Source organism: Bradyrhizobium yuanmingense (assembly GCF_029167105.1).
Classification (GTDB): domain Bacteria; phylum Pseudomonadota; class Alphaproteobacteria; order Rhizobiales; family Xanthobacteraceae; genus Bradyrhizobium; species Bradyrhizobium yuanmingense_A.
Genome location: NZ_JARFML010000027.1, coordinates 56,317 through 112,279, shown reverse-complemented (window position 1 = coordinate 112,279; position 55,963 = coordinate 56,317). Strand labels below are relative to the sequence as shown.

Annotated in this window: 55 protein-coding genes, 1 tRNA gene and 1 other RNA gene (2 of these 57 running past the window's edge); 33 read left to right on the top strand and 24 right to left on the bottom strand. The window is 65.4% G+C overall.

Annotated elements, in window-relative coordinates:
* Positions 1-673, top strand: the 3' portion of a protein-coding gene (locus P0R31_RS29325) for an undecaprenyl-phosphate glucose phosphotransferase (protein ID WP_275507857.1). It extends 767 nt beyond the left edge of the window; the window shows 673 of its 1,440 coding nt (coding positions 768-1,440); the start codon falls outside the window, past its left edge; it ends in the stop codon at positions 671-673.
* Between the two features lie 471 nt (positions 674-1,144).
* Here P0R31_RS29325 and P0R31_RS29320 read toward each other — a convergent pair.
* Together P0R31_RS29320 and P0R31_RS29315 are read right to left on the bottom strand one after the other, a co-directional pair.
* Positions 1,145-1,221, bottom strand: a tRNA-Arg gene (locus P0R31_RS29320).
* A gap of 261 nt (positions 1,222-1,482) precedes the next feature.
* Positions 1,483-2,982, bottom strand: a complete 1,500-nt coding sequence (locus P0R31_RS29315; RefSeq protein WP_275517901.1) for a HAMP domain-containing sensor histidine kinase — start codon at positions 2,980-2,982, stop codon at positions 1,483-1,485.
* Positions 2,983-3,331: 349 nt separating this feature from the next.
* Between P0R31_RS29315 and rpmH the strand changes: the two genes are divergently transcribed.
* From rpmH to dapE, 11 genes are all read left to right on the top strand, one after another.
* A complete protein-coding gene (gene rpmH, locus P0R31_RS29310) occupies positions 3,332-3,466 on the top strand; it encodes a 50S ribosomal protein L34 (protein WP_008542748.1) in 135 nt (44 codons plus the stop codon).
* A gap of 27 nt (positions 3,467-3,493) precedes the next feature.
* A complete protein-coding gene (gene rnpA, locus P0R31_RS29305) occupies positions 3,494-3,895 on the top strand; it encodes a ribonuclease P protein component (protein ID WP_271505536.1) in 402 nt (133 codons plus the stop codon).
* A gap of 16 nt (positions 3,896-3,911) precedes the next feature.
* Complete coding sequence (gene yidC / locus P0R31_RS29300; RefSeq protein ID WP_275517899.1) at positions 3,912-5,774, top strand: membrane protein insertase YidC; 1,863 nt, start codon at positions 3,912-3,914, stop codon at positions 5,772-5,774.
* Between the two features lie 135 nt (positions 5,775-5,909).
* On the top strand, positions 5,910-6,563 hold the full coding sequence (gene yihA / locus P0R31_RS29295) for a ribosome biogenesis GTP-binding protein YihA/YsxC (RefSeq protein ID WP_275517898.1): 654 nt from the start codon (positions 5,910-5,912) through the stop codon (positions 6,561-6,563).
* Positions 6,563-6,928 (top strand): DUF423 domain-containing protein, encoded by a 366-nt coding sequence (locus P0R31_RS29290; protein WP_275517912.1) that lies wholly within the window; start codon positions 6,563-6,565, stop codon positions 6,926-6,928. The genes yihA and P0R31_RS29290 overlap by 1 nt, the downstream gene beginning before the upstream one ends.
* 221 nt (positions 6,929-7,149) lie before the next feature.
* Positions 7,150-8,037 (top strand): acetylglutamate kinase, encoded by an 888-nt coding sequence (argB, locus tag P0R31_RS29285; protein WP_130363552.1) that lies wholly within the window; start codon positions 7,150-7,152, stop codon positions 8,035-8,037.
* A gap of 161 nt (positions 8,038-8,198) precedes the next feature.
* Positions 8,199-9,185, top strand: coding sequence for a DUF1036 domain-containing protein (locus P0R31_RS29280; RefSeq protein WP_275517911.1), 987 nt, complete (start codon positions 8,199-8,201; stop codon positions 9,183-9,185).
* A 14-nt stretch (positions 9,186-9,199) separates the two neighbouring features.
* Positions 9,200-9,892, top strand: coding sequence for a pyrimidine 5'-nucleotidase (locus tag P0R31_RS29275; RefSeq protein ID WP_275517896.1), 693 nt, complete (start codon positions 9,200-9,202; stop codon positions 9,890-9,892).
* Positions 9,893-10,019: 127 nt separating this feature from the next.
* Positions 10,020-10,865 (top strand): 2,3,4,5-tetrahydropyridine-2,6-dicarboxylate N-succinyltransferase, encoded by an 846-nt coding sequence (gene dapD, locus P0R31_RS29270; protein WP_157283364.1) that lies wholly within the window; start codon positions 10,020-10,022, stop codon positions 10,863-10,865.
* A 149-nt stretch (positions 10,866-11,014) separates the two neighbouring features.
* Positions 11,015-11,638 (top strand): DUF805 domain-containing protein, encoded by a 624-nt coding sequence (locus P0R31_RS29265; protein ID WP_275517895.1) that lies wholly within the window; start codon positions 11,015-11,017, stop codon positions 11,636-11,638.
* Entirely contained in the window at positions 11,635-12,801 is a 1,167-nt protein-coding gene (gene dapE, locus P0R31_RS29260) for a succinyl-diaminopimelate desuccinylase (RefSeq protein WP_275517893.1), read from the top strand. The genes P0R31_RS29265 and dapE overlap by 4 nt, the downstream gene beginning before the upstream one ends.
* 135 nt (positions 12,802-12,936) lie before the next feature.
* On the opposite strand, the gene truA is transcribed toward dapE, so the two are convergent.
* From truA to def, 3 genes are all read right to left on the bottom strand, one after another.
* Complete coding sequence (truA, locus tag P0R31_RS29255) at positions 12,937-13,674, bottom strand: tRNA pseudouridine(38-40) synthase TruA (protein ID WP_275517892.1); 738 nt, start codon at positions 13,672-13,674, stop codon at positions 12,937-12,939.
* A gap of 112 nt (positions 13,675-13,786) precedes the next feature.
* Complete coding sequence (fmt, locus tag P0R31_RS29250) at positions 13,787-14,710, bottom strand: methionyl-tRNA formyltransferase (RefSeq protein WP_275517890.1); 924 nt, start codon at positions 14,708-14,710, stop codon at positions 13,787-13,789.
* A 176-nt stretch (positions 14,711-14,886) separates the two neighbouring features.
* Complete coding sequence (def, locus tag P0R31_RS29245; protein WP_275517888.1) at positions 14,887-15,414, bottom strand: peptide deformylase; 528 nt, start codon at positions 15,412-15,414, stop codon at positions 14,887-14,889.
* A 171-nt stretch (positions 15,415-15,585) separates the two neighbouring features.
* Between def and P0R31_RS29240 the strand changes: the two genes are divergently transcribed.
* From P0R31_RS29240 to P0R31_RS29230, 3 genes are all read left to right on the top strand, one after another.
* Entirely contained in the window at positions 15,586-16,785 is a 1,200-nt protein-coding gene (locus P0R31_RS29240) for a DNA recombination protein RmuC (RefSeq protein WP_275517886.1), read from the top strand.
* A 150-nt stretch (positions 16,786-16,935) separates the two neighbouring features.
* Complete coding sequence (locus P0R31_RS29235; protein WP_275517885.1) at positions 16,936-17,238, top strand: GIY-YIG nuclease family protein; 303 nt, start codon at positions 16,936-16,938, stop codon at positions 17,236-17,238.
* Positions 17,239-17,420: 182 nt separating this feature from the next.
* Positions 17,421-18,782, top strand: coding sequence for an AmpG family muropeptide MFS transporter (locus P0R31_RS29230; RefSeq protein WP_275517883.1), 1,362 nt, complete (start codon positions 17,421-17,423; stop codon positions 18,780-18,782).
* A gap of 126 nt (positions 18,783-18,908) precedes the next feature.
* On the opposite strand, the gene P0R31_RS29225 is transcribed toward P0R31_RS29230, so the two are convergent.
* The 5 genes from P0R31_RS29225 to ffs form a co-directional block, all read right to left on the bottom strand.
* Positions 18,909-19,343 carry a hypothetical protein gene (locus P0R31_RS29225; protein WP_275517881.1) on the bottom strand — a complete coding sequence of 145 codons (435 nt, stop codon included), beginning with the start codon at positions 19,341-19,343 and terminating at the stop codon, positions 18,909-18,911.
* 88 nt (positions 19,344-19,431) lie between these two features.
* A complete protein-coding gene (gene recR / locus P0R31_RS29220; RefSeq protein WP_036026497.1) occupies positions 19,432-20,034 on the bottom strand; it encodes a recombination mediator RecR in 603 nt (200 codons plus the stop codon).
* Between the two features lies 1 nt (position 20,035).
* Positions 20,036-20,356: a YbaB/EbfC family nucleoid-associated protein gene (locus P0R31_RS29215; RefSeq protein ID WP_271539485.1), complete on the bottom strand. Its 321-nt coding sequence runs from the start codon at positions 20,354-20,356 to the stop codon at positions 20,036-20,038.
* Between the two features lie 26 nt (positions 20,357-20,382).
* The gene (locus P0R31_RS29210; RefSeq protein WP_275517880.1) at positions 20,383-22,221 is read right to left on the bottom strand and encodes a DNA polymerase III subunit gamma/tau; all 1,839 of its coding nucleotides are present in this window, start codon (positions 22,219-22,221) and stop codon (positions 20,383-20,385) included.
* 95 nt (positions 22,222-22,316) lie between these two features.
* An RNA gene (gene ffs / locus P0R31_RS29205) (signal recognition particle sRNA small type) lies at positions 22,317-22,413 on the bottom strand.
* Positions 22,414-22,623: 210 nt separating this feature from the next.
* Here ffs and P0R31_RS29200 point away from each other — a divergent pair.
* The 4 genes from P0R31_RS29200 (at position 22,624) to P0R31_RS29185 (ending at position 25,532) form a co-directional block, all read left to right on the top strand.
* Positions 22,624-23,043: an HIT domain-containing protein gene (locus P0R31_RS29200; RefSeq protein WP_036041788.1), complete on the top strand. Its 420-nt coding sequence runs from the start codon at positions 22,624-22,626 to the stop codon at positions 23,041-23,043.
* A 10-nt stretch (positions 23,044-23,053) separates the two neighbouring features.
* Positions 23,054-23,995, top strand: coding sequence for an NAD(+) diphosphatase (gene nudC, locus P0R31_RS29195; RefSeq protein WP_275517878.1), 942 nt, complete (start codon positions 23,054-23,056; stop codon positions 23,993-23,995).
* A 12-nt stretch (positions 23,996-24,007) separates the two neighbouring features.
* Positions 24,008-24,925: a sugar kinase gene (locus P0R31_RS29190; protein ID WP_275517876.1), complete on the top strand. Its 918-nt coding sequence runs from the start codon at positions 24,008-24,010 to the stop codon at positions 24,923-24,925.
* 97 nt (positions 24,926-25,022) lie between these two features.
* Entirely contained in the window at positions 25,023-25,532 is a 510-nt protein-coding gene (locus P0R31_RS29185) for an Lrp/AsnC family transcriptional regulator (protein ID WP_025032510.1), read from the top strand.
* 64 nt (positions 25,533-25,596) lie between these two features.
* On the opposite strand, the gene P0R31_RS29180 is transcribed toward P0R31_RS29185, so the two are convergent.
* The gene (locus P0R31_RS29180) at positions 25,597-26,946 is read right to left on the bottom strand and encodes a sensor histidine kinase (protein ID WP_275517874.1); all 1,350 of its coding nucleotides are present in this window, start codon (positions 26,944-26,946) and stop codon (positions 25,597-25,599) included.
* A complete protein-coding gene (locus P0R31_RS29175; protein ID WP_275517872.1) occupies positions 26,946-27,668 on the bottom strand; it encodes a response regulator transcription factor in 723 nt (240 codons plus the stop codon). Before P0R31_RS29175 ends, P0R31_RS29180 begins: the two co-directional genes overlap by 1 nt.
* 183 nt (positions 27,669-27,851) lie before the next feature.
* Here P0R31_RS29175 and P0R31_RS29170 point away from each other — a divergent pair, with 183 nt between their 5' ends.
* Genes P0R31_RS29170 through P0R31_RS29160 form a run of 3 tightly spaced genes read left to right on the top strand, consistent with a single transcriptional unit; the run spans position 27,852 to position 29,310 of the window.
* Positions 27,852-28,073, top strand: a complete 222-nt coding sequence (locus P0R31_RS29170; RefSeq protein ID WP_275517871.1) for a hypothetical protein — start codon at positions 27,852-27,854, stop codon at positions 28,071-28,073.
* Between the two features lies 1 nt (position 28,074).
* Positions 28,075-28,461 carry a cysteine rich repeat-containing protein gene (locus P0R31_RS29165; RefSeq protein WP_275517870.1) on the top strand — a complete coding sequence of 129 codons (387 nt, stop codon included), beginning with the start codon at positions 28,075-28,077 and terminating at the stop codon, positions 28,459-28,461.
* 9 nt (positions 28,462-28,470) lie between these two features.
* Positions 28,471-29,310, top strand: a complete 840-nt coding sequence (locus tag P0R31_RS29160) for a sterol desaturase family protein (protein WP_275517869.1) — start codon at positions 28,471-28,473, stop codon at positions 29,308-29,310.
* Between the two features lie 12 nt (positions 29,311-29,322).
* Here the strand turns inward: P0R31_RS29160 and P0R31_RS29155 are convergent, their stop codons facing one another.
* The 4 genes from P0R31_RS29155 to P0R31_RS29140 form a co-directional block, all read right to left on the bottom strand.
* Positions 29,323-30,822 carry a phosphomannomutase/phosphoglucomutase gene (locus tag P0R31_RS29155; RefSeq protein ID WP_275517868.1) on the bottom strand — a complete coding sequence of 500 codons (1,500 nt, stop codon included), beginning with the start codon at positions 30,820-30,822 and terminating at the stop codon, positions 29,323-29,325.
* A 179-nt stretch (positions 30,823-31,001) separates the two neighbouring features.
* Positions 31,002-31,514, bottom strand: coding sequence for a TIGR02281 family clan AA aspartic protease (locus tag P0R31_RS29150; protein ID WP_275517867.1), 513 nt, complete (start codon positions 31,512-31,514; stop codon positions 31,002-31,004).
* Positions 31,515-31,641: 127 nt separating this feature from the next.
* Positions 31,642-34,116 carry an ATP-dependent helicase HrpB gene (gene hrpB, locus P0R31_RS29145; RefSeq protein ID WP_275517866.1) on the bottom strand — a complete coding sequence of 825 codons (2,475 nt, stop codon included), beginning with the start codon at positions 34,114-34,116 and terminating at the stop codon, positions 31,642-31,644.
* A 182-nt stretch (positions 34,117-34,298) separates the two neighbouring features.
* Positions 34,299-35,615, bottom strand: a complete 1,317-nt coding sequence (locus P0R31_RS29140) for a UDP-glucose dehydrogenase family protein (protein ID WP_225127013.1) — start codon at positions 35,613-35,615, stop codon at positions 34,299-34,301.
* Positions 35,616-35,818: 203 nt separating this feature from the next.
* Between P0R31_RS29140 and P0R31_RS29135 the strand changes: the two genes are divergently transcribed.
* The 3 genes from P0R31_RS29135 to P0R31_RS29125 all read left to right on the top strand — a co-directional run bounded on the left by P0R31_RS29135 (position 35,819) and on the right by P0R31_RS29125 (position 41,364).
* Positions 35,819-36,886 (top strand): acyltransferase family protein, encoded by a 1,068-nt coding sequence (locus P0R31_RS29135; RefSeq protein WP_275517863.1) that lies wholly within the window; start codon positions 35,819-35,821, stop codon positions 36,884-36,886.
* A gap of 262 nt (positions 36,887-37,148) precedes the next feature.
* Positions 37,149-40,229 (top strand): DNA polymerase I, encoded by a 3,081-nt coding sequence (polA, locus tag P0R31_RS29130; protein WP_275517862.1) that lies wholly within the window; start codon positions 37,149-37,151, stop codon positions 40,227-40,229.
* A 499-nt stretch (positions 40,230-40,728) separates the two neighbouring features.
* A complete protein-coding gene (locus P0R31_RS29125) occupies positions 40,729-41,364 on the top strand; it encodes a LysE family translocator (RefSeq protein ID WP_275517860.1) in 636 nt (211 codons plus the stop codon).
* A 181-nt stretch (positions 41,365-41,545) separates the two neighbouring features.
* On the opposite strand, the gene P0R31_RS29120 is transcribed toward P0R31_RS29125, so the two are convergent.
* Entirely contained in the window at positions 41,546-42,172 is a 627-nt protein-coding gene (locus tag P0R31_RS29120; RefSeq protein WP_275517859.1) for a glutathione S-transferase family protein, read from the bottom strand.
* Between the two features lie 186 nt (positions 42,173-42,358).
* Here P0R31_RS29120 and pyrE point away from each other — a divergent pair, with 186 nt between their 5' ends.
* Positions 42,359-42,922 (top strand): orotate phosphoribosyltransferase, encoded by a 564-nt coding sequence (gene pyrE, locus P0R31_RS29115; RefSeq protein WP_028176382.1) that lies wholly within the window; start codon positions 42,359-42,361, stop codon positions 42,920-42,922.
* Positions 42,923-43,168: 246 nt separating this feature from the next.
* Entirely contained in the window at positions 43,169-43,951 is a 783-nt protein-coding gene (locus P0R31_RS29110) for a DUF2865 domain-containing protein (protein WP_275517855.1), read from the top strand.
* A 117-nt stretch (positions 43,952-44,068) separates the two neighbouring features.
* On the opposite strand, the gene P0R31_RS29105 is transcribed toward P0R31_RS29110, so the two are convergent.
* The 7 genes from P0R31_RS29105 to P0R31_RS29075 form a co-directional block, all read right to left on the bottom strand.
* Positions 44,069-44,500, bottom strand: a complete 432-nt coding sequence (locus P0R31_RS29105) for a hypothetical protein (protein WP_036041807.1) — start codon at positions 44,498-44,500, stop codon at positions 44,069-44,071.
* 270 nt (positions 44,501-44,770) lie between these two features.
* Entirely contained in the window at positions 44,771-45,442 is a 672-nt protein-coding gene (pdeM, locus tag P0R31_RS29100; protein ID WP_275517854.1) for a ligase-associated DNA damage response endonuclease PdeM, read from the bottom strand.
* A gap of 42 nt (positions 45,443-45,484) precedes the next feature.
* Positions 45,485-48,070 carry a ligase-associated DNA damage response DEXH box helicase gene (locus P0R31_RS29095; RefSeq protein WP_275517853.1) on the bottom strand — a complete coding sequence of 862 codons (2,586 nt, stop codon included), beginning with the start codon at positions 48,068-48,070 and terminating at the stop codon, positions 45,485-45,487.
* A 271-nt stretch (positions 48,071-48,341) separates the two neighbouring features.
* Positions 48,342-48,707 carry a nuclear transport factor 2 family protein gene (locus tag P0R31_RS29090; RefSeq protein WP_275517851.1) on the bottom strand — a complete coding sequence of 122 codons (366 nt, stop codon included), beginning with the start codon at positions 48,705-48,707 and terminating at the stop codon, positions 48,342-48,344.
* A 113-nt stretch (positions 48,708-48,820) separates the two neighbouring features.
* A complete protein-coding gene (locus P0R31_RS29085; protein ID WP_275517850.1) occupies positions 48,821-49,171 on the bottom strand; it encodes a RidA family protein in 351 nt (116 codons plus the stop codon).
* Between the two features lie 109 nt (positions 49,172-49,280).
* Positions 49,281-50,198: an alpha/beta hydrolase family esterase gene (locus P0R31_RS29080; protein ID WP_275517849.1), complete on the bottom strand. Its 918-nt coding sequence runs from the start codon at positions 50,196-50,198 to the stop codon at positions 49,281-49,283.
* A gap of 3 nt (positions 50,199-50,201) precedes the next feature.
* Entirely contained in the window at positions 50,202-51,860 is a 1,659-nt protein-coding gene (locus P0R31_RS29075; RefSeq protein WP_275517848.1) for an FAD-binding dehydrogenase, read from the bottom strand.
* A 282-nt stretch (positions 51,861-52,142) separates the two neighbouring features.
* Here P0R31_RS29075 and P0R31_RS29070 point away from each other — a divergent pair, with 282 nt between their 5' ends.
* The 6 genes from P0R31_RS29070 to P0R31_RS29045 form a co-directional block, all read left to right on the top strand.
* Positions 52,143-52,664, top strand: coding sequence for a hypothetical protein (locus tag P0R31_RS29070; RefSeq protein ID WP_275517847.1), 522 nt, complete (start codon positions 52,143-52,145; stop codon positions 52,662-52,664).
* Positions 52,665-52,827: 163 nt separating this feature from the next.
* A complete protein-coding gene (locus P0R31_RS29065; RefSeq protein WP_036014155.1) occupies positions 52,828-53,022 on the top strand; it encodes a hypothetical protein in 195 nt (64 codons plus the stop codon).
* 24 nt (positions 53,023-53,046) lie between these two features.
* Positions 53,047-53,637, top strand: a complete 591-nt coding sequence (locus P0R31_RS29060; protein WP_275517846.1) for an SCO family protein — start codon at positions 53,047-53,049, stop codon at positions 53,635-53,637.
* Positions 53,638-53,886: 249 nt separating this feature from the next.
* Entirely contained in the window at positions 53,887-54,810 is a 924-nt protein-coding gene (locus P0R31_RS29055; protein WP_275517845.1) for a transporter substrate-binding domain-containing protein, read from the top strand.
* A gap of 195 nt (positions 54,811-55,005) precedes the next feature.
* The gene (locus P0R31_RS29050) at positions 55,006-55,923 is read left to right on the top strand and encodes a sulfite exporter TauE/SafE family protein (RefSeq protein ID WP_074448058.1); all 918 of its coding nucleotides are present in this window, start codon (positions 55,006-55,008) and stop codon (positions 55,921-55,923) included.
* A protein-coding gene (locus P0R31_RS29045; RefSeq protein WP_275517844.1) for a TIGR02186 family protein crosses the window boundary here: on the top strand, positions 55,920-55,963 show its 5' portion. 727 nt of this gene lie beyond the right edge of the window; only the first 44 of its 771 coding nucleotides appear in the window; its start codon is at positions 55,920-55,922; its stop codon lies off the right edge, out of view. Before P0R31_RS29050 ends, P0R31_RS29045 begins: the two co-directional genes overlap by 4 nt.

Sequence of the window (55,963 nt, the reverse complement as noted above, 5' to 3'; positions counted from 1 at the left end):
TGAGATCGCCGACCTTGTATCGCGGCCATTCGCGCCCATGGGCGGATCCGTCGCGATCGAAATCCAGCGAGCGCCTCTGTCCGTCACCGAGCGAGCCGTGAAACGCGTCCTCGATATTGGACTTGCCTCGGTCGGCCTTTTGTTCCTCGCACCTTTGCTGATCATAACGGCGCTTCTGATCAAACTCGATTCGCCTGGCACCATCATCTTCCGTCAGACACGCCGCGGCTTCAATGGTGAGCTGTTCGACATATGGAAGTTCCGCAGTATGACGGTTTCGGAGAATGGCTCCGAGATCAAGCAGGCAAGCAAGCGGGATGCGCGGGTCACCAGGATCGGGCGGATCTTGCGCAAGACCAGCATCGACGAGCTACCTCAGCTGTGGAACGTACTACGCGGAGAAATGTCGCTGGTGGGTCCGCGGCCTCACGCTCTCGCGCATGACAACTACTACGACCAGATGATCGGCGATTATGCTTGTCGTCGTCACGTCAAACCCGGTCTCACCGGCTGGGCTCAGGTCAACGGCTTCCGCGGCGAGACGCCGACCATCGATTCAATGAAGAAGCGCATCGAATACGACGTATGGTATGTGAGCAATTGGAGCATCTGGCTGGACTTTCGCATCATGATGCGGACTGCGGTAGCACTCTCGGGCCACGACGTCTATTGAGCCACCCTTCCTTGCAATCATCTCGTTATTGCACCAGTTCACCGGCCTGCGCGCGCAGTGGTTTGATCTGAGCCATTCGCGCTGAGAGGCCCGCGCGGCGGGCATTCCTTGCCGCTCGAAAGCTCGTCGCACCTCGTCCCAGTGCCTTGCCTTTTCGCCGAGCACGATGTTTGCGAGCAATGCGTCATCCACATACAACGGTGTCGGAATGACAAGCCCCCGACCAAACGCGCGATACTCCAAACCTTTTGCCATTCGTCCGCCCGAGGCACAGAAATTCCCGATCTCGTAAGCCGCTATTCCGACCATCGCCTCTTTCAAGTCAGAATTCTCAAGCGCAGGGCGCTGGTCCAGATAGCGGCAGCTATAAAGGGCATTGAGGCGATCGAAGCGGCTTACGGTAACGGTTAGGGTAACACCCGGTAACGCGATCAGCCGGCGTCGAGAAAATCTAATGAAAACAAAGCCGAATGGCGCGCCCGGAACGATTCGAACGTCCGACCCTCAGATTCGTAGTCTGATGCTCTATCCAGCTGAGCTACGGGCGCGTGTTTCGCAAGCAGCGCGGGCGGGGCCCGCAAGCAGCCCCCGGCGGAGCCGGAGGGGGTGCGAAAGAGCGCTCTGACTAACCGCTCTTGTCCCGATTGGCAAGGTCCGGGAGGGGGAGATTTTTGCGGGGCGATGACGGTCTATAGGGTCATTCCGGGGCTCGCGGAGCGAGAACCCGGAATCTCGCGCCCAAACCTCGGGATTCCGGGTTCGGCACTTCCCGCCGCCCCGGAATGACGTCTGGCTCGGCCGCTGGCCGACTATGCCCTCTGGCGCTCGTTGCGGATGGAGAGCAGTTCCACGGGACGGTCGGGGATGACGATGCGGAAAGTGGCGCCGATGGTGCCTTCGACCAGGTGGATCTCGCCGCCATGGGCGCGGACCAGCTCGGCGGCGATGGCGAGGCCAAGGCCGCTGCCGCCGGGGCGGCCCGAGGTCTGGAAGGCCTCGAAAAGGCGCTCCCGGGTCTTCGGGGGAACGCCAGGGCCGGTGTCGGAGACCTCGAGAATCGCGACGGCGCCTTCGCGCTTCCCGGTGATCCGGATCTGCTGCACGCGCCCCTCACCCGCCGCATGGCTTTCAAGCGCCTGGGCGGCGTTGCGGACGAGGTTGAGCAGGACGCGGAACAGCTGGTCGGGGTCGGCATCGACCGCAAGCCCGCGCTCGATCGCAGCGACCCAGGCGATCGAGGCCTCGTTGGCAAGCCCCGCGGTCTCCCGCACCTCCATCACCACAGGCTCGATCAGGACCATGCGGCGGTCGGGCGCGGCCTCCTGCGCGCGGCCGTAGGACAATGTCGACTGGCAGAAGGCGATGGCGCGCTCGAGCGAGCGCACGAGCTTGGGCGCAAAGCGCTGTACGCGCGGATCCGGCACGCTGGCGAGCTGATCCGACAGCAGCTGGGCCGAGGCAAGCAGATTGCGCAGATCGTGGTTGATCTTGGAGACCGCAAGACCGAGGGCGGCGAGCCGGCTCTTCTGATTCAGCATCGACATCAGGTCGCGCTGCATGTCGGACAATTCGCGCTCGGCCACCCCGATCTCGTCGCTGCGCTGGCTCGGCACGATGATGCCGGCCGAGCTCTCGGGATTCTCGTGGAAGCCGACCAGGCTCGCGGTCAGCCGCCGCATCGGCCGTACGAAGAGATAATGAAGCGCGAGGTAGACGAGGCCCGCCGTCAGCACCGCGATGATCAGCGCGACCACGACGAGGTTGCGGGAGAAGCGGTACATCTGCTTCCGCAGCGGCAATTCGTCGGTGACGATCTCGATGAACTGGGCATTGCCGACCCCGGGGCCGACGATGCGGATGGCCTGGTTGCCGGTCTCCAGCATCATCCGGAACGAGCCGGTGATCGCCTCCCAGGCCGTCATGTCGCGCAGATCGATGTCGTGCTCGATAGCGGCGGGAAGGTTGTCGCTGGCGAGCAGCCGGCGCTGCTGGCCCATCTTGATGGCGACGGCGCGGGCATTGATGCTCTTCAGGATCTGCCGCGACAGCGAATCGGGGACCATGCCGAGCGGCGCCGCATCCAGCACCAGCGCCGCGGTGTTGGCGGCCGCGACGCGATCATTCAGCCGGTTGACCCAAAAATTCGCGATGGCTGGCACGTAGAGCAGCACCGCGGCGATCATCACCAAGGGAATGGTGAGCAGCAGCAGCTTGCCGGACAACCCGAGCCCGCGCGAGCCGCGGGGCCGCGTCGCCGGCTGGTCTGGCTGATCCAGATCCTGGATCGGCTGGCGATCTGTGGCTGGCACGAAACTCGCCCCTGTTGGCCTTGGCTGATGGAGGATGCGACCCGACCGATGTCCGGTCAAATTACGGATCGCTAATCTGCCGAGGTCGGATGTAAGCGCTGATAGCGCGAGTCGCCACCTCAAGGGTTAAAAACGCCGCGCAAACAGCGATATTCACCACAATCGCGCGCTTGTGCGGCGTTGACGAAGACAAGGCGCTCCCTTATAAGCCGCGCGAATTGTCCGCGATGACCCGGTGCGACACCGGGAGCGGCTCTCTTGGGGCCGAAAAGGGCCCGTTTTGGGCCGCATCTTCCGGACTTTACCATCAATTCTACAGGCAAATTGCCCGGTCAGCGGAGAAAAACCCGTGAAGCGGACTTATCAACCCAGCAAACTGGTGCGCAAGCGCCGTCACGGCTTCCGCGCCCGTCTCGCCACTGCCGGCGGCCGCAAGGTTCTCGCCGCCCGTCGCGCCCGCGGCCGCAAGCGTCTGAGCGCCTGAGCCGGACCCCCTTTTTGGGATTTCATCATGGATCGGCTGAGGCAGCGGGCGGATTTCCTCGCCGTTGCCAATGGCGCGCGGGTGAATAGTCCCGCGTTCGTCCTGCAAAGCCTTGACCGGAAAAGCCTTGGCCGCGACGATTCCGGCCCTGTCAGGATCGGCTTCACCGTCACCAAGAAGAACGGCAACGCCCCCGAGCGCAATCGCATCCGGCGCCGGTTGCGGGAACTGGTGAAGCGGCTCGATCCGACATCGATGCAGCCCCACCATGATTATGTCCTGGTCGGACGAAGGGACGCGCTCTCGCGCGACTTCGCCACCATGCTCGACGATCTGCGCATAGCGTTCACGAAGCCCGCGCGGCATACGGCCAAAGCGCGCGGCCACAGGCCGGGTCACGCCGCAGCGACCAGCCGCAAACCGGATTGATGACGAGACAATCGAGATGACCGACAATCGCAATACCATCCTCGCCGTCATTCTGTCCGGCCTGGTCCTGATCGCCTGGCAGTATTTCTACAACGTGCCGCAGATGGAGAAGCAGCGCGCTCAGCAGCAGGCGCAGGCCGAGCTCCAGAAGACGACGCCGCAGCCGACCGCCTCGGCAACGCCGGGCAGCGCGCCGCAGCCGGGCGGTGCGGCCCAGCCGGCGACGCCGGCTGCGAGCCAGCCCCAAGCGGTCGTTTCCCGCGAGACCGCCATTGCAGCTAGCCCACGCGTCAAGATCGAGACGCCGCGGATCGCCGGCAGCATCTCGCTGAAGGGCGGCCGCATCGACGACATCGCGCTGGTGCAATATCGCGAGACGGTCGATCCGAAATCGCCGCCGATCGTCCTCTATTCGCCGTCGGGCACGGCGGAGCCCTATTACGCCGAGTTCGGCTGGGTTGCAGCGACGGGCGTGACGGCAAAGATGCCGGATGCCCAGACCGTCTGGCAGCAGGAGGGCAGCGGCAGCCTGACGCCGTCGACGCCCGTGGTGCTGAAATGGGACAATGGCGACGGCCTGACCTTCCGCCGCACCATCGCCGTCGACGATCATTATCTCTTCACCATCAAGGACGAGGTGAGCAATGTCGGGAACGCGCCCGTCACGCTCTATCCGTTCGCGCTGATCTCGCGCCACGGCGCGCCGCATGTCTCCGGCTACTATATCCTGCATGAGGGCCTGATCGGCTATCTCGGCGAACACAGGCTGCAGGAATATGCCTACAGCAAGATCGACGAAGCCAAGCAGGTGAACTTCAAGGCCACCAATGGCTGGCTCGGCATCACCGACAAATACTGGGCCTCCGCGCTGCTGCCGGATACCAACGCCCAGCTCCAGGCGCGTTTCTCGTCGAACCCGGTCGGTAAGGTCCATACCTACCAGACCGACTATCTGCTCGACCCCGTCACCGTCGCGATCGGCGGCACCGCGACGACCAACGCGCGGCTGTTCGCAGGCGCCAAGGAAGCCGGCGTGGTCGGCATCAACTTCCCGCTCGCAGGCCTCGGCGGCTACAACAAGGCGCTCGGCCTCAACCAGTTCGACCTGCTGATCGACTGGGGCTGGTTCTACTTCCTCACCAAGCCGATGTTCCTCGGCCTCGACTTCTTCTTCCGCTTCTTCGGCAATTTCGGCGTCTCGATCCTGCTGGTGACCGTGATCGTGAAGCTGTTGTTCTTCCCGCTGGCGAACAAGTCCTACGCCTCGATGGCGAAGATGAAGTCGATCCAGCCGCAGCTTTTGGCGCTGAAGGAGCGCTATCCCGACGATAAGGTGAAGCAGCAGCAGGAGATGATGGAGATCTACCGCAAGGAGAAGATCAATCCGGTCGCCGGCTGTCTTCCCGTGCTGATTCAGATCCCGGTCTTCTTCGCGCTCTACAAGGTGCTGTTCGTCACCATCGAGATGCGGCACGCGCCGTTCTTCGGCTGGATCAAGGACCTCTCGGCGCCGGATCCGACCAATCTGTTCAATCTGTTCGGGCTGATCCCGTTCGATCCGACCACGATTCCGGTGTTCGGCTATTACCTCGCGCTCGGCATCTGGCCGATCATCATGGGCATCACGATGTGGATTCAGATGAAGCTGAATCCGACGCCGCCGGATCCGACCCAGCAGATCATCTTCAACTGGATGCCGCTGATCTTCACCTTCATGCTGGCGGGATTCCCGGCGGGCCTCGTGATCTACTGGGCCTGGAACAACCTGCTCTCGGTGGTCCAGCAGGGCTACATCATGCGCCGCAACGGCGTGAAGGTGGAGCTGTTCGACAACATTCGGAACTCGTTCAAAAAAAAAGTGACGACTGAGGCGACGTAAGCGTCATTGCGAACTGAGCTGCCTCCACGTCGTCATGCCCGGGCTTGTCCCGGGCATCCACGTTTTGGAAGCTTGCTCCGTGAAGACGTGGATGACCGGGACAAGCCCGGCCATGACGCGAGGATAGACTTTCAGATGACCGACAAGTCAGACGACAAGCTGATCGAGGCCGGGCGAAAACTGTTCGCCCGCGACTGGCAGTTCATCTGGGCCTCGCCTTCGATCGAAACGCTGCCGCCGATGGCGGGGCTGGAGATCGCCTTTGCCGGGCGCTCCAATGTCGGCAAGTCGAGCCTGATCAATGCGCTCACGGGCCGCAACGCGCTGGCGCGCACCTCGCATACGCCGGGCCGAACCCAGGAGCTGATCTTCTTCGAGGTCCCGGGCAAGAATGACCTGCGCCTCGTCGACATGCCTGGCTACGGCTATGCCAAGGCGCCGAAGAGCCAGGTCGCGTCCTGGACCGAACTGATCCACAAATTCCTGCTGGGACGCGCCAGTCTCGCGCGCGTCTACGTGCTGATCGACGCGCGGCACGGGATCAAGGATGTCGATCTCGAAGTGCTGAAGACGCTCGACCGCTCCGCCGTCAGCTACCAGATCGTGCTGACCAAGGCCGACCAGGTGAAAGTTGCCGAGCTGCAAGCACGCATCGCCGAGACCGAGGCCGCATTGGCAAAACACCCGGCCGCGTTCCCGACCGTGCTCGCGACCTCGTCGCGCAGCGCGACCGGCATGGCCGAGCTTCGCGCCGCCATGGCGAAGCTCCTGGAAGAGCGGGCCTCGTGATGCCAGCGCACCGCCTGCTGATCGGGCTTGCCGGCTTGATGGGCGCCGCCGGCGTCGCGCTGGCCGCCGCGTCCGCCCATGGTGCCGACGCGAGTCGTCTTGCCTCCGCCAGCGCCATGCTGCTGTTTCATGCAAGTGCCATACTTGCGACCATCGCCTTGCTCACGCGCGGCCTTCTGCAAGGCGGAATTGGGCTCGTGGCAGCGTTCGGCTTCGCGACCGGCGCCGCGCTGTTCGCAGGCGACCTCACCTTGCGGCAATATGCCGGGCACGCGCTGTTTCCGATGGCCGCGCCGACGGGCGGGATGGTGATGATTGCGAGCTGGCTGGCGGTAAGCGTGGCGGCGGTGGCGGCGAGGAAGTGATGCTGTCTTCCTTCTCCCCTTGTGGGAGAAGGTGGCGCGAAGCGCCGGATGAGGGGTCTCTCTCAACAGAGGTGCGCGCGGAGAGAACCCCTCACCCGTCTCGCCGCTATGCGGCGAGCCACCCGCTCCCACAAGGGGAGAGGGAAAGAAACCACACTTTGCGCCCTGCCCGCCAATCGGATAGAACGCGCACCATTCGACCCGCCAGCGAGACCCGCGACATGACCGACATCTCTCCGCTCGACCAGGCCCGCATCCTGTCCGAAGCGCTGCCGCACATGCAGCAATATGACGAGGAAACCATCGTCATCAAATATGGCGGCCATGCCATGGGCGACGAGGAGACCGCGAAGAACTTTGCCCGCGACATCGTGCTCTTGGAGCAGACCGCGATCAATCCGGTGGTGGTGCATGGCGGCGGGCCGCAGATCGCGACCATGCTCAAGCGTCTTGGGATCGTCTCGGAATTCGCCGCGGGCCTGCGCATCACCGATGCCGCGACCATCGAGATCGTCGAGATGGTGCTCGCCGGCTCCGTCAACAAGCAGATCGTCGGCTACATCAACGAGGCCGGCGGCAAGGCGGTGGGCCTGTCCGGCAAGGACGGCAACATGGTGAAGGCGACCAAGACGACGCGCACCATCGTCGATCCGGACTCGCACATCGAGAAGGCGGTCGACCTCGGCTTCGTCGGCGATCCTGAAAAGGTCGACCTCACTTTGCTGAACCAGCTGATCGGCTACGAGCTGATCCCGGTGCTGGCGCCGCTCGCGACCTCCAAGGAAGGCCAGACGCTGAACATCAACGCCGACACCTTTGCAGGGGCCGTCGCCGGCGCACTGAAAGCCAAGCGCCTGCTGCTGCTCACCGACGTACCCGGCGTGCTCGACAAGTCGAAGAAGCTGATCCCGCAATTGTCGGTGAAAGACGCGCGAAAACTGATCGCCGACGGCACCATCTCCGGCGGCATGATCCCGAAGGTCGAGACCTGCATCTACGCGCTGGAGCAGGGCGTCGAGGGCGTCGTCATCATCGACGGCAAGATGCAGCACGCGGTGCTGCTCGAGCTCTTCACCAATCAGGGCACGGGCACGCTGATCCATAAGTGATGCGGAAGCGCGAGCAGCGGAAGAAGGTCGTCATGCCCGGGCTTGACCCGGGCATCCGCGGCTCTCCGCGCGCGCCGCTGCACGTGGATGGCCGGGTCAAGCCCGGCCATGACGAATGGAGAGAGCGACAAGCCCACCGCTCGCCGCTCACCCGCTTCCTGATGACGCTGCCTGCCGCAACTGTCTCCTTCTTCTTCTCCTCGGCGCCGGCGATCGCCGACCTCAAGATCTGCAACCGCATGTCCTATGTGGTCGAGGCCGCGATCGGCATCGACGACAAGGCGGCCACCGCGACGCGCGGCTGGTTCAGGATCGATCCCGCTGCCTGCCGCGTGGTGGTGCAGGGCACGCTGACCGCCGACCGCATCCTGCTCAACGCGCGCGCGCTCGGCCTCTACGGCGCGTCCCCGATCCCGCAAAGCGGCAACGACATGCTGTGCGTCGCGCAGGACAATTTCGTCATCGCCGCGGCGCGGCAGTGCCGCAGCGGCCAGACGCAGGTTCCCTTCACGCAGGTGACGCCGACGCAAAGCCCGGACGGCAACCTCGTCGCTTATCTCGCCGAGGATTCCGAATATGACGACGAGCAGGCGCGCCTCGCCGGCATCCAGCGGCTCCTGGTGATCGCAGGCTACGACGCCGCGCCGATCGACGGCGTCGACGGGCCGAAGACGCAGAGCGCGCTGGCCGCCTTCCTGAAGAGCCGCGGCTTGTCGTCGGACATCGTGGGCTCGCAGAACTTCTTCAAGACCATGGTCGATGCGGTGCAGACACCCTCCGCGACCGGCCTCACCTGGTGCAACGACACGCCGCACAAGGTGATGGCGGCGATCGCGACGGACGACGGCAAAGCGGTGACCAGCCGCGGCTGGTATCGCATCGATCCCAAGACCTGCCTGCATCCCGATGTGACCGGCCAGCCGAAGCAGATCTTCAGCTTCGCGGAAGCGGTCGACGCCGACAACCGAATCGTCAAGCTGAAGGACAAGCCGCTGAACTGGGGCGGCGACAGGCAGCTCTGCACACGCGAGACCAAGTTCGAGACCAGCGACCAGACCGATTGCGGCGCGCGCGGCTTTGCGCCAACGGGCTTCGGCGCGGTAGACATGTCGAGCGGCGGCAAGACGCTGCGCTTTGCCGTACCGTGAGCGAGAGACTTGCGATGAGCACACCCCGCAGCTTCAGCCATGTCGACACCTGGGTGTTCGACCTCGACAACACGCTCTATCCGCATCACGTCAATCTGTGGCAGCAGGTCGATGCGCGGATCGGGGAGTTCGTCTGCAACTGGCTGAATGTCGGCCCGGAGGAAGCGCGGGCGATCCAGAAGGACTATTACCGGCGCTTCGGCACCACGATGCGCGGCATGATGACCCTGCACGGCGTCTCCGCCGACGACTACCTCGCCTATGTCCACAGGATCGACCACTCGCCGCTGGAGCCGAATCCGGCGCTTGGCGCGGCCATCGCAAAGCTGCCAGGCCGCAAGCTGATCCTCACCAACGGCTCGGTCGACCATGTCGATGCGGTGCTGGCGCGGCTCGGCTTCGCCTCGCATTTCGACGGCGTGTTCGACATCATCGCCGCCGAGTTCGAACCGAAGCCGGCGGAGCAGACCTACCGCAAGTTCCTCGGCCAGCATGCGGTCGATCCGACCCGCGCCGCCATGTTCGAGGACCTCGCCCGCAACCTCACCGTCCCGCACCAGCTCGGCATGACCACCGTGCTGGTGGTGCCCGACGGCACCAAGGAGGTGGTGCGCGAGGACTGGGAGCTGGAAGGCCGCGACGCCGCCCATGTCGACCACGTCACGGATGATCTGGCGGGGTTTTTGGCGGGATTGTCATCACAATAACCGCTGTCGTCCCGGGGCGCGAAGCAAGCCCGGGACGACAGTGGAGTATGCCTTGACTCCACCCCTGCAAATCCCGAAAAAGCGCTCCAATTCCCGCGAAAACCACGCGCTCCCAGAGGAAATCACGATGTCCCTTGCAGCCCTCGAATCCACCATCAACAGCGCCTTCGACGCGCGTGACGGCATCTCGACCTCGACCAAGGGCGAGGTGCGCGAGGCCGTGGACCAGGCGCTGGAGACCCTGGACAAGGGCGAGGCCCGCGTTGCCGAGCGCGGCAGCGACGGCAAGTGGAAGGTCAATCAATGGCTGAAGAAGGCCGTGCTGCTGTCGTTCCGCCTCAACGACATGGACGTCATTGGCGGCGGCCCCGGCAAGGCGAGCTGGTGGGACAAGGTGCCCTCGAAGTTCGAAGGCTGGGGCCCGAACCGCTTTCGCGATGCCGGTTTTCGCGCGGTGCCGGGCGCGGTGGTGCGCCGCTCGGCCTTCATCGCCAAGAACGTCGTCCTGATGCCGTCCTTCGTCAATCTCGGCGCCTATGTCGATGAGAGCACGATGGTCGACACCTGGGCCACCGTCGGCTCCTGCGCGCAGATCGGCAAGCGCGTGCACATCTCGGGCGGCGCCGGCATCGGCGGCGTGCTCGAGCCACTGCAGGCCGAGCCCGTCATCATCGAGGACGATTGCTTCATCGGCGCGCGCTCGGAAGTCGCCGAAGGCGTGATCGTGCGCAAGGGCGCGGTGCTGGCCATGGGCGTGTTCCTGGGTGCCTCGACCAAGATCGTCGACCGCGAGACCGGTGAGGTCTTCATGGGCGAAGTGCCGGAATATTCCGTCGTGGTGCCCGGCGCGCTGCCCGGCAAGCCGATGAAGAACGGCCAGATCGGCCCGAGCACCGCCTGCGCCGTCATCGTCAAGCGCGTCGACGAGCGCACGCGCTCCAAGACCAGCATCAACGAGCTGCTGCGGGATTGATGCTAGGCGAGTAGCGAATGGCGAGCGGCGAATAGCGGCCCGCACCCTACTCGCCATTGGCTATTCACCATTCGCTGCTGGGATCGAACCCACCCTCCCTGCATCGCGACCAATCTTCGGGCGGCCCCGGTCCGCCCGGAGCCGCTCGCATGCGCTGGACCTGGTACCTTTTCCGCTTCGACGGGCGCATGGGCCGCGCCGGGTTCTGGTGCAGCCTGATCTTTGTCCTCTGCAGCATGATCCTGCTGCTCTTGCTCTCGCTGAGCGTGATGTCCGCGCTCGGCAGCGAGGTCAAATCCTTCAATCTGAATGCCGAGGACGTCTTCAAGATCGTCGATCCCGCGACCTATCGATGGTCGCTGCTGGACAATGTGCCGGTGCTGCTGCTCAAGGTGGTCGCAACCGCATTGACGCTCTGGATCGATCTCGCGATCATGGTGAAACGCCTGCATGACCGCGACAAGAGCGCGTGGTGGCTGCTCGCCTATTTCGTGCTGCCGGGGCTGTTCAAGCAGTTTGCAGAACGTCTTCCGGACACATATTGGATACTGCCGCTCGCGCTCGCCAGCATGGTCTTGCCCCTCTGGGGCTTCATCGAGACCGGTTTCCTGCGCGGCACCAAAGGACCCAATCGGTTCGGCCCCGATCCGGCGGCCGAGGTCGCTTCCGCATCGTCGCGGGCGGGACAGGGCTGGGACCAGAGCCGCGAGATCGAAATTGTCCCGCCCAGTGCTAGCCCACCCAGCGGCATGCATGGTAAGCGGGGCGCATGACCGATGCTCTCTCCATTGCCCGCGACCTGATCCGTTGCCCCTCGGTAACCCCGGCCGATGCCGGCGCGCTCGAAGTGCTCGCAAGAATCCTGGGCGCTGCCGGCTTCACCTGTCACCGCGTGACCTTCAGCGAGGAAGGCACCGCCGACGTCGACAATCTCTACGCTCGGATCGGCACGGACGGTCCGCACATCACCTTTGCCGGCCACACCGACGTGGTGCCGCCCGGCGACGAGAGCGCCTGGAGCGTCGGCGCGTTCTCCGGCGAGGTGAAGGACGGCGTGCTGCATGGCCGCGGCGCGGTTGACATGAAGGGCGGCATCGCCTGCTCGGTCGCCGCGGTGCTGGAGCATCTCGCCGCCAACGGCGGCAAGCCGCGCAGCGACGGTTCGGGCTCGATCTCGTTCCTGATCACGGGCGACGAGGAAGACGTCTCCATCAACGGCACCATCAAGCTGCTCAAATGGGTCGCCGAGCGCGGCGAAAAATTCGACCATTGCGTGCTCGGCGAGCCTTCCAACGTCGAGGCGCTCGGCGACACCATCAAGATCGGCCGGCGCGGCTCGCAGTCCGGCACGCTCGTCGTCGACGGCGTGCAGGGCCATGTCGCCTATCCGCACCGCGCCTCCAATCCGGTGCCCGACATTTCGCGGCTGATCGTTGCGATCACCGACGAGCCGCTCGACCATGGCAGCGCGCAATTCCAGGCGTCCAATCTCGAATTCGTCTCGGTCGACGTCGGCAACAAGGCCTTCAACGTCATTCCCGGCGAGGCCCGCGCAAGATTCAACATCCGCTACAACGACAACCACACCCAGGCGAGCTTGCGTGAATTGGTGGAGGCGCGCCTCGCCAAGGCCTGCGGCAACCGCATCAAGGCCCGCATCGTCTGGGAGCCCTCGAACTCGAACGTGTTCGTGACCAAGCCGGGTCCGTTCACCGATCTCGCAGTGTCCGCGATCGAGGAGGTGACGGGACGCAAGCCCGAGCTGTCGACCTCGGGCGGCACGTCGGATGCGCGATTCATTTCCTTCTATTGCCCCGTGATCGAGTTCGGCCTGGTCGGGCAGACCATGCACCAGATCGACGAGCGCGTGCCGGTGTCGGATCTGGAGAAGCTGACCAAGGTGTATCGCGGGATTTTGACGCGATATTTTGGGTGAGGCACTACTCGCCGCCCAACCCACCGCCGTCATGCCCGGGCTTGTCCAGGGCATCCACGTTCTTTGCCGCGCCTGATAGAAAGAACGTGGATGGCCGGACAAGCCCGGCCATGACGCCCGTTGCCGCATCAGGCCCTAATAATCCACCTTCATCAAATACAGCCCCTCGGGCGGGGCGACGATGCCGCAGGCGGCGCGGTTGCGGGCTGCGAGTGCGGCGGACAGATCGTCCGCGGTCCAGCGGCCCTCGCCGACCCAGACCAGGGATCCCACCATCGATCGCACCTGGCTGTGCAGGAACGAGCGTGCCGAGGTGATGACGTTGATCTCGCGACCGTCGCGAATCACGTCGAGCTGGTCGAGCGTCTTCTCCGGCGATTTGGCCTGGCACTCGGTGTCGCGGAACGTGGTGAAATCGTGCTTGCCCAGCAGGCGCTGCGCCGCCGCATGCATGGCGTCCGCATCGAGCTTGCGCGGCACGCGCCAGGCGTGGCCGACGTCGAGCGCGAGATTGGCGCGGGTGTTGACGATGCGATAGCGGTAGTGGCGCTTGACCGCCGAGAAGCGCGCTTCGAAATCGTCGGGCACGATCTCGGCTTCCAGCACCCCGATCGGATGCGGGCGCAGATGCGCGTTGAGCCCGTCGCGAAAACGGCCCGGCGGAAACTGCTTCTCGACGTCGACATGGGCGACCTGGCCGCGCGCATGCACGCCGGCATCGGTGCGGCCGGCACCGTGCACGCGCAGATCCGCCCCGGTCATCGCCTTCACGGCCGCCTCGAGCGCGCCCTGCACCGACGGCAGCGTGTCCTGCACCTGCCAGCCGAAGAATGGCGCGCCGTCATATTCGATCGTGAGCTTGTAGCGGGGCATCTATCCGATCTTGTCCGGTGTCATTGCCAGGCTTGACCCGGCAATCCATCGCCGAGGAACGAGTCTTGTGAGAAGATGGATACGCGGGTCAAGCCCGCGTATGACGCGTTGGTTAGCTGAACTTCGATCCCGACTTCAACGGCACGCCGCGCAGGAAGTCGGCGGCCTGCATGCGGGCCTTGCCCTCGCGCTGCAGCTCGATGATGCGGATGGCGCCGTCGCCGCAGGCGACGGTGAGGAGATCGTCGAGCACCTCGCCAGGAGTGCCGGAGCCCTTGGCCAATTCGCAGCGCAGGATCTTGACGCGTGCATTGTCGAGCTCGGCCCAGGCGCCGGGGAACGGCGAGAGGCCATGGACGTGGCGCAGCACCGCGCGCGCCGGCTTGCTCCAGTCGATCCGCGCCTCGGCCTTCTCGATCTTGGCGGCGTAGGTGACGCCGTCCGCGCTCTGCGTCTTGAGCTGGAGCCCGCCGCGTTCGAGCGCGGCCATAGCGCGCACCATCAGGTCGGCGCCGAGGCGCGAGAGGCGATCGTGCAGGTCGAGCGCGGTCATGCTGTCCGTGATCGCGATGCGCTCGGCCATGGCGACGTCACCGGTATCGAGGCCGACGTCCATCTTCATCACCATCACGCCGCTCTCGGCATCATCAGCCATGATGGCGCGGTTGATCGGCGCGGCGCCGCGCCAGCGCGGTAGCAGGGAGGCATGCAGATTGTAGCAGCCGAGTTTGGGCGCATCGAGGATCGCCTGAGGCAGGATCATGCCGTAGGCGACGACCACGGCCGCATCAGCCTCAAAGGCGCGAAATTCTTCGAGGGCCTCCTGCGTCTTCAGCGTCTTCGGCGTCAGCACGGGAATGCCGAGCTTTCGCGCCGCTTCCTCGACCGGGGTCGGCTGCAATTGCAGGCCGCGCCGCCCGCCCGGCTTCGGCGCGCGGGTGTAGACGGCCGCGATCTCGTGGCCATGCGCGACCAGCTCGAGCAGCGTCGGCACGGAGAAATCGGGCGTGCCCATGAAGATGAGGCGGAGGGGCATGTAGCTACGTTCGGTGAGAGTTCTGGTTCTCCGTCATGCCCGGGCTTGTCCCGCCTGCGGGGCCGAAGCCCCTTCGGCGCGGCGAAGGCCCGGGCATCCACGGTCTTTGCGACTCAGCAAGCAAGGCGTGGATGGCCGGGTCAAGCCCGGCCATGACGACCTGACAGAGCCGAGCCCTACTCCGCCGCGCGCTTGGCGGCTTTCTCGAACTTCTTCATGACGCGGTCGCGCTTGAGCTTGGACAGATAGTCGACGAACAGCACACCGTTGAGATGGTCGATCTCGTGCTGGATGCAGGTGGCGTAGAGGCCTTCGGCATCCTCCTCATGCACCTTGCCGTCGAGGTCGGTGAAGCGCACGCGCACTTTCGCGGGCCGCTCGACCTCCTCGTAATATTCCGGGATCGAGAGGCAGCCTTCCTCGTATGTGGAGAGCTCTTCCGAGGATGCGATAATCTCCGGATTGATGAAGACCCGCGGCAGCGGCTTGGTCTCGCCGTTCTCGGCGCGCTTGGCGAGGTCCATCGTGATCAGACGCAAGGGTTGCGCGACCTGGATCGCCGCCAGCCCAATGCCGGGCGCGTCGTACATGGTCTCGAACATGTCGTCGGCAAGCTTGCGGATCTCCGCCGTGACCTTCTCGATCGGCTTGGAGACCAGGCGCAGCTGCTTGTCGGGCAGGATGATGATTTCTCTGAGGGCCATGGCCGCGATTTAAGCCGCGCGCCGGATGCGGTCAATGCGGCGAGGAACCCGTTAACCCCTCGCTAACCATAAAACTTCACCTTTCATTAACCATGAAAATTAGGGGTCAGTTAACCCAGCATGTTCTCTCTTCGTTCGCGCCAGACTACCGAATCGGCTAGAAGGGCTGGCATGAACGAGATCATTGTCATGCTGGGCGACTGGCCGGTGCGCATCGTCGATGCGCTGATCGGCTTCGGTGCGCTCGTCCTCATCCTACTGGTTGTGATTGCGGTCGTGATCGCGCGCTCGGGGCGGCGTGGCGCGGAACTCGCCATGGCGAACGCGATCCGGGCCGACGAGCTCGAGGAGCGCCTCGCCCAGGTGCTGCACGCCCAGAGCGAGGCCTCGGGGCGGGTCGACGCCATGACCCAGGCGCTGGCGGGACGCCAGGCCGAGATGGCGCGGGCGGTCAACGAGCGGCTTGATTCGGTGACGCATCGGGTCGGCCAGTCCATGGAACATTCGACCCGCAACACCATGGAGAGCCTGCGCGCGCTGCATGAACGGCTCGGCATCATCGACAACGCGCACAAGAACCTCACCGACCTCACCACGCAGGTGACCACTCTGCGCGACGTGCTCGCCAACAAGCAATCGCGTGGCGCCTTCGGCCAGGCGCGGATGGAGGCGATCGTCCAGGACGGTCTGCCCAAGGGCTCCTACGAGTTCCAGTTCACGCTCTCGACCGGAAAACGGCCGGACTGCGTCGTGTTCCTGCCCGACCAGCGCCCGCTCTGCATCGACGCGAAGTTTCCGCTGGAGGCGATGACGGCGCTGCACGACGCCCGCACCGACGAGGAGCGGCGCGTTGCCACGCAGCGGCTGCGCGGCGACGTGATGAAGCATGTCAGCGACATCGCGGAAAAGTATCTCGTCACCGGCGAGACCCAGGAGATGGCGCTGATGTTCGTGCCGTCGGAATCGGTCTATGCCGAGATCCATGACGGATTCGACGACGTGATCCAGAAGGCCTATCGCGCCCGCGTCGTGCTGGTGTCGCCGTCGCTGCTGATGCTCGCGATCCAGGTGATGCAGCAGATCATGAAGGACGCGCGCATGCGCGATGCCGCCGACCAGATCCGCACCGAGGTGATCAAGCTCGGCGACGATTTGGGACGCCTGCGCGACCGCGTGGTCAAATTGCAGAAGCATTTTTCCGACGCGAACGAGGACGTCCGCCAGATCCTGATCTCCGCCGACAAGATCGAAAAGCGCGCAGGGCGAATCGAGGAGCTCGATTTCAGCAAGAGCGACGCACCGGAGGCACCGCGCCTGGTGGCGACGGGAGCGGCGGAGCTGTTTCCGCGCAAGCTCCAGGCGGGGGAGTGAGATTGGGGCACACTGTCATGCCCCGCGAAGGCGGGGCATCCCGTACGCCGCGGCGGTTGCGATCGAACCGAGACGCTGGTGGTTACTGGATCGTCCGTCCCAGTGCGCAATTGCGCACAAGGCGGACGATAAGGGCGGTGAGATGGTCACATGGGTGCACGCCTTTACTACGTCTACATTCTCGCCAGCCGAATTGGCGGCACGCTCTATATCGGCATGACGAACGATCTCGTCCGCCGAGTGGCGCAGCACAAGTTGAAGGTCATCGAAAGCTTCACCGAAAAGTATGATGTCGTTCGGCTGGTCTACTTCGAGCAGTTCGATGATCCCGAGAACGCGATCAGGCGGGAGAAGCGGCTGAAGAAGTGGAACAGGGCCTGGAAGGTCCGCTTGATCGAGCAGCATAACCCAAACTGGGATGATCTCTATCCTGGCATAGCCGGACCACCGTAAGGTGGTCATACCCCGCGAAGGCGGGGTATCCAGTACGCCGCAGCAGTTGTGATTGAACCGAGACGCCGCGGAATACTGGATCGTCCGCCTTCGCGGACGATGACACCGAGAGGGTGGAGAGAGCATCCGCCCCACTGAGCTCGCAAAGAGTCATTTCCCCCAGAATCTGCTAACACCCCCCCATGACCGCACCCGACACGACCTCCCCCGCGGCGACTTCCGCCGCCTCGCCCTCCTGGCGCGATAGCCTTGCCGTTTACCTGCAGCCGCGGGTGCTGATCGTGCTGTTTCTCGGCTTCTCCTCGGGGCTGCCGCTGGCGCTGTCGGGCTCGACGCTGCTGGTGTGGATGGCCGAGGCCGGGGTCGATCTTGGAACGATCGGGCTGTTTGCGCTGGTTGGAACACCATACACGCTCAAATTCCTGTGGGCGCCGCTGGTGGATGCGCTGCATGTGCCGTTGTTCACGCAGTCCTTCGGACGTCGCCGCGGGTGGCTGGTGTTTGCGCAGCTGTTGCTGATCGGTGCGATCCTGCTGCTCGCGCTGACCGATCCGGCACGTTCGCCGCTGCTCGTCGCGCTCGGCGCGCTGCTGGTCGCGACGATGTCCTCGACGCAGGACATCGTGGTCGACGCTTTCCGCGTCGAGAGCCTCCCCGAAAGCGAACAGGCCGCCGGCATGGCCGCCTATGTCGCCGCCTATCGCATCGGCATGTTGGTGTCGACCGCAGGCGCCCTGTTCATCGTCACCGGCTTCGAGGCGATCGTCCCTCGTGGCGCCGCCTGGATGTGGGGCTATGTGGTGATGGCGGCTCTGGTGCTGATCGGCACGGTGACTGCGCTCGCCGCCACCGAGCCCGCACAATCCGCGCGCGCCGAGGCCGCCACGCAGGACGAGGGCGCGCTCACGCGCGTGTTCCATGCCGCACTGGGCGCGTTCTCGGAATTCCTGCGACGCAAGGAAGCATGGGTCGTGCTCGCCTTCGTTGTGCTGTTCAAATTCACCGACGCGTTTTCCGGCAACATGACCGTGCCGTTCGTCATCGACATCGGCTTCACGCGGAACGACTATGCCGTGATCGTCAAGGGCGTCGGCATCGTCGCGACCCTCGCCGGCGGCTTTGCCGGCGGCTTTGTGGCCCGGCGCTATTCGCTCGCGACCAGCCTGTGGATCGGCGGCATCGTGCAGGCGATGTCCAATTTGTCGTTCTCGTGGCTGGCGCTGGTCGGCGTCAACGAATGGGCGCTGACCCTTGCGATCACCTCCGACAATTTCTGCAACGCCATCGGCACCGTGATCTTCGTCGCCTATCTCTCGGCGCTGTGCCAGAACCCGCTGCACACTGCGACCCAATATGCGCTGCTGACGGCGCTCGCCGCGGTAGGACGAACCTATTTGTCATCGGGCGCAGGCTATCTGGCGAAAGCGACGGGCTGGCCGATGTTCTTCGCGATCTCCGTCCTCGTCGCCATCCCGAGCCTGATGCTGCTGGCGTATTTGCAGAGGCGCGGGCATTTCGAGGCGCTGGGACCGGTGCGGGTGTGACGCCAACATCTCTCCTCGTCATTGCGAGGAGCTCTTGCGACGAAGCAATCCAGACTCTTCCCGCGGAACTTTTTCTGGATTGCTTCGCTACGCTCGCAATGACGGCGGAGAGCGCGAGCCGCGCCCCTACTGCTTCTTGATCAGGCTCCACTTGGTGATCACGGCCTCGCTCATCTGGCCGGGATCGCTGGCGCAGGCGACCTCGTCCACCTTCACGGAGATCTCCTTGCCGACGAAGGATTTCAGCTGGGCGGCCTGCGCCTCGCTGGAGGTGACGAGCTGGAACGTCTCGGGGCCGGTTTCGAGATTGCAGAGCCCGTTCGGCGGCGGCAGGCGGCGCGGTTCCGACGTGATCTGGTAGGTCGCGACGCGCTTGCCGTTCTTGACGTCGCGCACCTTCATCGCGTTGAGCTCGCCGGAGAGCACGTCGCCAGTGTTGATCGGCTTGCCGGGCTTGGACGGGGGCGGCGTCTCGCCACCCTGCTGCGCTGAGATGGCCGGGCTCACCAGCACCGTCATCATCGCGACCAAAGCGAAGCGTGTGGCGAAAAGTTTCGTCATGTCGTCCGTTCCGTAAAGTCTGGAGGAGGATTCTTGTTTTGACGCGTTTTCTTCACGCGAACCGGTATCCACTTCGCTCGAAAACGCTCTAGAACAGGGTGCGCTGCCGCATCGCAGCCGATAGCGTACCTTCGTCGAGATAATCAAGCTCGCCGCCGACGGGAACCCCGTGGGCGAGCCGCGTCACCTTCACATTGGCGTCCTGAAGCAGATCGGTGATGTAATGCGCCGTGGTCTGGCCGTCCACCGTCGCATTCAGCGCCAGGATGATTTCGTGCACCTGCGAATCATGGGCGCGCGCCACCAGCGCGTCGATGGTCAGATCCTGCGGGCCGACGCCGTCGAGCGGCGACAATGTCGCGCCGAGCACATGATAGCGCCCCTGGGTCGCATTGGCCCGCTCCAGCGCCCAGAGGTCGGCGACGTCGGCGACGACGACGATGATGGCGGGATCGCGCTTCGGATCGGTGCAGACGGTGCAGGGATTTTGCGTGTCGATGTTGCCGCAGGTCTTGCAGACCTGGACCTTATCCAGCGCCACCTGCAAGGCGCTCGACAACGGCATCATCAGCGCTTCGCGCTTCTTGATCAGATGCAGCGCCGCGCGCCGCGCCGAGCGCGGACCGAGGCCCGGCAGCCGCGCCAGCAGCTGGACCAGCCGCTCGATCTCGGGACCTGCAACGGCGCCCATTTTATTGGCCGAACAGCCCCGGCGGCAGGCCGAGCCCGCCGGTGAGGGCCTGCATCTTCTCCTGCATGGCGGTCTCGGCCTTGCGGCGCGCATCAGCGAAGGCGGTGACGAGCAGGTCTTCCAGCACCTCGCGCTCCTCGGCCTTCATCAGCGAAGGATCGATCTTGATGCCCTTGACGTCCATCTTCGCGGTCATGCGCACGGCGACGAGACCGCCGCCGGAAATGCCTTCGACCTCGACATTGGCGAGCTGGTCCTGCATCTCCTGCATCTTGGATTGCAGCTGCGCCGCCTGTTTCATCATGCCGAGAAAATCAGCCATGGGTGCGTGTCCTTGGAAAGAATGGTTCAGAGATCGTCGTCGCCGTCGGAACCGTCGGGCGGATCGTCGCTGCCATAGTCGGCGTTAATATCGGTTTCCGGCGTCTCCGGGGCAAGCCTGCGAACCTCGACGACCTTGGCGCCGGGGAAACGCGTCAGCACCTCCTGCACGCGCGGATCGGCTTCCGCGGTCCGGGCATGCTCCTGCTTGGCCGCCTGGTTCACCGAACGCAAAGTCGGCTGGCCCTGCTCGTTGGAGACGATCACGGTCCAGCGGCGGCCGGTCCACAGCTCGAACTTCTTCGCAAGCTCGGAGATCATGGTCTTGGAAGCGTTGGGCTCGAGCGCGACTTCCAGCCGCCCCTCCTCGAAACGGACGAGGCGCATGTCGCCTTCGAGCGCGCTCTTGGTCATGATGTCGCGCTTCTGCCCTGCGAGCGCAACCAGCTGGGTGAAGCTCGCGATGCGCAGCTGGGGCGCCGCCCCTTGCGTATCCGGCGCGGGCGTCGCCATCTGCGGCCGGGCGCCACCGCCAAACGCTGGAGCCGAGGCTGTCGGCATGCGCACGGGCGCAGCCGACATCGGCGCTACGGAGGCAACCGGCGCGGCCGGCGCGCCGCTGCGCGCGCTACTTCCGCCGTTCACGACCGGCGAGCCGCCGCCGTTCTGCTCGAGCATTCTGATCGCTTCGTCGGGCGTCGGCAGGTCGGCGACATAGGCGATGCGCACCAGAACCATTTCGGCCGCGGCTGCGGGACGCGTCGCGGCCTGCACCTCGGCGATGCCCTTAAGCAGCATCTGCCACATCCGCGACAGCACGCGCATCGAGATCTTGGAGGCGAACTCCCTGGCGCGCACCCGTTCGGTCTCGCCATAGGCGACGTTGTCGGCGGTCGCCGGGACGACCTTCACACGGGTGACGAAATTGACGAACTCGGCGAGGTCCGAGAGCACGACGATGGGATCGGCGCCGACATCGTATTGGTCGCGGAACTCCTTGAAGGCAGCCGCGATGTCGCCGCGCGCCAGCTGCTCGAACAGGTCGATGACGCGGGTGCGGTCGGCAAGACCCAGCATCTGCCTGACGGCATCGGCCTTCACGGCTCCGGCCGCATGCGCGATCGCCTGGTCGAGCAGCGACAGCGAATCGCGCACCGAACCCTCCGCGGCGCGCGCAATGATGCCGAGCGCCTCCGGCTCGATTTCGACGTTTTCCTTGGCTGCAATGCTGGCGAGGTGCCTCATCAGCACGTCGGCCTCGACGCGGCGGAGGTCGAAGCGCTGGCAGCGCGACAGCACGGTGACCGGAACCTTGCGGATCTCGGTGGTCGCGAACACGAACTTGGCGTGCTCCGGCGGTTCCTCCAGCGTCTTCAGGAAGGCGTTGAACGCCGCCGTCGACAGCATGTGGACTTCGTCGATGATGTAGACCTTGTAGCGGGCGCTGGCCGGGGCATAGCGCACGCTGTCATTGATCTGGCGGACGTCGTCGACGCCGGTATGCGAGGCCGCGTCCATTTCCAGCACGTCCATGTGCCGGCTTTCCATGATCGCCTGGCAATGCACGCCCAGCGTCGGCATGTGGATGGTCGGCCCCTTCACCGATCCATCCGGCATCTCATAGTTGAGGGCACGGGCGAGAATGCGCGCGGTGGTGGTCTTGCCGACCCCGCGGACGCCGGTGAGAATCCAGGCCTGCGGAATGCGCCCGGTCTCGAACGCATTGGAGACGGTGCGGACCACGGCCTCCTGGCCGATCAGGTCGTCGAACGAGGATGGGCGGTATTTGCGCGCCAGCACCCGGTAGGGCGCATTGCCGGCCTGGCCGGCGCTGTCGGGATCGGGAGGGGCGCCAGCGTCGGTCATCGGTCGATCCGCAATGAAATGTCTCTTGGCCGGCTTTTGCGGAAAGGAGCGCGCTGGCGGCTGGTGCCGCCGGCGCTGGTTCGCTCGAAAAACAGGTAGGAGACTGACGAGCGACCCGATCCGGACCTCGTTAGGGCTGCTTCCTTCCGGACCTGACCCGGTTGGCGAGTGGCTCGTCCACCGCCAATCTCCCGGTCCCTATTTGGGGCCAAAGGGAGCGGAAAGCAAGCGGGGTCTGGGGCTGTTCCGACAGCGCTTTAAGGACTTCCCGGCCCGAACGGCACCATTTCGCCCTCGAACGGTGTGCGCCACCCGGTCCGGCGCATAAGGACCACGGCGCATACGGATGTTGTCTGGGGGCGTGGTCTCTGCGACGGTAAGAATCAATCCAGAGAAGCCTTCATGCCCGAACCCGCCTGGTCGCTGCACTCCCGCCTGAAAGAGGACACCATCGATATCGGCGACCTGCCGCTGTCGAAGGTGCTGGTCATCAAGGACGCGCATTATCCCTGGCTGCTGCTGGTGCCGCGGCGCGCCGACACGGTCGAGATCATCGATCTCGACGAGGTGCAGCAGGCGCAGCTGATGACGGAGATCTCCCGCGTCTCGCGCGCGCTGAAGGAGATCACCAAATGCGACAAGCTCAACATCGCCGCGCTCGGCAACCTCGTGCCGCAGCTGCACGTCCACATCATCGCGCGCCGCACCAGTGACGCGGCCTGGCCGCGGCCGGTGTGGGGCGTGATGCCGCCGCTGGCGCATGACGCCGCGGAGGTTCAGAATTTCATCAGCGCGCTTCGCCGCAAGATCTGGTTGGGTTGAAAGAACAATAATGTCAGCATTCAACGCGTTTCCGCTGGGGCAGCCGGCCTTCGTCACCAACGTCCTCGACCGCGCGGCGCATCTGCGCCGTGACGACGAAAAGCTGTTCGCGCTCGAGCAGAAGCCGTCCTCGCGCGCCTACGTGGTCTATCGCGACTCGCTGCTGGTGAAGCGCGAGGGCGACAAGGTGCGCGCGCTGCTCGGAATCGACGAAGCGCTGAAATGCGGCGCCAATCCCGGCACGGTGTTCCTCGGGCTTCGCGACGGTGCGGCCGTGTTCGGCATGGGCCTGTCGCAGGCCGCCGCCGAGAAGCTGGTCGGCCGCGAGGATTATACCGTGACCGAGTTGCGCGGCATGGCGATGCAGGGCGCGATTCCGCCCGATGAGCTCTCGGCCGTCGCGATGGCAAAGTCGATGGTGGGATGGCATCAGCGCCACGGCTATTGCGCCAATTGCGGCGCACGCACCAGCATGAAGGAAGGCGGCTGGAAGCGCGACTGCCCGGCCTGCAGGGCCGAGCATTTTCCGCGCACCGATCCGGTCGTGATCATGCTGGTGGCGTCCGGCGACAAGTGCCTGCTCGGCCGGCAGAAGCAGTTTCCGGCAGGGATGTATTCGTGCCTCGCCGGCTTCGTCGAGGCGGCCGAGACCATCGAGGACGCGGTGCGCCGAGAAATCTTTGAAGAGTCCGGGATCCGCTGCACCGACGTGCAATATTACATGACCCAGCCCTGGCCCTATCCGTCGTCGCTGATGATCGGCTGCAGCGCACGGGCCGTGAGCGAGGACATCGTCGTCGATCACGCCGAGCTCGAGGATGCGCGCTGGTTCACGCGTGAGGAGGCCGCCAAGATGTTGACGCGGACGCATCCCGACGGGCTTGCCGGCCCGCATCCGTTCGCGATCGCCCATCATCTGCTCGGCCGCTGGGTGCACGACAAGAGCAGCTGAGCCGAGCCGACGATGGCCGGGATCGCGCCGCGCATCCTCTGCATCGGCATGCCGGTGCGCGACCTCATCCTGCGCGTCGAGGCCCTGCCCGAACGTGGCGGCAAGGCGAACACCAGCCATCTCGCCGAGATTTGCGGCGGCAACGCGCTCAATGCCGCGATCGCCGTTGCGCGGCTCGGCGGCCGCGTCGCGTTCGCAGGTCCCATGGGCGATGCGCAGGAGACGTCGAGCGCTTTCATCCTCGCGCAGATGGCGCAAGAGGGCGTCGATAGCACTCACATCGTGCGCATGCCGGGCCTGAGCACGCCGGTCTCGGCGATCATGATCGAGCCCTCCGGCGAGCGGACGCTCACCATCTATCGCGATCCCGCGCTGTGGACCGTGAGGCTGCCCGAGGCCGATGCGCTGCTTGCCGATTGTCAGGCGGTGCTTGTCGAAAGCCGCTGCGCTGCGTTCGCGACCTCGTTTTGCGCCGAGGCACGCCGGCGTGGCATTCCCGTCATCGTCGGCGTCGACCGCGCGATGGCGCTGCAGGAGGACCTGCTCACGGCGGCCTCGCATCTGCTGTTCGCCAGCGCCCAGCTGCAGGAGACGGCCGGCATCGCTGACGACGGCGCGACCTTGAAGCGCCTGGCGGAGCTGACGCCCGCCTTCCTCGCGGCCACAAGAGGTCCGCGCGGCACGATCTGGCTGAACCAGGCGGGCGCGCTGGAGGAAACACCAGCCTTCCCGGTCCAGGCGGTCGATACGCTCGGTGCCGGCGACGTCTTCCATGGCGCGTTCGCGCTCGGGCTCGCCGAAGGCAAGGGGTTGCGGGAAGCGATGCGATTCGCCGCGGCCGCCGCAGCGCTGAAATGCAGCCGCCATGGCGGCGGCCTGGCTGCCCCGCAACGCGTTGAAGTTGAAAGGTTTTTGCGCGATCGCCCATAGAGCGATTCCATGGAAGCGCCGAGATTATGGGCTTGCCGTGGAAAGATTTTCTCTATATCAGGGAAATCTGCCCATGAAATGAAACAAAGTTCTTCAAATGACTGATGTCGCCGTCCAGATCCCCGAGACCAGCCGCCGCCTCGACGCCATCGACCGCAAGATTCTGATGGTCCTCCAGGAAGACGCTTCCCTCTCCGTCGCCGAGATCGGCGACCGAGTCGGCCTGTCCTCGACCCCCTGCTGGAAGCGCATCCAGCGCCTGGAGGCCGACGGCGTGATCATCAAGCGCGTCGCCCTCGTCGACCAGAACAAGATCGGGCTCGGCATCTCCGTGTTCGTGTCGGTCGAGAGCTCCGACCATTCGGATGCCTGGCTGAAGCGATTCGCCGAGGCCGTCAGCGCCATGCCGGAGGTGATGGAGTTCTATCGCATGGCCGGCGACGTCGATTACATGCTGCGCGTCGTGGTCGCGGACATGCAGGCCTATGACGTGTTCTACAAGAAGCTGATCAGCGCCGTCCCGCTGAAGAACGTCACCTCGCGCTTTGCGATGGAGAAGATCAAGTCGGTGACGGCGCTGCCGATTCCCGCGGTGGTGGCGGCCTGACGCCAACTCTCATTTTAACGCGTTTTTCTTCAGGCGAACCGGCCACCACTTCGCTCGAAAACCTTCAAGCCGGCTGAAACACCGGAAGGGTGACGCTGACGCGCGTGCCCCCGCCCGGGGCCGCGCCGATCGCGATCGTCCCGCCATGGGCCTCGACCAGGCTGCGGACAACGGCGAGACCAAGGCCGGCGCCGCCGGTCGCGCGATTGCGCGACTTCTCAAGCCGGTGGAACGGCTCGAGCACGGTCTGACGTTGATCGGCAGGAATCCCGGGCCCCTCGTCGCCGATCGACACGACGACGGCACCGTCCTTCAGGGCCGTGCGCACATGCGCGGCATGGCCATAGGCGAGCGCGTTGTCGATGATGTTGGCGAAGACCCGCCGCAGAGCGAGCCGGTCGCCGAGGACGACGACGTCGCGCGCTCGCTCGTCCGTGATGAGATCGACCGCCGAGCCCTGAGCATGCCGGTCGTTCACCTCGACGGCCACCAGCGCGGCGAGCTCGACCATCTCCTGTGACAGCCCGCCGGCACCCGCTCGCGTCGATAGCAGCGCATCATCGAGCAGGCGGATCATGTCATCGATGTCGGCGACCGCCCGCTGCCGCTCGGCATCGTCGGGAATGTGCTCGACGCGCAGCCGCAATCGTGTCGCAAACGTCCTGACGTCGTGGGCGATGCCGCCGACCAACGTCATGCGCGCACGCAGCATCTCGGCAAGCCGTCCCTGCAAGCGGTTGAACGCGGCGATGACGGCGCGGATCTCCGGCGCGCTGCTTCGCGCATCGGGCAGCGGCGGCGGATCGGCCGACAGGTCGACACGATCGACGGCGGCGGCGAGCCGCGCCAGCGGCCGCGTCTCGCGCTGCATGACCAGCAGCGCCAGCAGCGCCACGATCGAGCCGAACAGGCCCGCGCCGAAGCCGACGGGAAGGCCGAACGGGGTTACCGGCAGGCGGGTATAGGCGTCGATGACCAACAGATCGCCGCTGCGCAAGCCGATACGGAATTCGATCGCATTGGCCATCAGCCGCGCGAGGCGGGGAAACGCCCGGCTGCCCCGATGACCCGACGGCGGCACGATCTCAACGGGGCGGCCCGCAAGTCCGGCCGCATAGGTCTCGCGCAGGTCCTGCTGCTCCGGCGGCGTCTCGCCGCCGGCCGGCGCGCCCGATGGCACGATGCGAACGATGAACTGCGGCGAAGACACCGCGTCGAGTACCGCCTGCCGAGAACCCGCGTCCGTTCGCTCCAGGAGCGTGGCCAGCGCATCGAGACGCGCGGGCGAAGGCCGGGTCAGCTCATTTTCGCGGAGGGTTGTCCGGTAGAAGATCGCGACGACCACGATGGTCACCAGGATAATCCCCACCAGTCCAATCAAAGCGAGCCGCGCGGCGAGCGTCACGCGCAGCATCACGACACCTGCTTGACGGTCGCGGTGAAAAGATAGCCGCCGTTGCGCACCGTCGTGATCAGGTTGGAGCCGGGACTTGCCCCGTCGAGTTTGCGGCGCAGCCGCGAGATCAGCATGTCGACGGTGCGGTCGAACGGCTCGGCCGAACGGCCGCGGGTCCAGTCGAGGATCTGGTCGCGCGTGAGCACCCTTCGCGGCCGCTGCACGAAGCAGCCGAGCAGGTCGAACTCGGCGCTGGTCAATTGCAGCTCCGGCGCCTCGGCCTCGGTCGTCTCGACGCTGCGCGCATCGAGATCGATCACGAAACGGTCGAAGGCATAACGCCGGACCAGCGGCTTGGATCGAGTTCCGTTGGCACGGCGCAGGATGGCGCGAACGCGCGCCAGCAGCTCGCGCGGCCCGAACGGCTTTGTCAGGTAATCGTCTGCGCCCATCTCGAGGCCGACCACGCGATCGATCTCGTCGCTCTTGGCCGTCAGCATCAGGATCGGGATGGCATCGTCGGCGCGCAAGCGGCGGCAGATCGAAAGCCCGTCCTCGCCCGGCAGCATCAGGTCGAGGATGACGAGGTCGGGCCGCAGGCGCTGGAGCATCGAATCCATGGCCTTGCCGTCGGCGACGCAAGCGACCTCGAACCCCTCGCGCCGCATGAAGTCGGCAACGAGGCGGCTGATCTCGGGATCGTCCTCCACCATGAGGATCGTGGCTGCTCGCGTGTTCATAACTGCATTGTGGGCAATGGCTCTCGTGAAGCAAGGTCACGGGCTTCCCTGTTACATAGTGTTACACAGGGCCGACAAAGCCATAACAATCGTTTCGTCCCGGCAATGCGTCGCAGACGCGGTCCAATCAGTCTCCCCCTCATGGCTCCCGCTCACGGCAGCCCCCAGAAGGAGACGATGACCATGACCAAGCTTTTCCTCACCTCCCTCGTCCTCGGCACCCTGTCGGTTGCCGCGGCGGCCGACGCCAATGCCTGGACGCGGTCGGGGACGGCGACCGGGCCGCGCGGCACCTCTCACGTCACCGCGACGGGAAGCTGCGCCAACGGCAGTTGCACGCGCAGCGTCACGCGCACTGGTCCTGCCGGCAACAGCTACACCCGCACCGGCACGATATCGCGCTGACGTGGCGCCGCCGTCGCCGCGTCAGCCCTGCGCGGCGACGGCCTCAAATAATCAGAAAGGATCCCCCACCGTGCCGTCGATTTTCCGTTCTCTGCCGCAAGCCGCAACCATCGTCGCGTTCGGCTTTGCAAGCTCGACCTCCGTGCTTGCCCAGACGCAATTGCAGACGCAGATCCCGCCGCAGATGCGTAGCGAAGCAAGGACCCTCATGCAGGCGTGTCGCACCGACCTTGACCGCCTGTGCAGCAGCATTGCACCGGGTGGCGGGCGCATCATCGCCTGCCTGCAATCCCATGCCGGCCAGCTCTCCTCATCCTGTGCGCAAGCGCTGCCGCGCGCGCAGGCGCTGCGGGACAATGCCGTCAGCGCCGGCGCGGCGCCGAAATAGGAGAATGCCGTGGGCTACGCTTCACTCCTGCTCGACCCGATGATCAGGCAACTGATCCTCGTAACCGCGCTCGCCCTCATGCTGCTCGAATACGGCATCGGGCGACTCGCACATCGCGACACCCACGACTGGCGCGAAAGCGCCGCCTCGTTCGGCGTGGCGTTGGGACAGAGCCTGCTCCGCGCCATCGAGGCCGGCCTTCTCGCCGTGCCGTTCGCGTTCCTGTACGAGCACCGCCTGTTCGACTTCGCACAGACCGGTCCGCTCGCGCTCGCAGGGTTATTCCTGGGCAGCGAGTTCCTGTATTATTGGCAGCATCGCGCATCGCATCGCATTCGCTGGATGTGGGCGACGCATGCGGTGCATCACTCGACGACGCGACTGAACTTGACTGCGGCGATCCGGCTCGGTTGGACCGGCAACATCTCGGGCAATTTCCTGTTCTGCCTGCCGCTCGCGCTGATCGGATTTCATCCGTTCGCGATCGTGGCAATGCTCGGCATCAACCTGCTCTATCAGTTCTTCATCCACAGCCAGTTCGGGCCGAAACTCGGCGTCCTGGAATGGGTGCTCAACACGCCGAGCCATCATCGCGTGCATCATGCCTGCAACGAGCCGTGCCTCGACAAGAATTTCGGCGGCATCCTGATCGTGTTCGACCGCCTGTTCGGGACCTTTGCCGAGCATCCTTCCGACCAGCCGCTCCGGTTCGGCGTCGTCGGCGGCGTCCAATCCTTCAACCCGATCCGGATTGCGCTCGGCGAATGGACCGCGATGCTGGGCGACGCCTGGCGGGCACAGGGCGCAGCCGCGAAGCTCCGCACCCTGTTCGGCCCGCCCGGAGGCTGAGCGCGTTGGCCCTCAGATCTTCTGATTGTACTCGCCGACTTCGGGATGCGTGCGCAGCACGCTGTTCACCATCTCGAACATGTCGTGCATGCGCTGCTCCGAGACCGGGCTCTCGACCACGACGACCAGTTCGGGCTTGTTGGACGATGCGCGCACCAGGCCCCAGCTGCCGTCTTCCACCGTGACGCGGACGCCGTTGACGGTGACGAGGTCGCGGATCGCCTGGCCCCCGATCTTCGCACCTTTGGCCTGCAGGTCTTCGAAGTGCTTCACCACCTTGTCGATGACGCCGTATTTGGTCTCGTCGGCGCAATGCGGTGACATGGTCGGCGACGACCAGGTCTTCGGCAGCGCGTTCTTCAAATCGGCCATCGACTTGCCGGGCGCGCGGTCGAGCATGTCGCAGATCGCGATGGCTGAGACCAGGCCGTCGTCGTAGCCGCGGCCATAGGGCTTGTTGAAGAAGAAGTGGCCCGACTTCTCGAAGCCTGCGAGCGCGCCGGTCTCGTTGGTGCGGCGCTTCATGTAGGAATGACCGGTCTTCCAATAGGCGGTCTTCGCGCCCTGCTTCTGCAGCACCGGATCGGTGATGAACAGGCCGGTGGATTTCACGTCGACGATGAACTGCGCGTCCTTGTGGATCGCCGACATGTCGCGCGCCAGCATCACGCCGACCTTGTCGGCAAAGATCTCCTCGCCGGTGTTGTCGACCACGCCGCAGCGGTCGCCGTCACCGTCGAAACCGAGGCCGACATCGGCCTTGTGCTGCAGCACCGCGTCGCGGATCGCGTGCAGCATCTCCATGTCTTCCGGATTCGGATTATATTTCGGGAAGGTGTGGTCGAGCTCGGTGTCGAGCGGGATCACCTCGCAGCCAATCGCTTCCAGGACCTGCGGCGCGAAGGCGCCGGCGGTGCCGTTGCCGCAGGCCGCGACCACCTTGAGCTTGCGCTTAAGCTTCGGACGAGAGGTGAGGTCGGCGATGTAGCGCGCCGGATAATTCTCGTGGAACTGGTAGGAGCCGCCGGCCTTGTTCTTGAATTCCGCGTTCAGGACGATCTCCTTCAGCCGCGTCATCTCGTCGGGGCCGAAGGTCAGCGGGCGGTTGGCGCCCATCTTCACGCCGGTCCAGCCATTGTCGTTGTGGGAGGCCGTGACCATCGCAACAGCGGGCACGTCGAGATCGAACTGCGCGAAATAGGCCATCGGCGTCACCGCAAGGCCGATGTCGTGCACCTTGCAGCCCGCCGCCATCAGGCCGGAGATCAGCGCGTATTTGATCGAGGCCGAATAGCCGCGGAAATCGTGGCCGGTGACGATCTCCTGGCGGACGCCGAGCTCGGCGATCAGCGCGCCGAGCCCCATGCCGAGCGCCTGCACACCCATCAGGTTGATTTCCTTCTGGAACAACCAGCGCGCGTCGTACTCGCGAAAGCCCGTCGGCTTCACCATCGGCTCGGATTCGAAGGCGTAGGTGTTGGGCAACAATACGGATTTCGGCTTCGGGAACATTGATTCGGTCTCGTGGAAAGGGGGCGGGATTTGCTGCAGGCTTAGCGAACGCCAAGCCGCAGCGAAAGGCGGGAATGAAGGCTTATGGCCGATAATTGCGGCAGTTTGGTAACGAAGAAACGTTACCGCCGGGGCGGCTCAAGCAAGAGTTTCTTGGAATGGACGGCGACAGGCTCTGCCTATTGCTCCAGCACCATCTGCCCGTTCGCGTATTCGAAACGCTTCAGGCGGGACAGGAAGGAGAGGCCGAGCAGGTTCTCCGACAGCGCCTCGTCCGGCAGGACCATGGCATCGACGTCGCGCACGACGAGGCCGCCGACGTCGAGCATGGCGATGCGGGTGCGCGCGGCCTTGATGGTGCCGTTGGCGGTGGAGACGGTGGCGTTGTACTCGCCGCGCGAGGGACGGAGACCAAAGCGGGCGGCCGAGGTCTCGTTGAGCGCCACGACGGAGGCGCCGGTATCGATCATGAAGCCGATGCGCTGGCCGTCGATGCGGCCCTCGGTCTGGAAATGACCGCGGCCGTCACGGGCAATGGCCAGGCTGCGGCCGCCGGCCGGGGCTGTGGCTGCGACCGCGACCGTCGTGCGCGGCACTGACGTGGCGGAAGCCGAGCTCATCTTGTCCGCCAGCTGCGCCATGAAGGTGCCGAGGCCGATCATGACGGCCGCGATGATCATAATGTTACGCATCACACCACTTCCGAGCCGAAAGCTCGATTTCATCACGCGACGAGGCCGGCGGCGAGCGCAGGCGCGCCGGGGCTCCTGTCATTTTGACGAAAAGGATGAGCGGAGGGTTAATGCCGGTTGCGAGTTCTCACGTCCCGCGCGGCTTCGCCCGCCTTGTCGGCACGGCGCTCGCGGGATCGTCCGGCCAGGGGTGACGCGGATAGCGGCCGCGCAGGTCGGAGCGGACGGCGGCGTAGCTGCCGCGCCAGAAGCCGGGCAGATCGCGCGTCACCTGCACCGGACGCTGGGCCGGCGACAGCAATTCCAGCACCAGCGGCACCTTGCCGGCGGCGATCGAGGGATGGGTGTTGAGGCCGAACAGTTCCTGCAGCCGGACCGCGATGGTCGGCCCCTGCTCGGCCTCGTAGTCGATCGCGAGCACGCTCCCCGTAGGCGCCTCGAAATGGGTCGGCGCCTCGCGATCGAGCCGCGCGCGCATCTCCCAAGGCAGGAGCGCCATCAGGGCATCGGAGAGATCGCCCGCGGAGACGTCCTTGAGCGCGATCTTGTCGTAGAGCGCCGGCACCAGCCAATCGTCGCGCCGCGCGATCAGACCGTCGTCCGACAGATCGGGCCAGCTGTCGCCCTCGGCCTTGCGCAGGAACATCACGCGGTCGCGCCATTGCCTGGCGGCCTTCGACCAGGGCAGCCGGTCGAGGCCCGCGGCGATCAGGCCATCTGCGAAGATGCGCGCGGTGTCCTCCGAGGGCGATACTGAAAGCGTCGCCTCGGACAGCGTGATCGCGTGCAGCACGCGCTTGCGCCGCGCCCGCAGCGCCATCGCGCCGCGATCAAAGGAGATCTCGTCGGCGGTCTCGATATGTTCGGCGAAATGCTGCTCGATCTCGTCCTCGGTGATTTGTGCAGCGAGCAGGATGCGTCCGCTCGCCGCCGTCCCCGTCATCTCGCCGATCGCGATGTAGGACGCACGGGCGAGCGAGGAGGTCTGCTCGATGGAGGCGCCACGGCCGTTGGCCAGCACGAAACTGCCATTGCCGCGATTGCGCGCGACGCGGTCCGGGAACGCATAGGCGAGCATCAGGCCGGTCGAGAGATCCTCCCGCTGCGCCACCTTCTCCGACGCCGCGACCTGCGAGGCCCAGCGGCGCGCGAGATCGCGCGCGCTTGCCGCGCGCGGCGAGCGGTCGCGGCGGAACTGGTCGCGACGGTGCTCGAGATCGACGCTGTCGCCGCCCAGGCCGCGCTCGGTGATGATGGCCGCGATCTCGGCGGCGGCTTCGCCCTCGCCGGCGCGATGCGAATCCACGATCATGCGCGCCAGCCGCGGCGGCAGCGCCAGCGCACGCAGGCTCTTGCCTTCGGTGGTGATGCGGCCGTCGCCATCGAGCGCGTTGAGCTCGCTCAGCAGGCTCTTGGCTTCCTTCCAGGCCGGCTGCGGCGGCGGATCGAGGAACGCCAGGGCCGCGGGATCGCTGACGCCCCATTGCGCCAGATCGAGCACCAGCGAGGACAGGTCGGCACTGAGGATTTCCGGCTGGGTGTAGGGCGCGAGCGAGGTGGTCTGCGGCTCGTCCCAGAGCCGGTAGCAGACGCCGGGCTCGGTGCGGCCAGCGCGGCCGCGGCGCTGATCCACCGCCGCGCGCGAAGCGCGCACGGTCTCGAGCCGCGTCAGGCCGATATCGGGCTCGTAGCGCGGAACGCGGGCAAGGCCGCTATCGACCACGATGCGCACGCCCTCGATGGTGAGCGAGGTCTCCGCGATCGAGGTCGCCAGCACCACCTTGCGCGTGCCTCTGGGAGCCGGCGCGATTGCACGGTCCTGCACGGCAGCATCGAGCGCGCCGAACAGCGGGACGATCTCGACGGAGGCGTCCTGCACGCGCTCGGCCAAAAAGTTCTGGGTGCGGCGGATCTCGGCGGCACCCGGCAGAAACGCCAGCACCGAGCCGCTATCGGCGCGAAGTGCAGACGCGATCGCATCCGCCATCTGCCGTTCGACAGGCGCATCCGCCTTGCGGCCGAGATAGCGCGTCTCGACCGGAAACGCCCGGCCCTCGCTTTCGACGACGGGAGCATCGCCGAGCAGCCTTGCCACCCGCGCACCGTCGAGCGTCGCCGACATCACCAGGATACGCAGGTCTTCGCGCAAGCCGGTTTGCGCATCACGCGCCAGCGCGAGGCCCAGATCGGCGTCGAGCGAGCGTTCATGGAATTCGTCGAACAGGACGGCGGCAACGCCTGTTAGTTCGGGATCGTCGAGGATCTGGCGGGTGAAGATGCCTTCGGTCACTACCTCGATCCGCGTGGCGCGCGAGATCTTGGAGCCGAAGCGGACACGATAGCCGACAGTTTCGCCAGCGCGCTCGCCGAGCGATTTGGCCATGCGGTCGGCACTGGCGCGCGCGGCGATGCGGCGTGGCTCCAGCACGATGATCTTCTTGTCCTTGGCCCAGGGCGCGTCGAGCAAGGCCAGCGGCACGCGTGTGGTCTTGCCGGCGCCGGGAGGGGCCACCAGCACGGCGGCGTTGCTGGCCTCCAGCGTGCGCGACAAATCGTCGAGCACGGCGTCGATCGGGAGAGGCGTGTCGAAGCTGCGGGGCAAGATCTATCCACTCGTCATGCCCGGGCTTGTCCCGGGCATCCACGTCCTCGACCAGAAAACAGACGTGGATGGCCGGGACCCGGCTCCGCGAATGCTTCGCCGGGCTTACAGAATCGGGGCGGCGAAGCCTAGGCGAAGACGGCAAGCCCGGCCATGACGAATTTATGTGGAGCTGGGAACGATCAGCCCTGCACCGGTGGGCGCCCGACGCTCTCGTAGACGAAGCCTGCGGCTTCCATGTCCTCGGGGCGGTAGATGTTGCGGAGGTCGACGACGACCGGCTGCGCCATGGTCGCCTTCAACCGGTCGAGATCGAGCGCGCGGAACTGCACCCATTCGGTGACGATGACGAGCGCGTCGGCACCTTGGGCACAGGCATAGGCGTCCTCGCAATAGGTGATATCGGGCAATTCGCCCTTGGCCTGCTCCATGCCGACGGGATCGAACGCCTTCACTTTCGCGCCCATGTCGATCAGGCCCGTCACCAGCGGAATCGACGGCGCATCGCGCATGTCGTCGGTGTCGGGCTTGAAGGTGAGGCCGAGCACCGCGACGGTCTTGCCGCGCAGATTGCCGCCGAGCGCCTGGCTCACCTTGCGCGCCATCGCGCGCTTGCGGTTCTCGTTGACCGCCAGCACCGATTCGACGATGCGCAAGGAGACGTCGTAGTCCTGCGCGATCTTGATCAGGGCCTTGGTGTCCTTCGGGAAGCACGAGCCGCCGAAGCCGGGACCGGCATGCAGGAATTTCGTGCCGATGCGGTTGTCGAGGCCGATGCCGCGCGCGACCTCCTGAACATTGGCGCCGGCCTTCTCGGAGAGGTCGGCGATCTCGTTGATGAAGGTGATCTTGGTCGCCAGGAACGCGTTGGCGGCGTATTTGATCATCTCGGCGGTGCGGCGCGCGGTGAACATCAGCGGCGCCTGGTTCAGCGACAGCGGGCGGTAGATGTCGCCCATCACCTTGCGGCCGCGCTCGTCGGAGGTGCCGACCACGATGCGGTCGGGGAATTTGAAATCGCGGATCGCCGCGCCCTCGCGCAGGAACTCAGGGTTCGAGGCGACCACCACGTCGGCCGACGGATTGGCCTCGCGGATGATGCGCTCGACCTCGTCGCCGGTGCCGACCGGCACGGTCGATTTCGTCACCACCACGGTGAAGCCCTGCAGCGATTGCGCGATCTCTTTCGCGGCGGCGTAGACGTAAGACAGGTCGGCGTGTCCGTCGCCGCGGCGCGAGGGCGTACCGACCGCGATGAACACGGCATCGGCATCGGCGACCGGCTGCTTCAGGTCGGTGGTGAAGTCGAGCCGCTTGGCTTTCACATTGTTCGCGACCAGCTCGTCGAGGCCAGGCTCGTAGATCGGGATCTCGCCGCGATGGAGCGCCGCGATCTTCCTCTCGTCCTTGTCGACGCAGGTGACGTCGTGGCCGAAATCCGCAAAGCAGGCGCCGGACACCAATCCCACATAGCCCGTGCCGATCATCGCAATTCGCATGAAAAATCCTGTTCCAACTTGGTTAACGGACGTCCAACTCAGCCCAATCCGGGGCGGTTTAGCATTTTCCCGAGGTCATGGAACAGTCCGCATGCAAAAACCGGCCCGCGATTTGAACCGGTAAAGAAGTCGGAAACCACTGGGCTCCAAACTGGCCCAGGCCCGCACAGGCACGGGCGGAACGCGCCTCGAAAAGGGACACCATGGCACGATCAGGCACAATCGCGGCGGCCAGCCCCTCCACGGCCGCTTCGGGCGCGCGTATCGACTGGGTCGACTACGCCAAGGGCATCTGCATCGTCATGGTGGTGATGATGCATTCGGTGCTGGGGGTGGAGCTTGCCGCCGGGCAGACCGGGTTCATGCACGTGCTCGTAGCCTTCGCAAAGCCGTTCAGGATGCCGGATTTCTTTCTGATTTCGGGCTTGTTCCTGTCTCTGGTGATCGATCGGGACTGGCGAACCTATCTCGACCGCAAGGTGGTGCATTTCGCCTATTTTTATGTCGTCTGGGTGACAATCCAATTCGGCTTCAAGGCCCCGGCCTTTGCGGCCGAGACCAGCTGGCAGCACGTTGGCCTGCTGTATCTCGAATCCTTCATCGAGCCGTTCGGCACGCTGTGGTTCATCTATCTGTTGCCGGTCTTCTTCGTCGTCACGAAACTGACACGCAAGGTCCCATCCCTCGCGGTCTGGCTGATCGCCGCCGCGCTGGAGACCGCGCACATCACGACCGGCTGGACCGCCATCGACGAGTTCTGCGCACGCTTCGTCTATTTCTATTCGGGCTATTTGTTAGCGCCCTACGTGTTCGCCCTGTCGGATCGGGCGCGGAAGCATCCGGCGCAAGCGCTTGCAGCGCTCGTTGCCTGGGCGCTGATCAATGCCGGCCTCGTCGCAGCGGGCGCCAGCGAGTGGGCGATCGTCTCGCTCGCGCTCGGCTTCGCCGGCGCCTGCGCCATCGTCGCGGCGGGCACGCTGCTCGCGCGGGCGCACTGGCTCAACTTCCTCCGCTTCTGCGGCGAGCATTCGATCGTGATCTATCTCGCCTTCTTCCTGCCGATGGCGGCGACGCGAACGCTGCTGCTGCGCACGGGCGTCATCCCTGATATCGGCACGGTGTCGCTGCTCGTCACCATCGCCGGCGTGCTCGGTGCGCTGGCGATCTGGCAGGCCGCGTTGCGACTTAATGCGCGCTTCCTGTTCGAGCGGCCCGATGCGTTTTGGATCGCGCCGAAGAAGACGGGAGCGGTGTTGCAGGCGGCGGAGTAGCCGCGCTCACGGTGCCGTCGCCCGGCTTGACCTGGCGACCCAGTACGCGGAGGCGCCAGCGATTGAACCCAGAAGCCGCGGCGTACTGGATTCTCCGCTTGCCGCCTACGCTAAAGCTTCGGCGCGCCCAAGACCGAGACCTCGGCGAAGCCTTGGCGTAGCCGGGTCGCGGGGAATGACAGCGGGGGATAGTCGCGCTACCAAGCCAAAAATCCGCCTCCCAAGGCTGTCAAAGTCCGCAAAAATTCATACATTGCGGCCCATGCCCAAAACCTCTTCGAAGACCACCGCCAAAGCTGACACCAAGGCCGCGCCGAAAGCTGCCGCAGAGACCAAGCCCCCTGCTGCCAAGGCTGCTGCCAAACCGGTCGCGGCGAAGGCGGCCGGCAAGGGCGACCATGTCTTCCTAGTCGACGGTTCCTCCTACATCTTCCGCGCCTATCACGCACTGCCGCCGCTGAATCGCAAGTCCGACGGGCTCCAGGTCAACGCCGTGCTCGGCTTCTGCAACATGCTGTGGAAGCTGCTCCGCGAGATGCCCGAGGACAACCGGCCGACGCATCTGGCCATCATTTTCGACAAGTCGGAGATCACCTTCCGCAACAAGATCTATCCGGACTACAAGGCGCACCGGCCGCCCGCCCCCGACGATCTCATTCCGCAATTCGCGCTGATCCGCGAGGCCGTGCGCGCCTTCGACCTGCCCTGCCTGGAACAGACCGGCTTCGAGGCCGACGATCTCATCGCGACCTATGTGCGACAGGCCTGCGAGCGCGGCGCCAGCGCCACCATCGTGTCGTCTGACAAGGACCTGATGCAGCTCGTTACCGATTGCGTCACCATGTACGACACCATGAAGGATCGCCGCATCGGCATATCAGAGGTGATCGAGAAGTTCGGCGTGCCGCCGAACAAGGTGGTCGAGGTGCAGGCGCTCGCGGGCGATTCCACCGACAACGTGCCGGGCGTACCCGGCATCGGCATCAAGACCGCGGCGCAGCTGATCACCGAATATGGCGATCTCGACCAATTGTTGTTCCGCGCCGGCGAGATCAAGCAGCCGAAGCGGCGCGAGGCGCTGCTCGAGAATGCGGAGAAGGCGCGCATCTCGCGGCAGCTCGTGCTGCTCGACGACAAGGTCGAGCTGGAGGTGCCGCTGGACGACCTCGCCGTCCACGAGCCCGACGCGCGCAAGTTGATCGCCTTTCTCAAGGCGATGGAGTTCACGACGCTGACGCGGCGCGTCGCCGAGTATGCGCAGATCGATCCCGCCAATGTCGATGCCGATCCCGGCTATGCCAGCGGCGCCAGCGTGTTCACGACGCTGCCGCCCTCGGACGTCGTGCCGGCACCAGGCACGGGAACCCCGGCGCCAGCCCGGCCGAACCAGCCCAACAAGGCGGCGGGCAAGGAGGACAAGGCTGCGAGCCTGAAGGGTGCACCGATCTCGCTCGCCGCCGCGCGCGAAGAGGCGCTGCGCAAGCTTTCGGTCGATCGCGGCAAATACCAGACCATCAAGACGCTGAAGGAGCTCGACGCCTTCATCGCGCGCATCCATGATACCGGCCATGTCGCGATCGAGACGAGAGCGAACTCGATCGATCCGATGCAGGCCGATCTGTGCGGCATCGCACTGGCGCTGGCGCCGAACGAGGCCTGCTACGTGCCGCTGGCGCACAAGCAATCCGGCGGCGGCGCCGGCCTGTTCGATGCGGGCCTTGCGCCGGACCAGGTCAAGCATGACGACGCGCTGCAGGCGCTGCGGCCGGTGCTGGAAGCGACGGGCATCCTCAAGATCGGCTTCGACGTCAAGTTCACTTCCGTGATGCTGGCGCAGCACGGCATCACCTTGCGCAACATCGACGATGCGCTGCTGATCTCCTACGTGCTCGATGCCGGCCGCGGCTCGCATGCGCTGGAATCGTTGTCGGAGCGCTGGTTCGGCCATGCCATGCTGAAGGAAAGCGAGCTGCTCGGCAGCGGCAAGGGCAAGATCACCTTCGACCAGGTGCCGATCGACAAGGCCGCACCGCTGTCGGCCGAAGGCGTCGACGTCGCCTTGCGGGTCTGGCGCGTGCTGAAGCCGCGCCTCGTTTCCGAGCACATGAGTGCGGTCTACGAGACGCTGGAGCGGCCGCTGGTGTCGGTGCTCGCGCGCATGGAGCGGCGCGGCATCTCGATCGACCGCCAGGTGCTATCGCGTCTGTCCGGCGACTTCGCCCAAACCGCGGCGCGCGTCGAGGCCGAGATCCAGGAGATCGCGGGCGAGCCGGTCAATGTCGGCAGCCCCAAGCAGATCGGCGACATCCTGTTCGGCAAGATGGGATTGCCTGGCGGCACCAAGACCAAGACCGGCGCGTGGTCGACCACCGCACAGGTGCTCGACGAGCTCGCTGAGCAGGGCCACGACTTCCCGAAGAAGATTCTGGAGTGGCGCCAGGTCTCCAAGCTGAAATCGACCTACACCGACGCGCTGCCGACCTACGTCAATCCGCAGACCCACCGCGTGCACACCACCTACGCGCTGGCTGCGACCACGACGGGGCGCTTGTCGTCGAACGAGCCGAACCTGCAGAACATCCCGGTGCGCACCGAGGACGGCCGCAAGATCCGCCGCGCCTTCATCGCCACGCCCGGGCACAAGCTGGTCTCGGCCGATTATTCACAGATCGAGCTGCGGCTGCTGGCCGAGATCGCCGACATTCCCGTGCTGAAGCAGGCGTTCCGCGATGGGCTCGACATTCACGCCATGACCGCGTCGGAAATGTTCGGTGTGCCGATCAAGGGCATGCCGAGCGAGATCCGCCGCCGCGCGAAGGCGATCAATTTCGGCATCATCTACGGCATCTCCGCCTTCGGCCTCGCCAACCAGCTCGGCATCGCGCGCGAGGAAGCCTCCGCCTACATCAAGAAATATTTCGAGCGCTTCCCCGGCATCCGCGCCTATATGGACGAGACGCGCGATTTCTGCCGCAACCACGGCTACGTCACCACGCTGTTCGGCCGCAAGTGCCACTACCCCGACATCAAGGCTTCGAATGCCTCGGTGCGCGCCTTCAACGAGCGCGCCGCGATCAACGCGCGACTTCAGGGCACCGCGGCCGACATCATCCGCCGTGCCATGACGCGCGTGGAGGACGCGCTCACCGAGAAGAAGCTCTCGGCGCGGATGCTGCTCCAGGTGCACGACGAGTTGATCTTCGAGGTGCCCGACGACGAGGTCGAGGCAACGCTCCCCGTCGTGCAGAAGGTGATGCAGGACGCGCCGTTCCCTGCCGTGCTGCTCTCGGTGCCGCTGCATGTCGACGCCCGCGCGGCGAACAATTGGGACGAGGCGCATTGAGGATCTGCCTCTCCACGCTTGCGGGGAGAGGTCGGATCGCATCGTCAGATGCGATCCGGGTGAGGGGGTACAGGTCTATCGACGACCGCCCGTAACAGGGCTATCGCATTTGAAAGTTTTTCCCTGCGGCCATCCTTCGAGACGCCCGCTGGAGGCGGGCTCCTCAGGATGAGGGCGGAGTGCGCGGCAGCAGTTTCAACGGGCACTGACGCTGATTAGCCTCATCCTGAGGAGGCGCGTCAGCGCCGTCTCGAAGGACGAGGCGTGCGCGCAGACCGCCGCCACAAGTCATATGCGATTGCCCTGCCGCCCGTAGGGAGAGAGCCCCTCACCCCAACCCTCTCAGGGCGAGCGAAGCTCATCCCAGCCCCGCAAGTGCGGGGCGAGGGAGCACAGCGAGCGCGCGTGGCGAGAACCTAATTGTCCTCCGAGCAATTGCGCGATGGTCCCGCGATCCCGCGCATACTAGAACCGGACCGTCTCCCGCACTGGTTCGCTCATGCCCCACGCCTCCGCCCTGCTCGGCTTCGCCCTCGTCAGCCTCGGTCTCGTACTCACGCCGGGGCCGAACATGATCTACCTGATCTCGCGTTCGATCACGCAAGGCGGCGCGGCCGGAATCGTCTCGCTCGGCGGCGTGGCGCTCGGCTTCGTGTTCTACATGCTGTGCGCGGCGTTCGGCATCACGGCGCTGTTGCTCGCCATTCCTTTCGCCTATGACGCGCTGCGCTTTGCCGGCGCCGGCTATTTGCTGTGGCTTGCCTGGCAGGCGGTGAAGCCGGGCGGGCGTTCGCCGTTCCAGGTGAGGAAGCTCGCCATCGACAGCCCGCGCAAATTGTTCGCGATGGGCTTCATCACCAACCTGCTCAACCCGAAGATCGCGATGCTGTATCTGGCGCTGCTGCCGCAATTCATCGATCCCACAGCGGGCAGCGTGCTGACGCAGTCGCTGGTGCTGGGCGCGATCCAGATCGCGATCAGCGTCAGCGTCAACGCGATGATCGCACTCGCGGCCGGATCGATCGCGCTGTTCCTGGCGAACCGGCCGAGCTGGCTGCTGGTGCAGCGCTGGCTGATGGGCACCGTGCTGGCGGGACTCGCGGTGCGGATGGCGGTCGAAGCGAAGAGGGTGTGAGGCGCTTTCTTCACCCTCCCCTGGAGGGGAGGGTCGGCGCGCGATCGAGCGGAGCGAGATTGCGTGACGGGGTGGGGTGACGGTCTCTCCTCGTCCAACAGTGCCCGCGTGGAGAGATCACCCCATCCCGCTCGCGCTTCGCGCGATCGACCCTCCCCCTCCAGGGGAGGGTAAGCGAAGCTCAATCCAGCTTCGCCTCCATGCCGCGCTTCACGGCCGGGCGCGCCATCAGGGCATCGTACCAGCGCTTGACGTTGGGGAAGTCGGCCAGATCAACCTTGTGGCGAGGATGGCGCCAGGCCCAGCCCAGGATGGCAAAATCGGCAATCGAGAGCTCGCCGGCGACGAATTCGCGCCCCTCGAGGCGGCGGTCAAGCACGCCATAGAGCCGGCGCGTCTCGGCCATGAAGCGCTTCAGGCCATAGGCCCGGTCCTGCTCGTTTTCGAGTGCGATAAAATGGTGCACCTGGCCGGGCATCGGGCCGAAGCCGCCCATCTGCCACATCAGCCATTCGTAGACTGGGATGCGCTGGATAATCGATTTCGGCAGGAATTTGCCGGTCTTTTCGCCGAGATAGAGCAGGATCGCGCCGGATTCGAAGATGCTGACGGGCTTGCCGTCGGGCCCCTCGGGGTCGACGATCGCGGGGATCTTGTTGTTGGGCGAGAGCTTGAGGAACTCGGGCGCCATCTGCTCGCCCTTGGTGATGTTCACCGGGATCACCTTGTAGGGCAGCCCCATCTCCTCCAGCGCGACCGAGATCTTGCGGCCGTTCGGCGTGTTCCAGGTATAGAGCTCGATGGTCATTCCGTGTCCTTCCCCAAAAGGCCTGCCCCAAGAGGCTTGCCCCCTCACCTACTCCAGAAGGTTGCGCCATCACAACCGGCGGACCGGGATGGCCGATCCCTGTTGACGGGAGACGCCCCCTCTGGAATGTCGCGTCGGTCGCGGATAAATTCCGTCTCCTCCAAAAACGCTGTTCGAGGGACCGCAGTGTCGAAATCAGCCTCCCGCGCCCGCCTGTTCGAGATCATCCGCCGGCGCTCATTCGGCCGCGGCGAGGTGACGCTCGCGTCGGGCCGCAAGAGCGATTTCTACTTCAACCTCAAGCCGACCATGCTCGACCCCGAGGGCGCGACGCTGCTCGCCGAGCTGACTTACGAGGCGCTGAAGGACGACCAGCTCGATTTCATCGGCGGGCTCGAGATGGGCGCGGTGCCGCTCGCCGGCGCGCTGGCGCAGATTTCCTGGATCAAGGGCCATCCGATCGCGGCCTTCTTCGTACGCAAGAAGCCGAAGGAGCACGGTGCGAAGCTCGCGATCGAGGGCCTGCCCAAGGGCGAGACGCTGGCCGGCAAGCGGGTCGTCATCGTCGAGGACGTCACCACAACCGGCGGCTCGGCGATGAAGGCAGTAGAATCGGTGCGCGAGGCCGGGGCCAATGTCGTGCTGGTGCTGACCATGGTCGACCGCGAGGAAGGCGCCACCGACACGTTCGGTGCGGCCGGCCTGCCGTTCCGCTCGCTGTACAAGGCGTCGGAATTCCTGAAGGCGTGATGCGGCGAAACATCCTTCGCTGTCACCCTCAGTGTGCCCCGAAAGCAACCATTCGTCCAAAGCTGCGGCTGGCCCTAAAGAGGCCACCGCCTCGTCTTGAAACCGCCTCCGCTCAACTGCTCATTTACCATCCCGCTTTATGGTGAATCGTGTGCTGAGACCTCTCGGTCCCAGCCGGTTCAGTTGCGTCGGGTGGAGTAAGCATTGCGTACAGTCATGTCCCATGCGCGCCGGCGGCGTCGCGCGATGCTTGTGGCCGCCATCCTGGCAGCGCCACTGCTTGCGGCTCCGGCTCCGGTTTCCGCCGAAGGCCTGTTCGACTTCCTTTTCGGCGGAATGCAGCAGCAGCGGCCGCAGCGCGAGGTGCCGCAGCCGCAGGCGAACTCCTACACCGATCCCTTCGGCAGCCAGCAGAATGGCGCCACGCCGCAATATGTGCCGCCGACCCGCTCGGCGGCGGCCGGCGGCTCGGGCCCGGCCTTCTGCGTACGCAGCTGCGACGGGAAATACTTTCCGCTGATGCGCGGCCTCGTCTCACCCGCGCAGATGTGTCAGGCGTTCTGTCCTGCCAGCGCGACCAAGGTCTATTTCGGTTCGTCGATCGAGGGGGCCTATTCACAGACCGGCGAGCGCTACGCCGACAGCGAGAACGCGTTCTCCTATCGCAAGGCGCTGCGCGCCGATTGCACCTGCAACGGCCGTGAACCGGTCGGCCTCGCCCCGGTCGACCTTGCGCTGGATTCCTCGTTGAAGGCCGGCGACGTGATCGCCACCACCGACGGGCTCGTCGCCTATACCGGCATCCGCCTCGGCAACGACCAGGCTGCGGATTTCACCCCGGTTGCCTCCTATCCCGGTCTCACCGCACAGGTTCGCGCACGTCTTGGCGAGATGAAGGTGGCGCCGGTGCGCGCCGAGACGGTGTCGGCAGACGCGCCGGCGTCAAACGAGATCGTGCGTGAACCGCTGCCGGATGTGTCGGTGCCGAAGGCGGCCGCGAAGCCGGCCAAGCGGGCGGGATTGGATTAGGCCTCAGCTGCATCCGTGCCGTCGTTGCGAGGAGCCCTGCGACGAAGCAATCCAGGATTCCTCCGCGGAGACACTCTGGATTGCTTCGCTACGCTCGCAATGACAGAGTTTGCGGCACTACCTCCCGATGATCACCCCGATCACGTTGGGCGCGGCCAGATATTTCTCCTCGATCGCGGCGCGCGCGGCGGCGCGGTTTTCCGGCGTCAGGAGGCCGCGCTTTTCGGCCAGGATCATCCAGCAGAAACCCCACCAATCCGTCAGCATGCCCTGGTCGCCGACGAGGTCATAGCCCTGCTCGGCCGCGAAGATGCGCGCATGCGCTTCGTCCAGCGTGTCGAGAAACAGATGGTCCTCGGGCGAGAACAGATCGTCACTGACGTCGTCGATGGTGTAGCCCCAGATCGACTGGCACACCGCATTGAACTCGCGGTCGAACTGGTCGTCATCGACCCTCTGGCGCCGCGCGGCCTGATGCAGCCGGGACAGCGAGCGCGCGAAATCGGCGATCCGGGTGAGGGCAAACTGGTCGAAGGCAATAGTGGACATGTAGTCCTCACAAAGTCGGACAGACGCTAGATATTGTATCGGCGAGGCGCCGAATCACAATGATATATCAAAGACTTGCTAAAGTGTTCTTAATTTGTTCTGCACGTGTGGCGAATCGAAAGGGGCCGCCCGAGGCGACCCCTTGCCGGTTGCAATCTTGTTCGGGATGAAATTCCAGCCCCGGCGAGGGCGGACCTTAATACCGACAACGGGCTTTGCGCGATTCCGGAAAAATACCGATCGTGGTGCTGTCCTAATGCGGGCGGCGCCTCAATAACAGCGCGACGCCGCAATGGCGTGGACGCGGCGGTCGCCGAGCAGATGGGCGACAAAGCCGTTCTGCGGAAAGATCTTGGCGAAGGCAGCGTCGCGGATGCTGAGGCCGCCGGCATAGGCGCCGAACGCAGGCATTACGGCGCGCATCCCATCGCTGGCGAAGCAGCGGCGCTCCATCGAGCGACCGCGCGCCGAGACGCGCGCCTTCGGATGCAGATGGCCGGCGATCTCGCCGTAAGCGCCGGTCGGCTCGTGGCGGAAGGTGATCGGGCCGATCGCGACTTCATCCGCGACGGTGCCGCCGAGATCGCGCGGCAGCATGGGATCGTGATTGCCCGAGATCCAGATCCAGTCGCGGCCGCTCTGGAGTGCGGCGACGGCATCGCGGTCCTCGGCGGACAGGCGCTCATGCGCGCTGCGGTCGTGAAAACTGTCGCCGAGCGCGATGACTACTCGCGGATCATGGCGGGAGATGACAGCAGCGAGCCGGCCGAGCGTCGCGATGGTATCGTAAGGCGGCAGCAGTACGCCGCGCGTGGCGAAGCTCGACCCTTTCTCCAGATGCAGGTCGGAGACCACGAGCAGGCGCTGCTCGTCCCAGAACAGCGCGCCGGAGAGATCGGCTGCGAAGGTCACATCGCTGATCGTGACTCTGGAAACGCGCATGTCCTCGACATCTCCCGAAATCAGCGCGCCTGCCGTCACGTCTTACCCGCTTCTATCCATCGCCTCTTTGACGAGCTCGTCGGCGGCTTCGGCCAAGAGCTCGTCTGCAGCTTCGCCATAAACTGACTCGCGGCCGATTTCCAGCATCACGGGCACGGCGAGCGGGGAGACGTGATCGAGTTCCCGGTGCGTGATGCGGCCGTGGATGCGCATCAGCATGTCGCCGAGGCGGCGCAAATCGAGCAGGCCGGTGGCGGCATCGGCGCGCGCAGCGCGGAGCAGGACGTGATCGGCCTGGTGCTTGCGCAGCACGTCGTAGACGAGATCGGTCGAGAACAGCACCTGGCGGCGGCTCTTCTCTTCGCCGGTGTGGCGGCGCGCGATCAGGCCGGAGATGATCGCGCAGTTGCGGAAGGTGCGCTTCATCAGCGCGGATTCGGCGAGCCAGGCTTCGAGATCATCGCCGAGCATGTCAGGGTCGAACAGCGCGTTGAGATCGATCCACCCATCGCGGATCATGAAGGAGAGATCGCCAAGCCCCCAGATCGCCACGGCATATTCATTGGCGACGAAGCCGAGCGGCCGCGCGCGGGCTCGCTCCAGCCGCCGCGTCAAGAGCATGCCGAGGGTTTGATGCGCGAGGCGGCCCTCGAACGGGTAGCAGACCAGATAATGCTTGTTGGCCCGCGGAAAGCTCTCGACCAGGAGCTCCCGGACTGCCGGCACTTGGCTGACGTCCTTCTGCAGCGACAGCCAGTCGCGCACCTGCTCCGGCAAGCCGCCCCAGGCGCGGCCATTATCGAGCAGGCGGCGCACGCGCTCGGCGAGATAGGTCGAGAGCGGAAACTTGCCGCCCATGTAGGACGGCACCTTGGGGTCCTTGTCATGTGCGCGCGAGACATAGACCTGATCCTCCACCAGCGTCTCGTAGCGCACCACCTCCCCGGAGAACACGAAGGTGTCGCCGGGCGAAAGGCCCTCGATGAAGGCCTCCTCGATCTCGCCGAGCAGCCGGCCGCCGCGCGCGATCACGCCCGTGGATCCCGTGCCGCCGCCGCGCGAGCGCACCAGCCGCACCTTCAGCATGTCGTCCTCGACGATGGTGCCGACATTCATGCGATAGCTCTGCCGCACCTTGGGATTGGCGACGCGCCAGCGTCCCTCCTTGTCCTGCTTGATGCGGGCGAAGCGCTCATAGGTCTTCAGCGCATAACCGCCGGAGGCGACGAAATCGACGACATCGTCGAAATCCTGCCGCGGCAACTCGGCGTAGGGCGCGGCCGTGCGGACCTCGCCGTAGAGCTCATCGCTGAAGAACGGCTCGCCGCAGGCACAGCCCAGAACATGCTGAGCCAGCACGTCGAGGGCACCCGTGCGCAAGGGCGGCGTGTCCTGCGCATTCTCGGCGATGGCGTCGATGGCGACTCGGCACTCCAGGACTTCAAAACGGTTGGCGGGCACCAGCACGGCGCGCGAGGCCTCGTCGAGGCGGTGATTGGCGCGGCCGATGCGCTGCATCAGACGCGAGGAGCCTTTTGGCGCACCGATATTGACGACGAGATCGACGTCACCCCAGTCGACGCCGAGGTCGAGCGAGGAGGTGCAGACCACGCCGCGCAGCCGGCCCGCCGACATGGCGTCCTCGACCTTGCGGCGCTGGGCGACGTCGAGCGAACCGTGATGCAGCGCGATGGCAAGGCCATCGTCGTTCATGCTCCAGAGATTCTGGAACAGCATCTCAGCCTGGCTGCGGGTGTTGACGAAGACCAGCGTGGTCTTGTTGGCCTTGATCAGTTCGTAGATTTCAGGAAGCGCGTGACGCGCGCTGTGGCCGGCCCAGGGCAGCCGCTCGCGCGTATCGAGCATCTCGACCACGGGCGGCGCGGCACCGCCGGCGACGACGATGTCGGCTGCCCGCTCCTTGCCGTCGGGCTGCGGCACCAGGAAGCGCGCGAGCTGCTCCGGCTCGGCTACGGTCGCGGACAAGCCGATCGCGCGCATCTGCGGCGCGAGGCGCCACAATCGCGCCAGCCCGAGGGAGAGCAGATCGCCGCGCTTGGACGTCACCAGCGCGTGCAACTCGTCGAGCACGATGCGCTTCAGCGAGGAGAACAGGAACGGCGCGTCGTCCGAGGAGAGCAGCAGCGCGAGCTGCTCGGGTGTCGTCAGCAACACGTCCGGCGGATAGCGCCGCTGCCGCTGACGGCGCGAGACCGGCGTATCGCCGGTGCGGGTCTCGACCTTGATGGGCAAGCCCATCTCGGCGATCGGACGCTCGAGATTGCGCGCGATGTCGACGGCGAGGGCCTTGAGCGGCGAGATGTAGAGGGTGTGCAGGCCGCCGCTGCGTTGCACGCTGCGGCCGGTGGAGACGAGGTTCTTCTTCGCGCCCGCGTCGCGTGTCAGCGGCTGCGCCGACAGCTCGACCAGCGTCGGCAGAAATCCGGCCAGCGTCTTGCCGGCGCCGGTCGGCGCGATCAGCAGCGCCGAGCGATCCTCGCGCGCCTTCTCCAGCAGCGCCAATTGATGCGCGCGCGGCGACCAGCCGCGGGCTGCGAACCAGGCCTGAAAGCGATCCGGCAGCAGCGCGGCCGGCTCGGTCGATGTCTGGAGGATACGGGGCGGCACGGCATGACAGGTAAGCCGTAGGGATGGCTTCGTCGAGGGGGGCCGCCCTCCCCGCCTGCACGAGGAGGGCTACCACTCAGTCATTGTTGCGCGACCTGCGCAAGCGCCTCGCCCTTCGAGACGACCGCTTCGCGGTCTCCTCAGGGTGAGGCTCAGGTGCATCGGCGCTTGTTGAACCCGGCGCAACGCACTCGATCCTCATCCTGAGGGCCCGCCAACGGCGGGCGTCTCGAAGGATGGCAACGAGCGAGATCGCTCCCACGCAGCCCTTTTAGGCCCCGGCCGGCACCTGATCGAGAAATCCGGTCACGCTTCTGATCCGGCCGTCCTTCAGCACGGCGAAATCGGTGCCCTTGATCGGGCTGTCGGCGCCATCCGGGCCGAGCCCCCACGAAAAGCGGACGTGATCGCCGTAGCCGTTGGGCTCGCCGATCAGCTTGAATGTGAAATCGGGAAAGCGCTGCTGCACACCTGCGATCAGCGTCTCGATGCCGTCCTGGCCGTCGCCCTTCATCACGGGGTCGACGTAGCTCGCATCCGTCGTCCAGCTTTCGCTCAGCAGCTCGCGGCGGCGGCCGGCGGTGCGCTCGTTCCAGAGCTCGATGTAGCGGCGGGCGATGGTGACGGGGTCGGTCATGGTTCTCTCCTTCGATGGTGCCGTGTTGTCCGGCTGACCGTGACTATCGAAGGTTCACGCGCGTTGATCGATTACCTCGGAGGTCATCAACGCGCGTGAGGTGTTCGCAAAAATTACTTCGCCGCCGTCACCATGATCTCGACGGTGTATTGCGGGGCCGCCAGCTTGGCTTCGACGGTGGCGCGCGCAGGCGTATTGCCGGACGAGACCCAGGCGTCCCACACAGCGTTCATCTCTGCGAAGGTCTTCATGTCGGTGATGTAGATCGTGGCCGAGAGCAGCTTCGACTTGTCGGTGCCGGCCTTGGCGAGGTGGCCGTCGATGGTCGCCAGGATGTCCTGGGTCTGCTTCGTCACGCTTTCGCCGGCCGCCTTGTTGGCGACGACACCGGCGAGATAGACGGTGTTGCCGTGCACGACGACCTGGCTCATGCGCGGGCCGGTTTCAAAACGCTGAATGCTCATCTGGATCTCCTGGCTGGAATGGCGGCCCTGTCTAGCCCAGCGGTTTGCACTGTGCCAGCCCTGGCACGCATGCGTTGCCCGGCACGCATGCGTGGGGTAGCAACGCCGTTCACGGAAACCGGCTGAAGAACGTCCAGATCGTTTCGGCGCCATCGATGTCGCCGTTCTGCGGTCCGAGCAGGCTCCTGGCGACCTTCGGGAAGCGGGCATCCGGAGCAAAGCCTGGCATGCGGTGGCCGCCATGGTTGATGCGATAGAGCACGACGTCGTGCCCAGCCGGACATCGCGAGCCGATCCGCGTCACTGTGGACTGGTCCGCCGGCGCCACGTCGGGCATGTCGGTGATCCCGGCGTCGTCGATCTCGCAGCCATTGAGCCTGCGCCAGAACGCCAGCGTCTCGTCCGTCGACCAGAATCCCTCAGCGGCAAAATAGCTCGATCCGCGCCCTCCCTCATAAGGGACCAGCGGATCTTCGGTCCCGTTCATGAGCAGCATCGGCAGCGGCCGCGACGGATGGCACGTGACGGCGGCTTCATCGTTGAGGTTCATGATCACACTCGCAGCCGCCGCAAACAGATCGGCCCGCGCACAGGCCATGGTCATCGCCATGGCACCGCCATTGGAGACGCCGGCGACGTAGACGCGCTTCGGATCGGCCGTGCCGTCGGCCACCAGCTTCTCGACCAGCCTTGCGATGAAGGCGACGTCATCGGTGCCCGCCGGTGGTCCGCGCAGGGCAGGCCCCGCCTTGGTGCGCGCGTCCGCCCATGCGTTGTTGAGCCCGTCCGGAAACACCACGGCGAGGCCCTCGCGCTTGGCAACCTGCGGCCAAGCCGACCGCGTGACCATGTCGGCACCGCGCTGGGTCTTGCCATGCAGCACGACGACCAGCGGTGCGGGCCGCTTGGCCGGCAGTTGCGCAGTGTAGGAGCGCTTCATCCCGTTGACATCGATTGTATCGGCGGACGCAGCCGAAGCTGCCGCCAAAGCAGCGATCAGGGTGGCGATGCGCATCCGCCGCCGCATGGTCTAGCCCACTGCCTTGGCGGCGGCACGGCCCGCATTGCGGCCCGAGAACAGGCAGCCGCCCAGAAAGGTGCCTTCCAGCGAGCGATAGCCATGCACGCCGCCGCCACCGAAGCCGGCGGCCTCGCCGACGGCGTAGAGGCCCGGAATGATGCTGCCCTCCTCCCCGAACACGCGGGAGTCGAGATCGGTCTCGAAGCCGCCCAGCGTCTTGCGGGTGAGAATGTTGAGCTTCACGGCGATCAGCGGCCCATGCGCGGGATCGAGGATGCGGTGCGGAGAAGCGGTGCGGATCAACTTGTCGCCAATATAGCGGCGCGCATTGTGGATGTTCATGACCTGGGCGTCCTTGACGTAAGGATTGGCGATCTCGCGGTCGCGCGCCTCGATCTGCATCCTGATGTGCTCGAGCTTGAGGAGATCGCTGCCGGCGAGCTTGTTCATGGCCACAACGAGCTCATCGAGCTTGTCGCGGACAATGAAGTCGACACCGTGGCTCTTGAACGCCTCCACCGGCGCCGGCGCCCCCTTGTTGGTGGCCCGGCGAAGCGTCATGCGCCAGCTCTTGCCGGTCAGGTCCGGGTTCTGCTCCGAGCCCGACAGCGCAAACTCTTTCTTGATGATGCTCTGGGTCAGGATGAACCAGGAATAATCGTAGCCGGTCGACATGATGTATTTGAGCTGGCCGAGCGTGTCGGAGCCCGGGAATAGCGGCGCCGGCAGCCGCGTGCCTGTGGCGTCGAACCACATCGAGGAAGGACCCGGCAGGATGCGGATGCCGTGGCGCGGCCAGATCGGGTTCCAGTTCTGGATGCCCTCGACGTAGTGCCACATGCGGTCGCGGTTGATCAGCCGCGCGCCGGTCTTTTCCGTGATGCCGATCATGCGCCCGTCGACATGCTCGGGCACGCCGGAGATCATGAACTTCGGGGGCTCACCGAGCCGCTTCGGCCAGTTCTGCCGCACCAGCTCGTGGTTGCCGCCGATGCCGCCGGAGGCGACGATCACGGCCTGCGCCTTCAGTGCGAAGTCGCCGACCACGCTGCGCGAGGAGCTCTTGCCGCGCTCTGCATCATCGGGCGCAAGAACGACGCCGCTGACGCCATCCACGGTGCCATTGCTGATAGAGAGCGCATCGACGCGATGACGAAATCTGAAGATCAATCGGCCGGTCTTGGCTGCCTCGCGCGCGCGGCGCTCGAACGGCTCGACGATGCCCGGGCCGGTGCCCCAGGTGACGTGGAAGCGCGGCACCGAATTGCCGTGGCCCATCGCGTCATAGCCGCCGCGCTCGGCCCAACCGACCACGGGAAAGAAGCGATGGCCCATCGCGCGCAGCCAGCCGCGCTTCTCGCCGGCCGCGAAGGCCACATAGGCTTCGGCCCATTGGCGCGGCCAGAAATCCTCGTCGCGGTCGAAGCCGGCGGTGCCGAGCCAGTCCTGCATGGCAAGCTCGTAGGAGTCCTTGATGCCGAGCCGGCGCTGCTCCGGCGAATCGACCAGGAACAATCCGCCGAACGACCAGAACGCCTGGCCGCCCAGCGACTGCTCGCCTTCCTGGTCGACTACCATCACGCGCTTGCCCGCTTCGGCGATCTCGGTGGCGGCAACGAGGCCCGACAGTCCCGCGCCGACGACGATGACGTCCGTTTCTTCAACCATGCGTTTCCCCCTCCAAGTTCTTCTCCTCCTCAAGGGTTCCACCCTGTAGTTGCCCGGATTGAAGCCAGCGGTTGCAACTGAGATCAAGGGTATGGCGCGCAAGACCTCGTTAACTTGTTCCACTTTGGGATAGAGACCGGCCGGGTGCAGCGCGGGCGCAACACTGGATTTGAATTTGTTTTGAGCCAGCAGGCCTGCCTAGACAAAACTTCGGTTACGACCGACGCTAGCCGTGCATCATCACCTGACACACAGATTCGAATTCGACTGGGGCGGGGGAAAATGAAGTTTCTGACGGGGTTGCTTGCGGCGGTCCTCTTGATCGCGGGCATGGGGGCTTCTCACGCGGTGGTTCGGATCGCGGATGACCGCGGCGGCCGGATCGGAACCTACGTCGACAGGTACCAGGACCTCAGGCAATCGGGTGAGACGGTCATCATCGATGGCCTCTGTGCCTCGGCCTGTACCATCGTTCTCGGTGCTATCCCGCACGACCGGATCTGCGTGACCTCGCATGCGACGCTGGGCTTCCACGCCGCCTGGGATTTCGGCGCCAACGGCCGCGCCGTCACCAATCCCGAAGCGACCCAGATGCTGTACGCGATGTATCCCTCGCAGATCAGGCGCTGGATCGGCCAGCGGGGCGGCCTCACCCCGCGGATGCTCTTCCTGAAAGGCAAGCAGCTCCAGGCCATGTACAAGCCGTGCTACCTGGACGCGCAAGCCTCGACGACCAGGCCGTCGCGCCGGTCGCTCCCGCAAGCGGAGCCGCTCGAATCCGCTCGAGGCCAGCTCCTCCACTGACATCCACAGGCTGGCGGCGTCCTTTGGCGCCGCCGCGGCGTCTTGCCTGCTGGCGGCGCCTTGCCTGCTGGCGGCGCCTTGCCTGCTGGCGGCGCCTTGCCCGCAGCCGGCGCAAAGCCTATCTGAAAGCCAGGGAACCGGGGCCTTCGTCCCGATCGTTGTCATGGCTCAACCGCTGCACCCGGCACATCGGCTATCGGACAATTCGCCCACTGCCGGGCGGATGCCATCCGTGCTGCTGTGGGCGGGCGCTGCAATCGGCGGTCTCGCCGTGATCGGCGCGCTGGCGCTCTGGTTCCACTATGGCAGCCAGGTGTTCTTCGAAATGATCAGGACCGGCTTTGCCGCCTGCTTCTGACCTGCGACAGGAAGTTTTCCGCCCATGAGCTCCGCCACCCGTCCGCTGGTGATCGCGACCGCCTTTGCCGCAAGCCTCGTCGTCGGGCTCCTGATCATGTTCTGGGCGATGGGCGGCGTCAGCAAGGTGGCACAGCCGGCCGCGATCGGCGGCCCGTTCCAGCTGACCGACCAGAACGGGAAGGCCGTCACCGACAAGAGCCTGAAGGGCAAGCCGACCCTGATCTTCTTCGGCTACACCCATTGCCCCGACGTCTGCCCGACCTCGCTGTTCGAGATCTCGGAAGTGCTGCGCGCGCTGGGCAAGGACGCCGACAAGGTCAATGCCATCTTCATCTCGGTCGATCCCGAGCGCGACACGCCGGCGACGATGAAGGATTACCTGTCGAGCTTCGATCCGCACCTCCAGGGCCTGTCCGGCGACCCCGCCGAGACCGCCAAGGTCATCTCCTCCTACCGGGTCTATGCCAAGAAGGTCCCGACCAAGGATGGCGACTACACGATGGACCACACCGCGCTGATCTACCTGATGGACCGCGAGGGCAGGTTCGTTTCGCCGTTCAATTTGAAGCGGACGCCGGAAGAGGCAGCGGTTGATTTGAAAAAGTATCTTTGAAGGCCCGATTTGGGCGCGATGCTTCCGCGCCGTCATGGCCGGGCATAGCCGTCCGAAGGACGGCGTCGCTTCCGCTCGCCTATGTCCCGGCCATCCACGTTCTTGGGCTGGGTGAGGAAGTTCGTGGATGCCCGGGACAAGCCCGGGCATGACCGAGAGACGTTGCCCTTCCCACATTCCAGGCTCGCGTTCCCGGCGGGATGGTCTATAAGGCCCTCCGATCTCGACGAAATTCATTACTTGCGGCCGATGGCTCCATCGCAACAGGCGAAATCGCTCAAATCTGTCCGTGGCTTGCTGGCAGGGCTGGCTGCCGGCCTTTGCCTGCTGGGCGGCGTCACCGAGGCGAACGCGCAAGCCCCCGCCAAGCAGCCTCCGGCAGCGCCACAGACCTCCCCTCAGGCCGCTCCGCAGGCCGTGCCCGGGTTCTGGGACCCGCGTCGGCGGCCGGAGCGGCCGGACCTGTCGCGCCTGACCGTGATCCGCTTCCTGACCGAGACCGACTATCCACCATTCAACTTCACCGGCGCGGACGGCAATCCGGCCGGCTTCAACGTCGATTTTGCCCGCGCGCTCTGCGAGGAGATCAAGGTCACCTGCACGGTGCAAATGCGGCGTTTCGAGACCCTGATCGATGCGCTCACCTCCAACCGGGGCGATGCCATCATCGCCTCCATGGCGGTGAGCCCGCAGCTGCGCGCCCGCGTCGACTTCACCGATCCCTATTATCGCGTGCCGGCGCGCTTCGTCTCGCGCAAGGATGCGGTGATGCCGGAGATCCGCCCCGAATATCTCGAAGGCAAGAAGGTCGGCGCCATCGCCGGCTCCGCGCACGAGGCGTATCTCAAGGCGATGTTCACGGACGCCGAGCTGCACGCCTACCCCAATGACGATGCGATGCGCGCAGCTCTGCGCAGGGGCGAGGTCGACTTTATCTTCGGCGACGCCATCTCGCTGGCGTTCTGGATCAACGGCACGGATTCGGCCGATTGCTGCGCCTTCTCCGGCGGCCCATTCGTCGAGAGCCGTTTCTTCGGCGAGGGCATCGGCATCGCCGTGCGCAAGGGCAACGACGTGCTGCGCCAGGCCCTGAACTGGGCGATGTTCCGGATCTGGGAAAAAGGCCGCTACACCGATCTCTGGCTACGGTATTTCTCCGTCAGCCCGTTCTGACCTTCGCCTCTCCGCCTGCAGCGGGAGTGCGGACGATCGCAGAGATCATCACGCGCGCGTCATACCCATTCACCACGCCTGAAATTCCCGGTCCCGCCCGCCGGCGAATTCCGCTATTGAGGGACGCGGCAATCGTTCCGTTCCTTCCGCGAGCATTCCGCGTTCGTCGATCCGTCTCGCCGGTGCGCAGGTTCAATGCAGCTTTACCTCCCGATCGCCGATCTTCCGGTCAACGTCTTCCTGGTGCTCGCCATGGGCGCTGCGGTCGGCTTCGTCTCCGGCATGTTCGGCATCGGCGGCGGCTTCCTGATGACGCCGCTTTTGATCTTCATCGGCATCACGCCGGCGGTCGCGGTGGCCTCGGTGGCGAGCCACATCGCGGCCTCCTCCTTTTCCGGCGCTCTCTCCTATTGGCGGCGACGCGCGATCGATCCGGCGCTGGCGAGCGTCTTGTTATGCGGCGGCGTGACCGGCACGACGCTCGGCGTCTGGACCTTCACCCAGCTGCGCGCGCTCGGCCAGCTCGACCTGATGATCGCGCTCTCCTACGTCGTGCTGCTCACCACGGTCGGCAGCCTGATGTTCTCGGAAGGATTGCGCGCCTTGATGCGGACCCGGCGCGGGGCGCTGCCCCCGCGCCGCACCCACAACTGGATCCACGGCTTGCCGCTGAAGATGCGGTTCAAGCGCTCGAAGATCTACCTCTCGGTCATCCCCGTGGTGATCGTCGGCATCGTGATCGGCTTCATCGGCGCCATCATGGGTATAGGCGGCGGCTTCATCCTGGTGCCGATCATGATCTATCTCTTGAGGGTACCGACCTCGACGGTGATCGGGACTTCGATGGTTCTCACCGTCGTCACCATGCTGTTCGCGACCATGCTGCACGCGGCGACCAATCACCTGGTCGATGCCGTGCTGGCGCTGATCCTGATGGTCGGCGGCGTCACCGGCGCGCAGTTCGGCGCCCGTGCCGGACAGAAGATCCGTGGCGAGCAGCTGCGGCTGCTGCTGGGCTTGCTCATCCTCTCGGTCGGAATCCGCTTCGCGATCGAACTGGTGATCCAGCCCTCCGATCTCTTCACCATCCGTGAGCTCGGAGTGAGCCGATGAGGCGCATGCTTCTCGCCATCGTCATCGTCCTGCTGCTCGG

What these genes read in the sequence shown, in the direction of transcription:
- P0R31_RS29155 (WP_275517868.1), bottom strand. Translation starts at nt 30,822, where the DNA reads ATGTTCCCGAAGCCGAAATCCGTATTGTTGCCCAACACCTACGCCTTC.
- argB (WP_130363552.1), top strand. Translation starts at nt 7,150, where the DNA reads ATGACCGACATCTCTCCGCTCGACCAGGCCCGCATCCTGTCCGAAGCG.
- P0R31_RS29150 (WP_275517867.1), bottom strand. Translation starts at nt 31,514, where the DNA reads ATGCGTAACATTATGATCATCGCGGCCGTCATGATCGGCCTCGGCACC.
- P0R31_RS29055 (WP_275517845.1), top strand. Translation starts at nt 53,887, where the DNA reads ATGGCTCCATCGCAACAGGCGAAATCGCTCAAATCTGTCCGTGGCTTG.
- dapD (WP_157283364.1), top strand. Translation starts at nt 10,020, where the DNA reads ATGTCCCTTGCAGCCCTCGAATCCACCATCAACAGCGCCTTCGACGCG.
- P0R31_RS29060 (WP_275517846.1), top strand. Translation starts at nt 53,047, where the DNA reads ATGAGCTCCGCCACCCGTCCGCTGGTGATCGCGACCGCCTTTGCCGCA.
- P0R31_RS29050 (WP_074448058.1), top strand. Translation starts at nt 55,006, where the DNA reads ATGCAGCTTTACCTCCCGATCGCCGATCTTCCGGTCAACGTCTTCCTG.
- P0R31_RS29175 (WP_275517872.1), bottom strand. Translation starts at nt 27,668, where the DNA reads ATGAACACGCGAGCAGCCACGATCCTCATGGTGGAGGACGATCCCGAG.
- P0R31_RS29065 (WP_036014155.1), top strand. Translation starts at nt 52,828, where the DNA reads ATGGCTCAACCGCTGCACCCGGCACATCGGCTATCGGACAATTCGCCC.
- P0R31_RS29190 (WP_275517876.1), top strand. Translation starts at nt 24,008, where the DNA reads ATGGCCGGGATCGCGCCGCGCATCCTCTGCATCGGCATGCCGGTGCGC.
- P0R31_RS29125 (WP_275517860.1), top strand. Translation starts at nt 40,729, where the DNA reads ATGCCCCACGCCTCCGCCCTGCTCGGCTTCGCCCTCGTCAGCCTCGGT.
- yidC (WP_275517899.1), top strand. Translation starts at nt 3,912, where the DNA reads ATGACCGACAATCGCAATACCATCCTCGCCGTCATTCTGTCCGGCCTG.
- P0R31_RS29135 (WP_275517863.1), top strand. Translation starts at nt 35,819, where the DNA reads ATGGCACGATCAGGCACAATCGCGGCGGCCAGCCCCTCCACGGCCGCT.
- P0R31_RS29265 (WP_275517895.1), top strand. Translation starts at nt 11,015, where the DNA reads ATGCGCTGGACCTGGTACCTTTTCCGCTTCGACGGGCGCATGGGCCGC.
- P0R31_RS29120 (WP_275517859.1), bottom strand. Translation starts at nt 42,172, where the DNA reads ATGACCATCGAGCTCTATACCTGGAACACGCCGAACGGCCGCAAGATC.
- P0R31_RS29075 (WP_275517848.1), bottom strand. Translation starts at nt 51,860, where the DNA reads ATGGTTGAAGAAACGGACGTCATCGTCGTCGGCGCGGGACTGTCGGGC.
- P0R31_RS29225 (WP_275517881.1), bottom strand. Translation starts at nt 19,343, where the DNA reads ATGACGAAACTTTTCGCCACACGCTTCGCTTTGGTCGCGATGATGACG.
- P0R31_RS29210 (WP_275517880.1), bottom strand. Translation starts at nt 22,221, where the DNA reads ATGACCGACGCTGGCGCCCCTCCCGATCCCGACAGCGCCGGCCAGGCC.
- fmt (WP_275517890.1), bottom strand. Translation starts at nt 14,710, where the DNA reads ATGCCCCTCCGCCTCATCTTCATGGGCACGCCCGATTTCTCCGTGCCG.
- pdeM (WP_275517854.1), bottom strand. Translation starts at nt 45,442, where the DNA reads ATGCGCGTTTCCAGAGTCACGATCAGCGATGTGACCTTCGCAGCCGAT.
- P0R31_RS29215 (WP_271539485.1), bottom strand. Translation starts at nt 20,356, where the DNA reads ATGGCTGATTTTCTCGGCATGATGAAACAGGCGGCGCAGCTGCAATCC.
- P0R31_RS29070 (WP_275517847.1), top strand. Translation starts at nt 52,143, where the DNA reads ATGAAGTTTCTGACGGGGTTGCTTGCGGCGGTCCTCTTGATCGCGGGC.
- P0R31_RS29170 (WP_275517871.1), top strand. Translation starts at nt 27,852, where the DNA reads ATGACCAAGCTTTTCCTCACCTCCCTCGTCCTCGGCACCCTGTCGGTT.
- P0R31_RS29235 (WP_275517885.1), top strand. Translation starts at nt 16,936, where the DNA reads ATGGGTGCACGCCTTTACTACGTCTACATTCTCGCCAGCCGAATTGGC.
- truA (WP_275517892.1), bottom strand. Translation starts at nt 13,674, where the DNA reads ATGCCCCGCTACAAGCTCACGATCGAATATGACGGCGCGCCATTCTTC.
- rnpA (WP_271505536.1), top strand. Translation starts at nt 3,494, where the DNA reads ATGGATCGGCTGAGGCAGCGGGCGGATTTCCTCGCCGTTGCCAATGGC.
- P0R31_RS29290 (WP_275517912.1), top strand. Translation starts at nt 6,563, where the DNA reads ATGCCAGCGCACCGCCTGCTGATCGGGCTTGCCGGCTTGATGGGCGCC.
- yihA (WP_275517898.1), top strand. Translation starts at nt 5,910, where the DNA reads ATGACCGACAAGTCAGACGACAAGCTGATCGAGGCCGGGCGAAAACTG.
- P0R31_RS29280 (WP_275517911.1), top strand. Translation starts at nt 8,199, where the DNA reads ATGACGCTGCCTGCCGCAACTGTCTCCTTCTTCTTCTCCTCGGCGCCG.
- P0R31_RS29200 (WP_036041788.1), top strand. Translation starts at nt 22,624, where the DNA reads ATGCCCGAACCCGCCTGGTCGCTGCACTCCCGCCTGAAAGAGGACACC.
- nudC (WP_275517878.1), top strand. Translation starts at nt 23,054, where the DNA reads ATGTCAGCATTCAACGCGTTTCCGCTGGGGCAGCCGGCCTTCGTCACC.
- polA (WP_275517862.1), top strand. Translation starts at nt 37,149, where the DNA reads ATGCCCAAAACCTCTTCGAAGACCACCGCCAAAGCTGACACCAAGGCC.
- P0R31_RS29090 (WP_275517851.1), bottom strand. Translation starts at nt 48,707, where the DNA reads ATGACCGACCCCGTCACCATCGCCCGCCGCTACATCGAGCTCTGGAAC.
- dapE (WP_275517893.1), top strand. Translation starts at nt 11,635, where the DNA reads ATGACCGATGCTCTCTCCATTGCCCGCGACCTGATCCGTTGCCCCTCG.
- P0R31_RS29240 (WP_275517886.1), top strand. Translation starts at nt 15,586, where the DNA reads ATGAACGAGATCATTGTCATGCTGGGCGACTGGCCGGTGCGCATCGTC.
- P0R31_RS29180 (WP_275517874.1), bottom strand. Translation starts at nt 26,946, where the DNA reads ATGCTGCGCGTGACGCTCGCCGCGCGGCTCGCTTTGATTGGACTGGTG.
- P0R31_RS29105 (WP_036041807.1), bottom strand. Translation starts at nt 44,500, where the DNA reads ATGTCCACTATTGCCTTCGACCAGTTTGCCCTCACCCGGATCGCCGAT.
- recR (WP_036026497.1), bottom strand. Translation starts at nt 20,034, where the DNA reads ATGGGCGCCGTTGCAGGTCCCGAGATCGAGCGGCTGGTCCAGCTGCTG.
- P0R31_RS29275 (WP_275517896.1), top strand. Translation starts at nt 9,200, where the DNA reads ATGAGCACACCCCGCAGCTTCAGCCATGTCGACACCTGGGTGTTCGAC.
- P0R31_RS29085 (WP_275517850.1), bottom strand. Translation starts at nt 49,171, where the DNA reads ATGAGCATTCAGCGTTTTGAAACCGGCCCGCGCATGAGCCAGGTCGTC.
- def (WP_275517888.1), bottom strand. Translation starts at nt 15,414, where the DNA reads ATGGCCCTCAGAGAAATCATCATCCTGCCCGACAAGCAGCTGCGCCTG.
- P0R31_RS29230 (WP_275517883.1), top strand. Translation starts at nt 17,421, where the DNA reads ATGACCGCACCCGACACGACCTCCCCCGCGGCGACTTCCGCCGCCTCG.
- P0R31_RS29110 (WP_275517855.1), top strand. Translation starts at nt 43,169, where the DNA reads ATGCTTGTGGCCGCCATCCTGGCAGCGCCACTGCTTGCGGCTCCGGCT.
- P0R31_RS29185 (WP_025032510.1), top strand. Translation starts at nt 25,023, where the DNA reads ATGACTGATGTCGCCGTCCAGATCCCCGAGACCAGCCGCCGCCTCGAC.
- P0R31_RS29080 (WP_275517849.1), bottom strand. Translation starts at nt 50,198, where the DNA reads ATGCGGCGGCGGATGCGCATCGCCACCCTGATCGCTGCTTTGGCGGCA.
- P0R31_RS29140 (WP_225127013.1), bottom strand. Translation starts at nt 35,615, where the DNA reads ATGCGAATTGCGATGATCGGCACGGGCTATGTGGGATTGGTGTCCGGC.